The 57,671-nt window shown below is 69.8% G+C and carries 31 protein-coding genes (1 of these 31 running past the window's edge); 16 read left to right on the forward strand and 15 right to left on the reverse strand.

The window, feature by feature from the left end; all coding sequences use genetic code 11:
- The coding region (locus AC3A57_RS04085) for an amino acid adenylation domain-containing protein (RefSeq protein ID WP_487577721.1) at positions 1-4,004 on the reverse strand (4,004 nt) is incomplete at its 3' end.
- 1,088 nt (positions 4,005-5,092) lie between these two features.
- Between AC3A57_RS04085 and AC3A57_RS04090 the strand changes: the two genes are divergently transcribed.
- Together AC3A57_RS04090 and AC3A57_RS04095 are read left to right on the forward strand one after the other, a co-directional pair.
- Positions 5,093-5,257, forward strand: a complete 165-nt coding sequence (locus AC3A57_RS04090) for a hypothetical protein (RefSeq protein WP_487577722.1) — start codon at positions 5,093-5,095, stop codon at positions 5,255-5,257.
- 501 nt (positions 5,258-5,758) lie between these two features.
- Positions 5,759-6,595, forward strand: coding sequence for a class I SAM-dependent methyltransferase (locus AC3A57_RS04095; protein ID WP_487577723.1), 837 nt, complete (start codon positions 5,759-5,761; stop codon positions 6,593-6,595).
- A gap of 390 nt (positions 6,596-6,985) precedes the next feature.
- On the opposite strand, the gene AC3A57_RS04100 is transcribed toward AC3A57_RS04095, so the two are convergent.
- Positions 6,986-19,846 (reverse strand): FimV/HubP family polar landmark protein, encoded by a 12,861-nt coding sequence (locus AC3A57_RS04100; RefSeq protein ID WP_487577724.1) that lies wholly within the window; start codon positions 19,844-19,846, stop codon positions 6,986-6,988.
- 374 nt (positions 19,847-20,220) lie between these two features.
- On the opposite strand from AC3A57_RS04100, the gene AC3A57_RS04105 reads away from it, so the two are divergent.
- Positions 20,221-20,586 carry a helix-turn-helix transcriptional regulator gene (locus AC3A57_RS04105; protein WP_487577725.1) on the forward strand — a complete coding sequence of 122 codons (366 nt, stop codon included), beginning with the start codon at positions 20,221-20,223 and terminating at the stop codon, positions 20,584-20,586.
- Positions 20,587-20,839: 253 nt separating this feature from the next.
- Here the strand turns inward: AC3A57_RS04105 and AC3A57_RS04110 are convergent, their stop codons facing one another.
- The gene (locus tag AC3A57_RS04110) at positions 20,840-21,871 is read right to left on the reverse strand and encodes a hypothetical protein (protein WP_487577726.1); all 1,032 of its coding nucleotides are present in this window, start codon (positions 21,869-21,871) and stop codon (positions 20,840-20,842) included.
- Positions 21,872-22,160: 289 nt separating this feature from the next.
- On the opposite strand from AC3A57_RS04110, the gene AC3A57_RS04115 reads away from it, so the two are divergent.
- Positions 22,161-23,090, forward strand: a complete 930-nt coding sequence (locus tag AC3A57_RS04115; RefSeq protein WP_487577727.1) for an alpha/beta fold hydrolase — start codon at positions 22,161-22,163, stop codon at positions 23,088-23,090.
- A 90-nt stretch (positions 23,091-23,180) separates the two neighbouring features.
- Here AC3A57_RS04115 and AC3A57_RS04120 read toward each other — a convergent pair whose 3' ends face one another.
- The gene (locus tag AC3A57_RS04120; protein ID WP_487577728.1) at positions 23,181-23,567 is read right to left on the reverse strand and encodes a RidA family protein; all 387 of its coding nucleotides are present in this window, start codon (positions 23,565-23,567) and stop codon (positions 23,181-23,183) included.
- A gap of 503 nt (positions 23,568-24,070) precedes the next feature.
- Here AC3A57_RS04120 and AC3A57_RS04125 point away from each other — a divergent pair.
- The 3 genes from AC3A57_RS04125 to AC3A57_RS04135 all read left to right on the forward strand — a co-directional run bounded on the left by AC3A57_RS04125 (position 24,071) and on the right by AC3A57_RS04135 (position 28,733).
- On the forward strand, positions 24,071-25,177 hold the full coding sequence (locus AC3A57_RS04125) for an efflux RND transporter periplasmic adaptor subunit (RefSeq protein WP_487577729.1): 1,107 nt from the start codon (positions 24,071-24,073) through the stop codon (positions 25,175-25,177).
- Complete coding sequence (locus AC3A57_RS04130; protein WP_487577730.1) at positions 25,174-28,257, forward strand: efflux RND transporter permease subunit; 3,084 nt, start codon at positions 25,174-25,176, stop codon at positions 28,255-28,257. The genes AC3A57_RS04125 and AC3A57_RS04130 overlap by 4 nt, the downstream gene beginning before the upstream one ends.
- Positions 28,258-28,415: 158 nt before the next feature.
- On the forward strand, positions 28,416-28,733 hold the full coding sequence (locus tag AC3A57_RS04135; protein WP_487577731.1) for a DUF5676 family membrane protein: 318 nt from the start codon (positions 28,416-28,418) through the stop codon (positions 28,731-28,733).
- Here AC3A57_RS04135 and AC3A57_RS04140 read toward each other — a convergent pair.
- On the reverse strand, positions 28,730-28,978 hold the full coding sequence (locus AC3A57_RS04140; protein WP_487577732.1) for a hypothetical protein: 249 nt from the start codon (positions 28,976-28,978) through the stop codon (positions 28,730-28,732). The genes AC3A57_RS04135 and AC3A57_RS04140 overlap by 4 nt on opposite strands.
- Positions 28,975-30,132, reverse strand: a complete 1,158-nt coding sequence (locus AC3A57_RS04145; RefSeq protein WP_487577733.1) for an MBL fold metallo-hydrolase — start codon at positions 30,130-30,132, stop codon at positions 28,975-28,977. Before AC3A57_RS04145 ends, AC3A57_RS04140 begins: the two co-directional genes overlap by 4 nt.
- 86 nt (positions 30,133-30,218) lie before the next feature.
- Between AC3A57_RS04145 and AC3A57_RS04150 the strand changes: the two genes are divergently transcribed.
- The 3 genes from AC3A57_RS04150 (at position 30,219) to AC3A57_RS04160 (ending at position 36,025) form a co-directional block, all read left to right on the forward strand.
- Positions 30,219-30,842: a TetR/AcrR family transcriptional regulator gene (locus AC3A57_RS04150; protein ID WP_487577734.1), complete on the forward strand. Its 624-nt coding sequence runs from the start codon at positions 30,219-30,221 to the stop codon at positions 30,840-30,842.
- Positions 30,843-31,031: 189 nt separating this feature from the next.
- The gene (locus AC3A57_RS04155) at positions 31,032-32,486 is read left to right on the forward strand and encodes a hypothetical protein (RefSeq protein WP_487577735.1); all 1,455 of its coding nucleotides are present in this window, start codon (positions 31,032-31,034) and stop codon (positions 32,484-32,486) included.
- Between the two features lie 536 nt (positions 32,487-33,022).
- Complete coding sequence (locus AC3A57_RS04160; protein WP_487577736.1) at positions 33,023-36,025, forward strand: amino acid adenylation domain-containing protein; 3,003 nt, start codon at positions 33,023-33,025, stop codon at positions 36,023-36,025.
- Positions 36,026-36,145: 120 nt separating this feature from the next.
- Here the strand turns inward: AC3A57_RS04160 and AC3A57_RS04165 are convergent, their stop codons facing one another.
- Both AC3A57_RS04165 and AC3A57_RS04170 read right to left on the reverse strand, forming a co-directional pair.
- On the reverse strand, positions 36,146-37,102 hold the full coding sequence (locus AC3A57_RS04165) for an MBL fold metallo-hydrolase (RefSeq protein ID WP_487577737.1): 957 nt from the start codon (positions 37,100-37,102) through the stop codon (positions 36,146-36,148).
- Positions 37,103-37,262: 160 nt separating this feature from the next.
- On the reverse strand, positions 37,263-38,135 hold the full coding sequence (locus AC3A57_RS04170; RefSeq protein WP_487577738.1) for an alpha/beta hydrolase: 873 nt from the start codon (positions 38,133-38,135) through the stop codon (positions 37,263-37,265).
- Here AC3A57_RS04170 and AC3A57_RS04175 point away from each other — a divergent pair.
- Positions 38,134-40,479, forward strand: a complete 2,346-nt coding sequence (locus AC3A57_RS04175) for a PatA/PatG family cyanobactin maturation protease (RefSeq protein WP_487577739.1) — start codon at positions 38,134-38,136, stop codon at positions 40,477-40,479. The genes AC3A57_RS04170 and AC3A57_RS04175 overlap by 2 nt on opposite strands.
- A 788-nt stretch (positions 40,480-41,267) precedes the next feature.
- Here the strand turns inward: AC3A57_RS04175 and AC3A57_RS04180 are convergent.
- Complete coding sequence (locus AC3A57_RS04180; protein ID WP_487577740.1) at positions 41,268-43,916, reverse strand: ligand-binding sensor domain-containing protein; 2,649 nt, start codon at positions 43,914-43,916, stop codon at positions 41,268-41,270.
- Between the two features lie 8 nt (positions 43,917-43,924).
- On the opposite strand from AC3A57_RS04180, the gene AC3A57_RS04185 reads away from it, so the two are divergent.
- Positions 43,925-45,301, forward strand: a complete 1,377-nt coding sequence (locus AC3A57_RS04185) for a sensor histidine kinase (RefSeq protein ID WP_487577741.1) — start codon at positions 43,925-43,927, stop codon at positions 45,299-45,301.
- A 41-nt stretch (positions 45,302-45,342) separates the two neighbouring features.
- Here the strand turns inward: AC3A57_RS04185 and AC3A57_RS04190 are convergent, their stop codons facing one another.
- A complete protein-coding gene (locus AC3A57_RS04190) occupies positions 45,343-46,068 on the reverse strand; it encodes a response regulator transcription factor (RefSeq protein WP_487577742.1) in 726 nt (241 codons plus the stop codon).
- Between the two features lie 1,038 nt (positions 46,069-47,106).
- On the opposite strand from AC3A57_RS04190, the gene AC3A57_RS04195 reads away from it, so the two are divergent.
- The 3 genes from AC3A57_RS04195 (at position 47,107) to AC3A57_RS04205 (ending at position 49,912) form a co-directional block, all read left to right on the forward strand.
- Positions 47,107-48,105: a trypsin-like serine peptidase gene (locus AC3A57_RS04195; RefSeq protein WP_487577743.1), complete on the forward strand. Its 999-nt coding sequence runs from the start codon at positions 47,107-47,109 to the stop codon at positions 48,103-48,105.
- 94 nt (positions 48,106-48,199) lie between these two features.
- A complete protein-coding gene (locus AC3A57_RS04200) occupies positions 48,200-48,499 on the forward strand; it encodes a hypothetical protein (RefSeq protein ID WP_487577744.1) in 300 nt (99 codons plus the stop codon).
- A 171-nt stretch (positions 48,500-48,670) separates the two neighbouring features.
- The gene (locus AC3A57_RS04205; protein WP_487577745.1) at positions 48,671-49,912 is read left to right on the forward strand and encodes a hypothetical protein; all 1,242 of its coding nucleotides are present in this window, start codon (positions 48,671-48,673) and stop codon (positions 49,910-49,912) included.
- On the opposite strand, the gene AC3A57_RS04210 is transcribed toward AC3A57_RS04205, so the two are convergent.
- Positions 49,909-50,700, reverse strand: a complete 792-nt coding sequence (locus AC3A57_RS04210; protein ID WP_487577746.1) for an aminotransferase class IV — start codon at positions 50,698-50,700, stop codon at positions 49,909-49,911. The genes AC3A57_RS04205 and AC3A57_RS04210 overlap by 4 nt on opposite strands.
- Positions 50,701-50,916: 216 nt before the next feature.
- Here AC3A57_RS04210 and AC3A57_RS04215 point away from each other — a divergent pair, with 216 nt between their 5' ends.
- Positions 50,917-51,978 carry an AI-2E family transporter gene (locus AC3A57_RS04215; RefSeq protein ID WP_487577747.1) on the forward strand — a complete coding sequence of 354 codons (1,062 nt, stop codon included), beginning with the start codon at positions 50,917-50,919 and terminating at the stop codon, positions 51,976-51,978.
- Positions 51,979-52,025: 47 nt separating this feature from the next.
- Here the strand turns inward: AC3A57_RS04215 and AC3A57_RS04220 are convergent, their stop codons facing one another.
- The 4 genes from AC3A57_RS04220 to bglX form a co-directional block, all read right to left on the reverse strand.
- Positions 52,026-53,333 (reverse strand): di-heme oxidoredictase family protein, encoded by a 1,308-nt coding sequence (locus AC3A57_RS04220; RefSeq protein WP_487577748.1) that lies wholly within the window; start codon positions 53,331-53,333, stop codon positions 52,026-52,028.
- A gap of 77 nt (positions 53,334-53,410) precedes the next feature.
- Positions 53,411-54,985, reverse strand: a complete 1,575-nt coding sequence (locus tag AC3A57_RS04225; protein ID WP_487577749.1) for a hypothetical protein — start codon at positions 54,983-54,985, stop codon at positions 53,411-53,413.
- A gap of 433 nt (positions 54,986-55,418) precedes the next feature.
- Positions 55,419-56,048: an NAD-dependent epimerase/dehydratase family protein gene (locus AC3A57_RS04230; RefSeq protein ID WP_487577750.1), complete on the reverse strand. Its 630-nt coding sequence runs from the start codon at positions 56,046-56,048 to the stop codon at positions 55,419-55,421.
- Positions 56,049-56,074: 26 nt separating this feature from the next.
- Positions 56,075-57,671: the 3' portion of a beta-glucosidase BglX gene (gene bglX, locus AC3A57_RS04235; protein WP_487577751.1), read on the reverse strand. The gene runs 584 nt beyond the window's last position; the window shows 1,597 of its 2,181 coding nt (coding positions 585-2,181); its start codon lies off the right edge, out of view — the gene reads right to left on this strand; it ends in the stop codon at positions 56,075-56,077.

The raw sequence follows: 57,671 nt of genomic DNA on the forward strand, positions 1-57,671 counted from the left end.
GTCGCCGCCGGCGGCAGGGCCAGGGTCGCGCCCTGGCACAGCGTCGGCCACACCTCCCAGGTGCAGGCGTCGAAGGCCACGCCCGCGGTGCTGGAGCTGCGCTCGCCCGGCGCCAGCGGGAAGCGTTCGCTGTGCCAGCCGATCAGATTGAGCAGCTGGCGGTGCTCGACCATCACCCCGTTCGGGCGGCCGGTCGAACCGGAGGTGTAGATCACGTAGGCCAAACGGCTGGGATCGTGGCCCGCTGGAGCGAGCGGCGCCGTATCGACGGGCTGCGCGTTCGGCGAGGGCTGCGGCGCATCCAACTCGATCAGATCCCAATCGCCGGACAGATCCTGGCTCGCGGTCAGCTCGGTGTGGGTCAGCAGCACGCGCGGCGCGCAGTCGTCGAGCAGATCGCGCAACCGGTCCGCCGGCGAAGCCGGGTCCAGCGGCACGTATGCGCCGCCGGCTTTGAGCACGGCCAGCATCGCCGCGACCAAGTCGGGGCTGCGGCGCAGGCACAGGGCCACGCGTTGCTCGGCCTGGACGCCCGAGGCGCGCAGCCGCTGCGCCAGGCATTCGGCGGCCTCATCGAGCGCCCGGTAGGTCAGCGCCTGGCCTTCGTACTCGATCGCGATCGCGTGCGGCGTCAGCGCCGCCTGCCGTTCGAACAACTGATGGACGTACCCGTCCTGAGGATAGGCGCGGTCGGTGTGGTTCCACTCGGTCAGCACCTGCAGGCGCTCTTCTTCGCCGACGACGGAGATCGCATCCACCGCCTGCGTCTCGTCCCGCACCATGCCGCGCAGCATCGCTTCGAGGTAGCCCAGATGGCGCCGCATCGTCGCCGGCTCGAACAGGGCGCTGGCGAAGTTGAGCGTGCCGACGATGCGGTCCTGCGCCTCCTCCAGCTCCAGGGTCAGGTCGAACTTCGCATCCGCGGCCTGCGGCGCCAGCGTGGTCAATGCCAGGCCGTCGAGCTCGAATGCGGCCTGCGGCGCGTTCTGCCAGGCGAACATCAACTGGAAGATCGGACTGTAGGCCAGGCTGCGGCCCGGCCGGAGCGCCTCGACCACCTGCTCGAACGGCACGTCCTGGTGGCTTTGCGCGAGCAACGCGCGCTCGCGCACCTGGGCCAACAGCTGCGCCACGCTCGGGCGATCGCCGAAGTCGAGGCGCAGGGCCAGGGTGTTGACGAAGAAACCGATCAGCGGCTCCACCTCGACGCAGGTGCGATTGGCCACCGGCGTGCCGATCACCACCTCGTCCTGCCCGGCCAGTCGCGCGACCACCGCGCCCCAGGCCGCAAGCAAGGTCATGTACAAGGTCGTGCCGTGGCGTCGCGAGAGCGACTTGAGCGACGCGGTAAGGTCGCGATCGAACGCGATCGCCAGGCTTTGGCCGCTGAAATCCCGCACCGCCGGCCGCGGCTTGTCGGTCGGCAAGGCGACCAACGCCGGCGCATCGGCCAACTGCTCGCGCCAGAACGCCAGTTGCCGGTCCTGGATCTCGCCGCTGAGCCAATCGCGCTGCCAAAGCGCGTAGTCCGCGTACTGCACCGGCAGGGCCGGCAGCGGATCGGCACCGGGGGCGGTCGCCGGCGACGAGTAGGCCCGATACAGGTCCGCGAGTTCGCGCGCCAGCACCTCCAGCGACCAGCCGTCGGATACGATGTGATGCATCGTCAGCAGCAACACGTGCTCCTGCGCAGCCAAGCGCAGCAGGCGGCCGCGGATCAGCGGCCCGCGTTCGAGATCGAACGGAGTCCGGCTCTCGATGCGGCGCCAATCGTCGACCGCCTCCATGCCGGGCCGGCGATCGGCCGTCAGATCGTGCCGCGCCAGGGCGAAGCCGGCGACGGCGTCGATGCGCTGCACCGCTTGATCGCCGACCAGCTCGAAGCACGTACGCAGCGCTTCATGGCGCTGCACGATCCGATCCAGCGCCGCCTGCAGCGCGGCTTCATTCAGTGCGCCGCGCAGGTTCAGCGCATAGCAGAGGTTGTAGGCGGTGCTGGCCTGAGTTCCCATGCGCGCGATGAACCACAGCCGCTGCTGGGCGAAGGAAAGCGGCAGCGCCGACGGGCGCGGCGCCGCGACCAGCGCGGGCAGAGGCGCCGGCTGCGCCTGGCCGGCCACGGCCGCGGCGAAGTCGCGCAGCACCGGATGGGCGAACAGGCTCGACATCCCGGCTTCCACGCCCAGACGCTGGCGCATCCGCGAGCTCAGTTGCACGGCCAGCAGGGAGTGACCGCCCAGCTCGAGGAAGTGATCGTCGCGGCCGACTCGCTCCACGCGCAGCAGCTCGCTCCAGATCTGCGCGATCGCGGTTTCGGTCTTGCCCTGCGGCGGGATGTAAGCGCGCTGCCCGAGCCCCGCGCCGTCCGGCGGCGGCAAGGCATTGCGATCGATCTTGCCGTTGGGCGTCAGCGGAAATTCCGCCAGCCGCACCCATGCGCTGGGCACCATGTAGGCCGGCAGGGCCTCGGCGAGCGCCGCACGCAGCGCCTGCGGGTCGAGATCCACACCGGCGGCGCCGACGACATAGGCCACCAGGTACTTCTCGCCCGGCACGTCCTCGCGCGCCATCACCAGGGCTTCGCGCACGTTCGGCTGGGCCGACAGCTTGAACTCGATCTCGCCCAGCTCGATGCGGAAACCACGGATCTTGACCTGGTGATCGTTGCGGCCGAGGTACTCCAAAGTCCCGGCGGCGCTCCAACGTCCCAGGTCGCCGGTCTTGTACATGCGCGCACCGGGCTGCGCCGCGAACGGATCGGCCAGGAAGCGCTCACGGGTCAGATCCGGCTGATTGAGGTAGCCGCGCGCCACGCCGGCACCGCCGATGAAGATCTCGCCGATCTCGCCGGGCGCCACCCGGCGGCCTTGCTCGTCGAGCAGGTGGATCGCGGTGTTCGCCACCGGGCGTCCGACCGTAGGGTCGAACCCGTCCTCGCGCGTCATCCGGATCCAGGTCGAATAGGTGGTGGTCTCCGAAGGGCCGTACAGATTGCAGACGCTGGCGACGTCGGTGGTCGCGAACACCGCCTCGACCAACTGACGTTGCAACGGTTCGCCCGCGACGTTGACCACGCGTACGCCATCGGGTATCGCGCCCTGGCTGACGATCGCTCGCAACGCCGACGGCACGGTGTTGATCAGGGTGACGGGCGAGCCCGCGTCGAGCGCAAGAATGTTGTCGACGATATGCACGCAACCGCCGCAGCTAAGCGGCGCGAAGCATTCGAACACCGCCAGGTCGAAGTTCAGCGAGGTCGAGAACAACGTGTGCCGCAACTCTTCGCTTGAGAACGACAGCAACGCCCAGCGGATGAAGTTCACGGCGTTGCCGTGTTCGATCATCACCCCCTTGGGTCGGCCGGTCGAACCGGATGTGTAGATCACGTAGGCCAGGTTGCCCCGGGCCGGGCCGATATCGCCAGCCTCCAGGTTGTCGGCGGGCAAGACATCCCACGGACGCTGCGCGGCGTCCAGCTCGACCACCTCGGCTTCGCCGTCGAGGCCGCTCGCCAGCTCGAGGCCCCGTTCGGTCAGAACCACCCGCGGGCGGCTGTCGTGGAGCATGTAATCCAGGCGTTCGCGTGGATACGAGGGGTCCAGCGGCACATAGGCCCCGCCAGCCTTCAACGTCGCGAGCATCGCCGCCAGCATGTCCGTCCCGCGTCGCAGGCACAGGCCTACGCGTTCGCCGGGTCCGACGCCGAGTTGGCGCAGATGGCGTGCGAGTCGGTTCGCCTGTTCGTTCAGCGCCTGGTAGCTGAGCTGCTGCCCCGCGCACTGCAGCGCGATCGCATGCGGCGTAGCGGCGGCTTGGCCCTCGAAGAGCTGGTGCAGGCAACCTTCGGCGTCGCCCCAGTCTTGGCGCGTGTCGTTCCACGCCGCCAGCTGGCGATGGAACTGCTGCTCGTCCGTGGAGGGAGCGGCGAGGGAAAAGTCGCGCAACGCCCTCGGATCGGACTTCTTCGACAACGCTTCTTCGGCACCGGCATCGTACTTGTTCATCTACCTGGATCCCTTGTTGTCAGCGCAGTCGCCGAGAGGTCGCGGATCGTCGCAGAACGCCTGCGCCGTATGGCTTGGCAGTAGCGTTGTCGACTGGTCGCGCTTGCGCCCGGGACCTCATGGCATCTGGATGGGTCGAACCCGCGCCGGCTCAGCAGCGCGAGCGGTATTGATCCTTGCTTTCGACCCGCGCGCATACGAGCAGACGGGCCGTGCTTTTGCTTTCCGCTCCGCGCGCGCACTGCGTCGCCGGCGCACCTCGCAACCACCAGCCGATCCGCCCTGAAAAGACCTCGCGCGCAGTCCTGCCGCGCTCTGAGCGCCGTCATTCGCGGATCGTTTTATTGCCTTGCACATGCTCGCAACGTCGACGACGGGCGAAGACAAGCAGCCGAGTCGACGGCGTGACCACAGAAAGCTTTGCGCACGGGTTCGGGCGACATGCAACGCCCAATCCCACGACGCGGGATTCAATCGGCGGACGTGCGGCGGCGGCCGCAGCGGGCCGTTCGCCTCACGCTCGCCATGGTTCGTTCTGGCGAGCCTCTTTCACCTCATAGGGCGCATGGCCCGGGACTTGCTGCATACCGCTTCACTCAGATCAGCTCATCCATCCTTTGGCGATGGCGAAAGGTCGACCGTCTCGCCGTCATGCGGGCCGCGAAAGCGCGCTCCGCACAGGGCGAGCCGCAGCCCGCCCGGGCGTTCGCGCTGTCGATGATCGAAGACGCTCTTGGCATCGAGAACGATCGCGCTGGGCTCTCGGAGCGCCCCACTGTTCTTAGGCCGGTCCGCCGGAGCCCTGCGCACAGGCGCGACTGCGCGCTTGCGTTGGCCCGGCCACTGCGGCGCTTACCGCTTTGCGCGACGTGGCGTGTCGCTTCTGATCTTGCGCTTGTCGATCTTTCGCATCTCCAATCGAGCCGGTGCCATGACTGCGAAACCTGTACGAAACGCGACTGCCATAAGCGACTGCAAAGAGATGAGCGCCTATGACGAAAGCCGCTGCTCGTGAAATTTAATATTAGTGGTGCGGCGCGGCTCGTTGTGTGATGCCTCTCAGGCTTGCCATTTCTCTCGCAATTCTCATGCGTGACTCCTATCAAGGAACGATTGAATTCGCCATCGGAGAACAGTTCAACGAAGTGCATTTAATAGTGCGCAACGTGACAAGCAATGCTGCGCCGACGAATTTCCTGCGCGCAGAGGGAATTCTTTGTAGTCGTTCGACGGCCCTCACTCGCGGACCGTGACCGCATCCAGCAGGCGATGTGCGTGCGGACCCGCCACTCGGATTGCGCAGCGGTTCTCCACTGACTTCGCGATAGCGGCGTGCGGCGATCACGGAACTCATGTCCGACGAACGAGGCTTGCGGAGAATACGATCTCAATCGCGGGGAAGATTCGCCGATTTGTTCGTGCATCGGGATTCGATTCGAACAGCGGACTGAGTCGACGACGAACGCGGCGACGAACGCGGCGACGAAGCCCGATCGTGGACGACGCGTGGCGCGCTGCCGGGAGACTTTTCGTTTCTTCCATTCGCGCCGCCACGGTTGCGACGTCGACGTCCATGCCGCCTGAGCTGCCGCGCACGCGCGCGCCCGCGACCGGTGCTTCCCGGCCGGGCGACACGCAGCCGCGGCGGTGCGCCGCGCGCGGGTCGCGACCTGAACGCGCCGGGTCGGCGAAGCGGCGGCGCCGGCCGTGGTCTACGATGACGTGGAATCGGCCCGACCGAGCGAGATCGAACCGTGCACGACACTCATCAGCAACGCCGCCAATGGGATAGCGTCGCCGCCGGTTGGTCGAAGTGGTGGCCGACCATCGAAAGCGGCGCACAAGGCGTGAGCCGGCGCATGCTGGAGCTGGCCAGGATCGAGCCCGGACAACGGGTCTTGGACATCGGCACCGGCATCGGCGAGCCGGCGCTGACGGCAGCGCGCCGGGTCGGGCCTTCGGGGCGGGTCGTGGCGACGGACCTGTCGCCGGCGATGCTCGATATCGCTCGCGACCGGGCCAGGGCCTCGGGGCTGGCGAACGTGGAGTTCGTCCAGGCCGATGCGGTCGGGCCTGGGTTCGCCGACGCCCGCTTCGACGCGGCGCTGTGCCGTTGGGGCCTCACTTCCCTGCCCGATCCGTTCGCTGCCCTGGTCGCGGTGCGGCGCTTGCTGGTTCCCGGCGGCAGCTTCGTCACCGCGATCTGGCAATCCGGGCCCAAGGGGCGGCCCATGGCCGACCTGGCGGCGACGGTGGCGCGGGAACTGTTCGGTGCGTCCTGGCCTGCGCCGCAGCCTGTCGCCTCGGATCGCTCCACGGACGAGTCGTTGCAGGACTTGTTCGCGCGCGCCGGTTTCAGCGAGGTGCGCAGCGAACCAATGGCCATGGCGCTGGAGTTCGCGTCGGCCGAGGACTGCGGTCGCTATCTGATGGAGGTGTCGCCTGAATTCTCGGCCTTGTTGAGCGGCAAGCCGCTGGCGCTGCGGATGGAATTCGGCCGTCGGCTGGGCGAGCGCGTACGGCCGTATAGGACCGCAGATGGCGGCGTGCGGATTGCGAATCTGACGGTGTGCGCGGTCGGCCGCAGATGAGGTCCGGCCGAGGCCTCCCCCCTGCCCCGCGGCTTCCCGCGCGATCGCGACGAAATGCCGCGCTCGGTGGATATCCGGCGGGCGCAATACGCCGACCGCCAGTAGTCCTCTGCAGCGATATCCGGGCGCAGGGGAGTTCATCGGGCATCGCCGGCTGATGAACCTACCGCAGGCGCGAGGCCGATCTCGATTCACCGCGCTCGCGGCTTCGCCTGCGCCCCCCGGCCTTGCTTCCGGGCGGCATCGCCAACACGACCATGCGCTGCGAGTGAGCTCGCCGCGTGCCGGGCGCGTCCGCGCCTCGCGCTCGGCAAGCCGGGCCGCCCTCCACTCAGCGTGGTCGCGGCTCCGGCTCCTGCGTGGCCGGCCGATGGTTCCGGCCTCGGCCGCTCATTCCCCGCACTGCGCCGGCCCGTCCGAGGCCGCGGCAGCCGCGGCGGGCTTGAACGGACCGTACCGGCCGACATGGCTCCTGGCGTGCTGGCCCACGACCTGCCGGGCCTCGGACAAGGGGATGCCCTGCACCGCATCCGCGCAGGGAATGCCGAGTTCGGCATGCGCCTTCAACCGGTTCATGTTTTGTCCGTTGAAGGCCGGCGCGTTGCCGCGGTACAGGGCGACCATGCGTTGCTCCACGGCGCCGGAGGTCATGCGCTTGGCGATGCCGGTCACCGAATCCCCGGGAACCGTGGAATAGCGCGAGCAGCCTTCGAGCGCGGTCTGCGCGGGCGCAGGCGCCTTGCACATTCCACCGCCGCTCGACGCCGCGCTGCGCGGTTCGGCGGCGGTCGCCGCGGCGGCCGGCGCCGCAACCGCCGCGGCGGCCAGCGGCAGGCCGGCCGAGGAGCCGGTGCCGGACGCGTCCGCTGCCGAGGAAGTGGCCGGCGCTGCGGCCGCCGTTTCGGCTTGAGCCGGCGCCCACGGTGCGGCGGCGGCCGCCGCCATCTGCGTGGTCGCGCCGAAGCTGACCCGCAAGCCGGCCTGGACCGAATGGGCCTGGTCGTCGCTGCTCAGATCGGCGCGGTACTCCACGAAACCGGTCGCGCTGGGCGTGAAGGCATAGGTCAGGCCGGCACCGGCGTTGATCCGGTTGCGGTCCGGCGAGAAGCCGGTGATCGCGAACCCGGGCACCTGCGCCGCGGCGAAATGGTTCTGCGTGCGCGGGGCGTCGTCGCTCAGGTCGTGCAGGTAGCGGATGTCCAAGGTGGGACGCAGGCGCCCGGCCTTGCCGGCGAAACGCACGCCCGCGCCCACCGTGGTGGTGTCGTAGTCCTCGCCTTCCACGCGCAGGTTCGCCTCGCCGGCGCCGGTCTCGATCACGTCGTCCAGGCTCAACCGGCTGTGGTAGACGCCGACCAGCGGCTCGATGCTCGCGCTCGCGGTTTCGAAGCGCCAACCCGCTTCGGCCATCGCGTACCAACCGTCGGCATCGGCATCGGCCCGGGCCGTGCGGCCGAACACGCCCACGTGCACCGGGCGAGTGACGTCGTAGTTGGTTTTCGCGTAGCCGGCCGCGCCTTGCGCCCACGGGCCGCCTTCGGCGCGCGGGGCATAGCTGAAGTGCAGGCCGAGGTACCACTGGTCGCCGTCGACGCGGTCGCCGCGGCGCGGCACATCGAAGTCGGACTTGGCCATGCCCAAGTGCCCGCCGGCGCGGAAGCCCTCGCCGAAGGGAGCATCCGCGCCCAGGGTCAGGCCCCACAGATCGTTGTCGATATCGGCCAGGGTACCGTTGCCCTCGAACGCGGCATCGCCGCCGTAGGTCGTGGCCCAGGCGGTGAAGCCGGCATCGGCGCGCTCGATGCGGCCCACGTCGAGTTGCTGGCCGACGCTGCGCTGCAGGCGTTCGGCGCCATAACGCGAGGCGCTGAGCAGGGAGCCGTAGGTTTCGCCGGTCAGGGTGTCGAACATCGGCACCGCCTGCGCCGCGGTGACGCCACGCGCGGCCGCCACCAATTGTTCGACTGCGGGATTGCCGCTGTCGGCCAGGGCCTGCAGCGCGTCGGCGACCGACTGCTGGTTGCCCGGCAGTCCGGGGAACTCATTGAAGCGGTTGGCTTCCTCCAGGCGCAGGTACAAATCGTTGCCCTGGGCGAACAGGCTGGCGGCCAGGAACGGCAGCGCGGTCTGGCTGACCGAGGCGAAGCCGGGGCCGCTCAGGCTTTGCGCGTCGACGATGCGGTAGTCGGTGATGTCGGCGTAGGCTCCGGGCCGCGGCAGCGCCACTACGGTGCCGCCGTTGAGCGCGGCATTGCCGGCGACGATCACGCTGTCGCTGAGGCCGGCGCCGGTCTGGCGCAGGATCAGGCTCGCGCCCGGCGCGGTGCTCAGGCTGGCGACGTTGAGGCTCGCCCCGGCAACGCCGCTGCCGCCGGCGGCACCGGTCGCGGGCAGACCGCTGGGCGCCAGTCTTCCGGCCAGCGCCAGAGCACCACCGATCGTGCCATCGCCAACCAGGCTGCCGCCTGCCGCGATCGTGGTATCGCCCGCGAACGTGCCGTCGACCACGAACGTGCCGCTGCCGGCGGTGGCGTCGCCGATGCTCGCGGCGAGGAAGTTGGTGGTGGTGCCGACCGGTACGACCAGGGTGCCCGGACCGACCAGGCTCAGGTTCTCGAAGCCAGCGAACGCGGTGCCGCTCAAGCTGCCCTGCCCGCTTCCGCTCAGCGACAGCCGATCCACGCCGCCCTGCCCGTCGACCAGGCCGGTCACGCTGCCCAGCCCGGCCAGGGAGCTGTTGAACACGTCGTTGCCGGCGCCGAGATTGACCGTACCGGCCAGCGCGCCCGGCGTGGACAAGCTCAGCACGTCGTCGAAGGCGCCGAAGTTGGCGGTGGTCCCGGCCGCGCTGCTGATGCCCGCGCTCACCCCGTCCGTCACGTTCAAGCTGCCGCCGCGGACGTCGAAAGCGCCGTTGAAGCCGGACATTTCGCCGGTCAGGGCGACCGCGGACGCGCCGTCCTTGACCAGTTGGCCGGCGCCGCTCACCGCGCCGCTCAGCGCGAACGGGTTGGCGCCGCCGAGCGTCAACGCGGCCGCGGCATCCACATCGACCGCATTGGCCAGGTTCAAGTTCGCGACGCCGGCCTGCAGCGCCGCGGCGCCGCCGACCTGCAGCGCGCCGGTGCCCAGCGCGGTGTTGCTGCCGACGTTCAAGGTGCCGCCGAGCAGATCGAATCCACCGGTGAAGCTGTTGTTGCCGCTCAGCGTGACCGCCGCCGGGCCGTCCAGGCTCAGCCCGCCGCTGCCGCCGATATCGCCGGTCAGCGACAACGGCGCGGCGCTGGCGACCGAGAGGTCGCCGTTCAACACGAACGCGTTGCCGAGCGTGGCGCCGCTCAGCGAGCCGAGGTTGGCGTCGCCGGATACCGTGACCAGCCCGGTGCCCAACGCGGCATCGTGGTTGGCGACCAGGCTGGAGCCGGCGAGCAATTGGACGCCGCCGCTGTAGCCGCTGTTGTCGCCGCCCAGGCTCAATGCGCCGGTGCCGCCGACGATTAAGCCGCCGCTGCCGCTGAGCTGGCCGTTGAGACCGAGGTCGTTGCTGCCGCCGAAGCTGAGATCGGCGTTGACCGCGACGTTATTGGCCAGCGCGACGTCGGCGGACGACGCCAGGCTGGCCGCGCCGTCGACGGTCAGGGCGCCGGTGCCCAGCGCGGTATTGCTGCCCAGGGTCAGGGTGCCGCCGAGCAGCTCGACGCCGCCGGCGAAGCTGTTGTCGCCGCCGAGGCTCAGCCCGGCCGGGCCGGCGAAGCTCAAGCCGCCGGCGCCGGCGATGGCGCCGGCCAGGGTCAGGTCGGTGCTGCCGCCGAAGCCGAGTTGCGCGCCCGCGGCCAGGTTGACCGCGTTGGCGAGGCTGAAGGGGACGGTGGCCTGCAAGGTCGCGTTGCCGCCGACATCCAGCGAACCGGTGCCCAGCGCCGCGGCGTTGCCGAGGCTCAAGGTGCCGGCGCCGAGATCGACGCCACCGGTGAAGGTGTTGGCGCCGTTGAGGCTCAGCGTGCCGGTGCCGGCGAAGTCCAGGCCGCCCGCGCCGCCGATCGTGCCCGACAGCGACAGGTCGTTGCCGCCGCCGATGCCCAGCGTCGTACCGGCGCCGAGGTTGATCGCGTTGCCGAGGTTCAGGCCGGCAACGGTGGTGGACAGATCGCCGCCGAGGCCCGACACGTTCAAGGCACCCGTGCCCAGCGCCGCGGCGTTGCTCACGCTCAAATTGCCGCCGCCGCTCAGGCCGACGCCGCCGCCGAAGGTGTTGGTGCCGCTGAGGCCCAGCGTGCCGCTGCCGTCGAAGTTCAGGCCGCCCGCGCCGCCGATCGCGCCGGACAGCGACAGGTCGTTGGCGCCGCCGATGCCCAAGGTCGCGCCTGCGCCGAGGTCGATCGCATTGCCGAGGTTCAGGCCCGCAACGGTGGTGGACAGATCGCCACCGAGGCCCGAAACATTCAACGCGCCGGTGCCCAAGGCGCCGGCGTTGCCGACACTCAGGTTGCCGCCGCCGCTCAGGCCGACGCCGCCACCGAAGCTGTTGGCGCCGGTCAGGCTCAGCGTGCCGGTGCCGCCGAAGTTCAAGCCGCCCGCGCCGCCGATGACGCCGGACAGCGACAGGTCGTTGGCGCCGCCGAGGCCCAGGGTCGCCCCGGCGCCGAGATCGATCGCATTGCCGAGGTTCAAGCCGGCGATGCCGGCCGACAAGTTGCCGCCCAGGCCCGACACGTTCAACACGCCGGTGCCCAAGGCGCCGGCATTGCCCACGCTCAAATTGCCGCCGCCGCTCAAGCCGAGGCCGCCTGCGAAGGTGTTGGCGCCGGTCAGGCTCAGGCTGCCGGTGCCGCCGAAGTTCAAGCCGCCCGCGCCGCCGATGACGCCCGCCAGCGACAGGTCGTTGGCGCCGCCGATGCCCAAGGTCGCACCGGCGCCGAGGTCGATCGCGTTGCCCAGGTTCAGGCCGGCGACGCTGGTCGACAAGTTGCCGCCCAGGCCCGAGACGTTCAACGCGCCGGTGCCCAAGGCGCCGGCATTGCCGAGATTCAAGCCGCCACCGCCGCTCAGGCCGAGGCCGCCGCCGAAGGTGTTGGCGCCGTTGAGGCTCAACGTGCCGGTGCCGGCGAAGTTCAAACCGCCCGCGCCGCCGATGACGCCCGCCAGCGACAGGTCGTTGGCGCCGCCGATGCCCAGGGTCGCACCGGCGCCGAGATCGATCGCATTGCCGAGGTTCAAGCCGGCGATGCTGGCCGACAAATTGCCGCCCAGGCCCGAGACGTTCAACGCGCCCGTGCCCAAGGCGCCGGCGTTGCCCACACTCAGGTTGCCGCCGCCGCTCAAGCCGAGGCCGCCGCCGAAGGTGTTGGCGCCGTTGAGGCTCAACGTGCCGCTACCGCCGAAGTTCAAGCCGCCCGCGCCGCCGATGACGCCCGACAACGACAGATCGCTCGCGCCGCCGATGCCCAGCGATGCGCCGGCGCCGAGGTCGATCGCGTTGCCGAGGTTCAAGCCGGCGATGCTGGTCGACAAGCTGCCGCCCAGCCCCGACACGTTCAACGCGCCGGTGCCCAAGGCGCCGGCGTTGCCCACACTCAGGTTGCCGCCGCCGCTCAGGCCGAAGCCGCCGCCGAAGGTGTTGGCGCCGGTCAGGCTCAGCGTGCCGGTGCCGCCGAAGTTCAGCCCGCCCGCGCCGCCGATGACGCCGGACAGCGACAGATCGTTCGCACCGCCGATGCCCAAGCTCGCGCCCGCGCCGAGGTTGATCGCATTGCCGAGGTTCAAGCCCGCGACGCTGGTCGACAAGTTGCCGCCCAGGCCCGAGACGTTCAACACGCCCGTGCCCAGCGCGCCGGCGTTGCCCAGGCTCAGGTTGCCGCCGCCGCTCAAGCCGAAACCGCCGCCGAAGCTGTTGGCGCCGGTCAGGCTCAGCGTGCCGGTGCCGCTGAAGCCCAGGCTACCCGCGCCGCCGACCGCGCCCGACAGCGACAGATCGTTGGCGCCACCGATGTTCAGCCCCACGCCGGCGCCGAGGTTGATCGCATTGCCGAGGTTCAGGCCGGGGACGCCGGCGCTCAGTCCGGCGTTGCCGAGCACGTCCAGCGAGCCGGTTCCCAGCGCCGTCGCATTGCCCAGCACCAGGTTGCCGGCATTGAGATCGACGCCGCCGGTGAAGCTGTTGGCGCCGTTGAGCACCAGCGTGCCGGTATCGTTCTTGACCAGTCCGCCGGTGCCGGCGATCTGCGCCGAAATCGTTCCGGTCAGTCCCGCATCCACGCGGATGATCGTGCTGGCGCTGTCGGTGGTCAGGACGCCGCCGATGCCGCCGGCGATTTCGTAGCCGTTGGCGGCGAACTGCAGGCCGCCGAAGCCTACCGGGCCGACCACCGTCACCAGGCCCGGCGTGCCCTGGAAGACGGCGAACGCGCCGTTCACCCATCCGCTGTTGGCGGTGCCGTTGACGTTGGTCCAGTTGGTCGTGGGCGCCGCGGTCCAGACACCGGCGCCGCCGTCGACGCTGCCGTTGGGCAGCAGGTTGGCGCCGTCCCAGAACTGCACCACGGCGCCGGCGTTGACGGCCAGGTTGATCTGGTTCGCCACGCCGGTCTGCACCTGGACGCTGTCCGGCGAGAACGGGCCCGGCAGGCTGCCAATCAGCAGGCCGCGGTCGTCCAGGAGGCCGCTGTAGCCGATCAACTGATACACGCCCGGGCCGAAGCCGCCGATGTCGTTGACGTTGAGGGTGCCGTCCAGGGTCAGGTTGCCGTTGACGATCAGCCGGTCGTTGAGGCCGCCGGCCGTGCCGAGGTCGTAGTTGAGCGTCGCGCCGCTGCCCATGAACAACGAACCCAACGTCAGCGTGCCTGCGCTGCCGATGCCGCCGGCATTGAGCGCGCCGTCGAGGGTCACCGCCCCCAGGCTGCCGGTACCGGTCAGCGTGGCGCCGGCGTTGATGGCGGTCGGCGAAAGCAGCGAACCGTTCACCGCCAGGGTGCCGGACTGGATCGTCGCGCCGCCGCCGAAGGTGTTGGCGCCGTTGAGACTGAGCGTGCCGGTGCCGTTGAAGTTCAGCCCGCCGGCGCCGCCGATCGTGCCCGACAGCGACAGGTCGTTGCCGCCGCCGATGCCCAAGGTCGCGCCCGCGCCGAGGTCGATCGCATTGGCGAAGTTCAGGCCCGAGACGCTGGCCGACAGGTTGCCGCCCAGGCCCGAGACGTTCAGCGCGCCGGTGCCCAGGGCGCTGGCGTTGCCCAGGCTCAGGCTGCCACCGCCGTTCAGGCCGAAGCCGCCGCCGAAGGTGTTGGCGCCGTTGAGGCTCAAGGTACCGGTGCCGCCGAAGTTCAGGCCGCCGGCGCCGTCGATCACGCCGGACAGCGATAGATCGTTGGCGCCGCCGATGCCCAAGGTCGCGCCGGCGCCGAGGTTGATCGCGTTGCCGAGGTTCAGGCCGGCAATGCCGGCCGACAGGTCGCCGCCGAGGCCCGTGACGTTAAGCGCGCCGGTGCCGAGCGCGCTGGCGTTGCCCAGGCTCAGAGTGCCGCCACCGCTGAGGCCGAAGCCGCCGCCGAAGGTGTTGGCGCCGTTGAGGCTCAGGGTGCCGGTGCCGTTGAAGTTCAAGCCGCCCGCGCCGCCGATGACGCCCGAGAGCGACAGGTCGTTCGCGCCGCCGATGCCGAGCGTGGCGCCCGCGCCGAGGTCGATCGCGTTGCCGAGATCCAGGCCGGCGATGCCGGCGCTGAGGTTGCCGCCGAGGCCCGATACGTTCAACGCGCCGGTGCCGAGCGCGCTGGCGTTGCCCAGGCTCAGAGTGCCGCCACCGCTGAGGCCGAAGCCGCCGCCGAAGGTGTTGGCGCCGGCGAGGCTCAAGGTGCCGGTGCCGTTGAAGTTCAGCCCGCCGGTGCCGCCGATGACGCCAGACAGCGACAGGTCGTTGGCGCCGCCGATGCTCAGGGTCGCGCCGGCGCCGAGGTCGATCGCGTTGGTCAGGTTCAAGCCGGAGATGCCGGCCGACAAATTGCCGCCCAACCCGGACACGTTCAACGCGCCGGTGCCGAGCGCGCCGGCGCTGCCGAGGCTCAGCGTGCCGCCGCCGTTCAAGCCGAAGCCGCCGCTGAAGGTATTGGCGCCGCTGAGGCTCAGCGTGCCGGTGCCGCCGAAGTTCAGCCCGCCGGTGCCGCCGATGACGCCCGACAGCGACAGGTCGTTGGCGCCGCCGATGCCCAGGGTCGCGCCGGCGCCGAGGTCGATCGCGTTGCCGAGATCCAGCCCGGCGATACCGGCGCTCAAATTGCCGCCCAACCCGGACACGTTCAACGCGCCGGTGCCGAGCGCGCCGGCGTTGCCCAAGCTCAACATGCCGCCGCCGTTCAAGCCGAAGCCGCCGCCGAAGGTGTTGGCGCCGTTGAGGCTCAAGGTGCCGGTGCCGCCGAAGTTCAGCCCGCCGGTGCCGCCGATGACGCCCGACAACGACAGATCGTTCGCGCCGCCGATGCCGAGCGTCGCGCCGGCGCCGAGGTCGATCGCATTGCCCAGATCCAGGCCGGAGAGGCTGGCCGACAGGTTGCCGCCGAGGCCCGACACGCTCAGCGCGCCCGTGCCGAGGGCGGTGGCGCTGCCGAAGCTCAGGCTACCGCCGCCGTTCAAGCCGAAGCCGCCGCTGAAGGTGTTGGCGCCGCTAAGGCTCAGCGTGCCGGTGCCGCCGAAGTTCAGCCCGCCGGTGCCGCCGATGACGCCGGACAGCGACAGGTCGTTCGCGCCGCCGATGCCGAGCGTGGCGCCCGCGCCGAGGTCGATCGCGTTGCCGAGGTTCAAGCCGGAAAGGCTGGCGCTGAGGTTGCCGCCGAGCCCCGAGACGTTCAACGCGCCGGTGCCCAGGGCGCCGGCGTTGCCCAGGCTCAGGCTGCCGCCGCCGTTGAGGCCGAAGCCGCCGCCGAAGGTATTCGCGCCGCTGAGGCTCAGCGTGCCGGTGCCGCCGAAGTTCAAACCGCCCGCGCCGCCGATCGTGCCCGCCAACGACAGGTCGTTGGCGCCGCCGATGCCCAAGGTCGCGCCGGCGCCGAGATCGATCGCATTGGCGAGGTTCAAGCCAGAGATGCCGGCCGACAAATTGCCGCCCAGCCCCGAGACATTCAGCGCGCCGGTGCCCAGGGCGCCGGCGTTGCCCAGGCTCAGGCTGCCGCCGCCGTTCAGGCCGAAGCCGCCGCCGAAGGTATTGGCGCCAGTCAGGCTCAGCGTGCCGCTGCCGCCGAAGTCCAGGCCGCCCACCCCACCGATCACGCCCGACAGCGACAGATCGTTGGCGCCGCCGATGCCCAAGGTCGCGCCCGCGCCGAGGTCGATCGCGTTGGCCAGGTTCAAGCCCGAGACGCTGGCCGACAGGTCGCCGCCCAGGCCGGATACGCTCAATGCGCCGGTGCCCAAGGCTCCGGCGTTGCCCAGGTTCAGGCTGCCGCCGCCGTTCAAACCGAAGCCGCCGCCGAAGGTGTTGGCGCCGCTGAGGCTCAGCGTACCGGTGCCGCCGAAGTTCAAACCGCCCGCGCCGCCGATCGTGCCCGACAGCGACAGGTCGTTGGCGCCGCCGATGCCCAGGGTCGCGCCCGCGCCGAGGTCGATCGCGTTGGTCAGGTTCAAGCCGGAGATGCCGGCCGACAAATCGCCGCCCAGGCCCGAGACGCTCAGCGCGCCGGTGCCTAAGGCGCCGGCGTCGCCCAGGCTCAGGCTGCCGCCGCCGTTGAGGCCGAAGCCGCCGCTGAAGGTGTTCGCGCCGTTGAGGCTCAGCGTACCGGTGCCAGCGAAATTCAAGCCGCCCGCACCGTCGATGACGCCGGACAGGGCCAGGCCGTTGGTCCCGCCGATGTTCAGGAGCGTGCCGGCATTGAGATCGATCGCGTTGGTGAGATCGAGCCCGCCGACGTTCGCACCGAACGTGGCGTTGCCGGTCACGTTGAGCGTGCCCGTGCCGAGCGCGCCCGCGGCGCCGACGAACAGGCCGCCGCCGGACAGATCCACTCCGCCGCTGAACGTGTTGGTCCCGTTGAGGCTCAGCGTGCCGGCGCCGAGCTTGAGCAGCGAGCCGGTGCCGCCGATGCTGCCGTCGAAGCTGCCGTCCAGTCCCAGGCCGCCCACCGACAGTCGATTGCCGCCCAGGCCGATGCTGCCGCTGCCGCTCAGATTGCCGAGCGCGGCGTCGAAGCCGTTGAGGTTCAACGCGCCGCCCGCGCCGAGATTGAAGGCGCTGCCGCCGAACAGGCCGGCGCTGAGCGCATCGCCGAACTGCAGCGTGCCGAAGTCGAGCGAAACGCCCGTGCCGCTGCCGACCAGGCCGCCGCCGGACACGGTCAGCAAACCGTTGTTGCCGGCGGTGCCGAGGTTGAGCGTCGCGCCCGCCCCCAGGTTGAGGCCGCCGCTCCAGCCTGCGCTGAGCCCGCCGCCGACCGACAGAGTGGCGCCCGCCCCGGCCCCGAGGTTGAGCGCATTGGCGAAGGTGCCGTTGAGTCCGAGGATCAATTCGCCGCCGCCCAGATCCACCGCGCCGGAGCCGAACGCGGACAGGTGGTTGGCGCGCACCCGGCCGCCGCCCAGGGCGAAGCCGCCGGTGTAGGTGTTGGCGCCGCTCAAGCTCAGCAGGCTGGGGCCGGCATAGCTGAGACGGCCGTCGCCGGAGACCACGCCGCTCAAGGTCCAATCGAAATCGCCGCCCAGGGCCAGATTGGCGCCGGGGGACAGGCTGACGGCATTGGCCAGATCGAATCCGGCGAAGCCCGGGCTCAGCGTCGCATTACCGGAAACGTTGAACAGCCCGGTGCCGAGCGCGTTCGCATTGCCCAATTGCAGGGTGCCGCTGAGCAGGTTGAAGCCGCCGCTCCACGAGGCGTTGTTCCCGCTCAGCCCGAACACGCCCGTGCCGTTCAAGGTCAGGCCGCCGGTACCGCTGAGGTTGCCGGCCAGGCTCAGATTATTGGCCCCGCCCAAGGTCAGGCCGGCGTTGAGCGCGATGGCGTTGGCCAGGGTCACCGCCGCGCTCGATTCCAGCGTGGCCGCGCCGTTGATCGCCAAGGCGCCGGTGCCGAGCGCGAGGTTGTTGCCGACCCGCAGCGTGCCGCCGCCGAGATTGAGCCCGCCGCCGAAGCTGCTCGCGCCCGACAGCGCCAGCACGCCGCTGCCGTTCCAGTTCAAGCCGCCTGTGCCGCCGATCGCGCCGCTGAAATCCGAATCCAGTCCGCCGGCGCCCAGCGAGAGGAATCCGCTGCCGAGCGAAAGCGCGCCCGAGCCGGTCAGGCGCCCCAAGGTCGTGTTGATGCCGTTGAGATTGAACGCGCCCGCGCCGCCGACATTGAGCGCGGCGTTGGCGAGCAAACCGCCGTTGAAGCCCGCGCCCAGGCCCAACGTGCCGAAGTCGGCCGACAGCGCGGCGCCGGAGCCGATCGACGAACCCGCGCCCCAGTTGAGCAGCAAGCCGCCGGTCGCGCCGCTCTCGCCGAAGCCGAGGTTGGCGCCCGCACCCAAGTTGACGTTGCCGCCGAGGGTGGCGTTGAAGCCGGTGCCGGCGGAGATCCTCGCGCCCAGTCCGGCGCCGAGATTGATCGGGTTGGCGAACACACCGTTGGCGCCCAAGCGCAGCGCGCTGCCGCCGCCCAGGCCGATCGCGCCGGTGCCGAAGGCCGAGGTGTTGCCGGCGAACACGGTGCCGCTGTTGACCGTCAGCCCGCCGCCGAAGGTGTTGAGGCCCGACAGCGACAACAGGCCGGCGCCGTTCCAGTTCAAGCCGCCGCTGCCGCCGATCGCGCCGCTGAAGGTCGAGTCCAGGCCGGTGCCGCCGAGCGAGAGCGAGCCGCTGCCGAGCGAAAGCGCGCCCGAGCCGGTCAGGCGCCCCAAGGTCGTGTTGATGCCGTTGAGGTTGAACGCACCCGTGCCGCCGACGTTGAGTTCGGCGCCGCTGAGCAGGCCGCCGTTGAAGCCGGCGCCCAGTGCCAGCGTGCCGAAATCCGCCGACAGCCTGGCCCCCGAAGCGATGGTCGAGCCGGCGCCCCAGTTGAGCTGCAGGCCGCCGGTCGCGCCCGCGCGTCCGAACGCGAGCGTCGATCCCGCGCCGAGGTTGACGTTGCCGCCGAGCGTGGCGTTGAATCCGGTTCCGGCCGACACCGTCGCGCCGAGCCCACCGCCGAGATTGATCGCGTTGGCGAAGGTGCCGTTGGCGCCTAGGGTCAACGAAGTGCCGCCGCCCAGGCCGATCGCGCCGGTGCCGAACGCGGCGGTGTTGCCGCCGAACGCGCTGCCCGCATTGAGCGTCAAACCGCCGCCGAACGTATTGGCGCCCGACAGCGACAACAGGCCGGTGCCGTTCCAGTCGAGTCCGCCGGTGCCGCCGATGACGCCGCCGAAGGTCGAGTTCAATCCGGTGGCCCCCAGCGACAGGCGACCGGCGCCGAGATTGACCGAGCCCGCGCCCGAGAGCGACCCGGCCGTGATCGAGCCGGCGGTCAGGCCGCTCATGTCGAGACTGCCGCCGGCGTTGATCGTCAGGCGCGCGGTGCCGCCGCTGCCGGTGCCGAGGAAGCGTAGCGTACCGCCGGTATTCACCCCGATCGTCGCATCGCCCGCGCTGCTGGCGCCGCCGAAGTCGAGATTCCCGCCGACCGTGAGGTTGGCGCTGCCCGCCGTGCTGGAACCTGCGAACACCGCGCTGCCGCCGGTCGCGACCGCGATCGTCGCCGTGCCGGCGGTGGCGGTGCCGTCGAAGCCCAGGTCGCCGTTGGCGCCGACATTGATCTGCGCGTTGCCGGCGGTGGTGCCGGCGCCGTTGAAATCGAGCGCGCCGGTTCCGGCGACGCCGACGTTGAACACCGGTTGGAACACCGAGTTGTTCTCGATGCCGGTGCCGGTCACGTTCAACCTCGCCCCGGACGCGGTGCCGAGGTTGAAGGTGTATTGCGGCGCCAGGGCGCCGAAGCGGATCGTGCCGATCGAACTGTCGGTGCCGTCGCCGAACGACACTGCCGGAACGAGCGAGGTGTTGAAGGTCGCCGTGCCGGTGGGCACCGAGCCCGAACTCCAGCTTCCGCCGTTGGTCCAGGAGCCGCCGCCGACGCCGGTCCAGGTCGCATCCTGGGCAGCCGCGACGGCCGGCTGGATCAGTTGCAGCAGGACCAGGAACTGCAGGCCGATCCGTATGTTGCGGCTGAGCGGGTGCAGACACGTCGACCGTCGTTGCCCTCCGTCCCACTTCTTGCTGAACCGACGGACCCAGAAACGACTCGTGGCGTTCTTGCGCATGACCGCTCTCCCTGCATCGACGTATGGGGGTTACGACGGCGTGAAGCCCTTGCCGCTACCGATCCGTGGAGGGCGTGCAAAGGTGATATGCGACTCACGTCCTGGAAGTAGATCGACCATCGTTCTACTTCTGCGCGTTCATCTGTCTAAACAACAGTTGACGCACTAATTACGCGACACTTTTTACACCTGTTTGCGAAACTTTCAGCCCTGCAGCAATAGGTGAAAGTCCCTATGCAGAACTAGATGAACGCGGAAAATCCTGTAATTTCAGCACGTTCACGAAAAGCCCGAACGGCGTTGTTCAGCCTTCGGTGCGTCTTCGGTGCCCAGTAACGGAAACCGGACCCCAGACCTCCTAAGGAGCCATCCGGATGCATCTTGAAGACCGCATACGGCGCGCCAGGCTATGGGCCAAGCTGTCGCAGCAAGAGTTGGCGAACAAGATCGGCGTGCGGCGCAGCGCCGTGGCCCAATGGGAAAAGCAGGGCGGCAACCTGCCCTCGATGAGCCACTTGATCGAGATCGCGCTGGCGACCGCGGTGACCCTGGAATGGTTGGGCACCGGCCGCGGGCCGATCCGGGCCGATGAAGAAACCTGGACCCCCGCGGTGCAAAGCCTCGACTTCGCCCAGGACGAAACCGAGTACCAGTGCCTGCAGGATTTGAGGCGGCTTCCGCATCAGCTGCGCGAGAACCTGGCCGGCATCATCGCCGTCCTCGCGAAGAGCTATGCCTGAGCGCCGCGACGGCCGGCTAGGGGCGCTGGCGGCGGACGACGGGCCATTCGCCCGGCTCGACGATTTCCATGGCGAGCCGGTCGCAGCGCGCCGCGCTCAGCGAACCTGGCGCAGGCGCGCTCGGCGGGCGAACGCCGCTGTGTAACAGACTTGCCGCAGGGCCGGATCCAAGCCGGTCCACGCCGAGCCGGGCCTGCGCCGGCGAACACAGCCGCAACCCGCTACCCGCGCTGGGGCCGCTCGCAACCAGCGCTCAATCGCCCTTGACCTGATCCAGGTCGTAGCGGCGGATCTCGTTCAGCCCGCCGTCTCCGTCGTACTTGTCGGAGCCCTCTTCCGTGGCGACGAACACATCGCCGTCGACGATCTGGATGCCTTCGTTGTAGTCGGGCACGTCGTACTCGTGCCGCTGGTCGCTCAACTCGTAGCGGGACCGGTCGGACCAGTCGGCCCAGATCAGATCGCTGGGCGCGGGACCGCAGTCGCCGAAGCTGGCGCTGAATACGATGCCGTCGTCGTTGACGGCGATTCCCTGGACGTTGTACGGCGTCTCGATGGTGGCCACCGGGTCGGCGGAGGTTTCGCGCGGATCGCTGTCGTACCGGTAGCCGCCGCTGTCGTCGACGAAACGGCCGGTTTGCGGGTCGATCCGGTAGACGTGGACCTCGGGATCGCCGTCGCCGGCGCTTTGCCAGGGGTGGTTCTCGACCCAGCGGCCGACGTAGGCCTTGCCGTCGTGGATGTTGATGTAGCTGGCCGAACCGTCCTCGACCTGGTTCACCTGCACGGCCTCGACGATCTCGCCCGGAGTGGCGTTGTAGATGTCGCTGCGGCGATAGACATACACCTGGCTGGTGTCGGCCACGTAGACGAAGTCGCCGGCGACAGCGACGCCGCCGCCCTTGCTCAGCTCGGCCCGGCCATCCAGACCGGCCAGATAGACGTCGCGCAATTCGCCGCCGGTGGTCCGGTCCTGAACCGATAGCCGTACGTTCGGCAGCGCGTCCTGAGGGTTGGCGATCTCGACCTGGCTGCCGTTGTTGCCCGGATCGATGGTGATCGTGTCGGACGGGTCGGCCCGGTAGTAAGTGGTGAAGAAGGTGCCTTCGGCCTGGTCGTAACCCAGCCCTTGCGCAGTCCAGGGCGATCCCTCCCCCTGATGGAGATGCTCGATCGTCTCCGCGGTCGGCGCCGAACCGCTCGCGGATGCGTCGTCGGCCCGCGCGACCGGGGCGTTCGCGCTGGATTGAGGCAGGTAACCGCCGGCTCCGGAAATGGTGCTCATGTCGACCCCGCAGTTCGGACTTTCGTCGCAACGCTATCAGCGCAATGGAGTGGATGGCACCTGGGGTATTCCCCAGGGCCGGATTTGCGCCGCCGTCGTCGCGCGCGGCATGGCGGTCCTGCGCCGCGCGGCAACGGCGCCGGTCAGCGGCCGTCCCGGTCCGCGCGCGCGTGCGGGCCCCGCGCGCACAAGGTTAAGCGCAGCTCGCGTCGAACCGGCGCGGCGCTCACGCATGCGCAACACGCCCATCGGGTAAATGGCGTCCTGGCCACCCTGCTGGGACGAAAGCATGACCGTCTCGAACGCATCCTCATTGCAGCGCCACGCCGCCGTGCGCCATTGCCGCACCCGGGTCGAAGGTTGCGAAATCTTCTACCGCGAGGCCGGCCCGGCCGATGCGCCGGTAGTGTTGTTGCCGCACGGCTATCCCTGTTCATCGTATGAGTTCCGCGACCTCATGCCGGCGCTGGCCGATCGCTGGCGGTTGCTCGCGCCGGATTTCCCGGGTTTCGGCTACAGCGACACGCCGGACGATTTCGATTACGGCTTCGCCGGCTACGCCCGCTTCCTGGCCGCATTCGCCGATAAGCTCGGCTTGCAGCGCTACGTGCTCTATCTGCACGACTACGGCTCGCAGATCGGCTTGCGCCTGGCGATCCAAGCGCCGGACAAGATCGCTGGCCTGATCGTGCAGAACGGCGACATCTACGCCGATACGCTCGGTCCCCAATACCACGGCTTGCTGCGTCATTTCGCGCATCCGACCGACGCGACCCGCAAGGCGCTGGCCGATGCGGTTAGCGAGCAAGGCTATCGCGACGAATTCCTCAACGGGGTCGTCGCCGATCTCGAGCCGCGGATGAGCCCCGATCTATGGACCCTGCATTGGGCGCTGACCACGCCCGCACGTGCCGATATCGCGGTGGCACTGATGGAAGGCTTGAAGGAGAACCTGGAATGGTTCCCGCGCTACCAGGCGTATCTGCGCCAGCACGCGCCGCCGACCCTGATCCTGTGGGGGCCGCGCGACGGCTATATGCCGGAGGCCGCGGCGCGGGCCTACCTGCGCGACCTGCCGCAGGCACAGTTGCATCTGTTCGACGACGGCGGGCACTGGCTGCTGGAAACCCACCTGGATCGCGTGGCGGCGTTGACGCGCGGGTTCCTGGGCTCGTTGCCGCGACATAAGGACGCAGGGCCGGTGCGGCAGCGCTCATAACTCTGCGCTGTGCCGCAACATACGCGGCGAACGATCGTGGGCCGTCTCGCCCGCCGGCCAGAGGACCGGCGGCGATGCGCGGTGGCCGCCTCAACCCGCCGCCACCGCCTCCACTTCCAGCTTCCAGCTCGGTTCCAGCAGCGTGCAGCAGACCACCGTCGAGGAGACCCGATGCGATCCCAGTTGTTCGGCGCGAATGCGGGCGTTGGCCTGGTCGAACTTGGGGTCGGCCAGATAGGTGCGCAGCGAGACCAGGTTGTCGATGCCCAGCCCGGCGGCGGCGAGGATGGTCTTGATGTGTTTCCAGATCAGTTCGGCCTGGTCTTCGAACGACTCGGGCATGGTGCTGCCATCGGCCTCGAACGCGTTGAGGCCGCTGATGAACAGCAGCCGCGTGCCGCCCGACACTTCCATGGCGTGGACATAACCGCGGTAGGGCGGAAACAGCTCCGGAGGATCGTGGGCGATCAGTGGCATCGCAGGTTCCTGGACAAGAGGGTGGGGACGCGGCCGCGCCGCGACGGCGGGCTCGAGAGCAACTGGCGCCTCGCCGGATTTCGCCTATCATTACCGAGATCGAGCAACGAAAGTGGCGCAATGGCGCATCCAGGGAGAGGGCTCCCTGCCGTGGAACGGCGGCAAGCCGAAGCAAGGCGCCCCGAGGCGAGGCGCATCCGGCTCGTTGATTCGGGAGCCCGCGCCGTTGCGGCCACGCCGCCGTCCTGTCGCCGCTGCGCTGCCGCGCCGCTAATGGGACTGCCTGCAGACGCCCCCGCTCCGCGTCCCGCCGCCTTCCCCGCCGACTCGCCGCAGCCGCATCGTTCGCGCCGCGGGCCGGCCGGGCGCCTGGTTAATCCCTTCTTAAACTCGTCTGCCTACGTTGGTCGCGATGCGCGCAGAGATCGCAGCCGCCGACCGGTCCGCACGACGAAGGCTGCGCTGCCGCGCGCCCCTGTTTCCCCTGCCCTTACGGAATTCCCATGCGTGCACGCCCCCGGCGTTGGCTAGTCCCTGTTCTGCTCGGTTTGTCCTTGGCGGCGTGCGGAGGCGCCAAGGAAGAGGAAGCCGCGGCTAAACCTTCCGCCGGCCTGCCGGTGTCGCTGGCGCCGGCGCAGCTGCGGCCGCTGGCGCGCAGCGTGCTGGTGTCCGGGCCGGTGTCGGCGTTCGAGGAAATGCAACTGGGCGTGGAGCTCAGCGGCCAGCGGGTGACCGCGCTCAATGTCGACGTCGGCCAGAGCGTGCGCAAGGGCCAGGTGCTGCTGACTCTGGACCATCGCACCCTGGACAGCGAACTGGCCCAGGCCGAGGCCTCGCTGCGCCAGGCGCAGGCCTCGCTGTCGCTGGCCCAAGTCAGCTACGAGCGCGGCGCCAAGCTGGCCGCGCAGCAGTTGATCAGCGCCGGCAATCTGGACGAACTGCGCGCCACCCGGGTACAGGCCGAGGCGCAGGCCGCGACCGCGCGGGCCGGACGCGACGCGGCCCGGTTGCGGCGCGACTTCGCCGAGCTGCGCGCGCCGGCCGACGGGGTGATCTCCAAGCGCCTGGTCCAACCGGGCCAGGTGGTGGCGGCCGGCAACGAATTGTTGCGCCTGATCCGCGACGGCCGCCTGGAGTGGCGCGCCGAACTGCCCGAGGATCAGCTGTCGCTGGTCGCGGTCGGCAACACGGTCGAGCTGACGCACGGCGGCCAGGTCATCGCCGGGCGGATCCGCGCGGTCAGCCCGGGCGTCGACGGCCAGACCCGCACCGGCACCGTCTACGCCGACCTGCCCGAGCCCGGGCCGCTCAAGCAAGGCGTATACCGGGAAGGCCGGATCGTCACCGGCAGCGGCCGCGCCCTGATGGTGCCCAGCGCCGCGGTAGTGCAGCGCGACGGGCACAGCTACGTGTTCACCCTCAAGGACGCGCAATCGGTGCAGCGCCGGCGGGTGCGCACCGGCCAGACCGCGCAGGGCATGGTCGAGATCGTCCAGGGATTGAAGGACGGCGAACGCGTGGTCGCGCAGGGCGCCGGCTTCCTCGGCGACGGCGATCGGGTGCGCGTGGTCGCGGCGTCGGCCACGACCAAGGAGAGCGCGACGCCATGAATTTCTCCGCATGGGCGATCCGCCGGCCGTTGCCGGCGGTGATGGTGTTCTTCGTGCTGTGCGTGGCCGGGCTGTGGGGCTTTTACCAACTGCCGGTAGCGCGCTTTCCGGACATCGCCTTTCCGATGACCACGGTGACGGTGACCCAGCCGGGCGCGTCGCCGAGCCAGTTGGAAGCCGAGGTCACGCGCAAGATCGAGGATTCGGTCGCCACGGTGACCAACGTCAAGCGGGTGATGTCGACCGTCAGCGAGGGCGTCAGCACGACCCAGATCGAGTTCTTCCTGGAGGCCGACCTGGCGACCGCGCTGGACGATACCCGCGACGCGGTCACCCGGATCCGCACCGACCTGCCGCAGGACATCCAGGAGCCGGTGATTTCCAAGGTCGACATCGGCGGCTCGTTGATGACCTATGCCCTGGTCGCGCCGCAGATGAGCGCCGACGAGGCCAGCTGGTTCGTCGACCGCGAGGTCACCCGGGCGGTGTACGGCGTCCCCGGCGTGGCCCGGGTCACCCGGGTCGGCGGCGTGCAGCGCCAGGTGCGGGTCGACCTGGACCCGAACGCCCTGCTCGCCTATGGCGTCACCGCCGGCGCGGTGTCGCATCAGCTGGCGGCGATCCAGGTCGAGCGCGCCGGCGGCAAGGCCGAACTGGACGGCGCCCAGCAGACCATCCGCACCCTCGGCACGGTGGGCAACGCCCAGGCGCTGCGCGACTATTCGATCAGCCTGCCCGACGGGCGTTCGGTGCGGTTGTCGGCGCTGGCCAAGGTCAGCGATGCCGCGGCCGACCCCAATGAGGCGGCCTTGCTGGACGGCCGCGACGTGGTCGCGTTCTCGATGTCGCGCACTCGCGGCTCCAGCGAGGTCGAGGTCGAGGCCGGCGTGCACAAGGCGCTGGACCAGCTGAAGGCCCAGCATCCGGGCATCGATTTCCGCCTGGTCACCACCGCCATCGACGAGACCCACCGCTCCTACGACTCGTCGATGACGATGCTGTGGGAAGGCGCGCTGCTGGCCCTGCTGGTGGTGTTCGCGTTCCTGCGCAACTGGCGCGCGACCTGGGTCTCGGCGCTGGCCTTGCCGCTGTCGATCATCCCGACCTTCGCGGTGATGTATTGGTTCGGCTTCACTCTCAACCTGATCACCCTGCTGGCGCTGTCGGTGGTGGTCGGCATCCTGGTCGACGACGCGATCGTCGAGATCGAGAACATCGTCCGCCACCTGCGCATGGGCAAGCCGCCGATCGAGGCCGCGCGCGAGGCGGCCGGCGAAATCGGCAACGCGGTGATCGCGACCTCGCTGACCCTGGCGGCGGTGTTCGTGCCGGTGGCGTTCATGCCCGGCATCGCCGGCAAGTTCTTCCGCGAGTTCGGCTGGACCGCGGCCACCGCGGTGCTGTTTTCGTTGCTGGTGGCGCGCCTGCTGACCCCGATGATGGCCGCCTACCTGCTCAAGCCGCATGGCGAGGAGCCCGCCGATTCGCGGCTGATGCGCTGGTACCTGGGCTGGGTCGACGCGGCGCTGCGCCATCGCGCGCGCACGCTGTGGATCGCCACCGGCCTGTTCGTCGCCTCGCTGGCGCTGGTGCCGCTGATCCCGGCCACCTTCATCCCGCAGTCCGACCTGGGCCGCAGCAACCTCAGCCTGGAACTGCCGCCGGGCACTCGGCTGCAAGAGACCCAGGCGGTGGCCGAGCGTGCGCGCCTGCTGCTCAAGGACATTCCCGAGCTCAAGCAGGTCTACACCGCGATCGGCAGCGTGCTCGACCTGGGCGACCCGTCGACCACCGGCGTGGCCGACGTGCGCAAGGCCACCCTGGTGCTGGACTGGGGCGTAGCCGACGATCGCCAGCGCGACCAGCGCGCGCTCGAGCGCGACGCGCGCGCGCGCCTGGCCGACCTGCCCGGGGTACGGGTGAGCTATGTCAGCTCCGAGCCGGGCAACCTGCTGCAACTGGTACTGTCGGGCGACGACCCGCAGCACCTGCAGGAGGCCTCGATCGCGCTGGAACGCGACCTGCGCGGCATCCCCGGCCTGGGCAGCATCACCTCCTCGGCCTCGCTGCTGCGCCCGGAAATCCAGATCGTGCCCAACCCGGCCCGCGCCGCCGACCTGGGCGTCGCCACCGCCGACATCGCCGAGGCCGCGCGCATCGCCACCGCCGGCGACTACGAGCAGCGCCTGGCCAAGCTCAACCTGCCCGACCGGCAGATTCCGATCCGGGTCGGCTTCGCCGAGAGCACCCTGGCCAATCCGGCGCTGATCGGCCAGTTGCGCGTGCCCGGCCGCTACGGCCCGGTGCCGCTGGCGGCGGTGGCCGAGGTGCGCCTGGGCAGCGGCCCGTCGCAGATCTCGCGCTACCAGCGCCAGCGCAACGTCACCCTGACCGCCGAACTCAACGGCCGCCCGCTGGGCGAGGTCATGGAGACGGTGCAGCAGCTGCCCAGCGTCCAGCAGCTGCCGCCGGGGGTGAGTTTCCTCAACACCGGCGACGCCGAGGTCTTCGTCGAGCTGTTCGTCGGTTTCCTGCTGGCGATGGCGGCGGGCCTGATCTGCATCTACATGGTGCTGTTGCTGCTGTTCAACCATGCGCTGATGCCGCTGACCATCCTGACCGCGGTGCCGCTGTGCGCCGGCGGCGCGTTCGGCGCGCTGCTGCTGACCCAGAACATGCTGTCGCTGCCGGCGCTGATCGGCTTGCTGATGCTGATCGGCATCGCCACCAAGAACTCGATCCTGCTGGTCGACTATGCGGTGATCGCCGAGGACGAGCACGGCCTGAGCCAGCACGACGCGCTGGTCGACGCCTGCCGCAAGCGCGCCCAGCCGATCGTCATGACCACCCTGGCGATGGGCGCGGGCATGCTGCCGATCGCGCTGGGCTTCTCCGGCGATTCGAGTTTCCGCGCGCCGATGGCGATCGCGGTGATCGGCGGCCTGATCACCTCGACCCTGCTCAGCCTGATCGTGATCCCGGCGGCGTTCACCGTGATCGACGACCTCGGCGAGTGGCTGACCAAGCGTTTCCGCCATCGTTCCTCGCACCCGGCCCGGCAGCAGCCGCCGTCGGCCTGAGCGCGGATTCGCCGAGCGGCGCGCAGCAGCGTGCCGCTCGGCCGGTTTCCGCCCGGCGTCTGCCTTGATCCAGGTCAACGCCGGCCGGCCCGGCCGGTGGTGTAGTAAGCGCGGCCGCAAGGCGCCTATCCGCGCCACCCCCGCGAAGGAGCACGCCGATGAACGCCACTTCCGCTTCCAGGCCCGACGACGCCGGGTCTACGGCGCGCCTGCCGGTCGGCGCCCTGGGCATGGCGCTGAGCCTGTTTCTGTCGCTCTCGTTCGGGCTGTGCGTAATCGTCCACCTGTTCGTTCCGGCCTGGCCGGCCGAGCGTTCGGTGCTGGCCGCGGTGATGCCCGGCTTCGACGTGCTGACCTGGTCCGCGGTCCTGCTCGGCCTGGTCAAGACCTACGCCGCCGGCTGGTACATCGCCCTGGTATTCGGCCCGATCTACAACTTCTTCTTCGACCGCCAAGCAGGCCGGGCCCAGCCCTAGCCCGCGCGGGCCGAACGCGGAACGTCGTTGCTGGCGTCGATCACCGCCGCCACCGGATAGCCGCTGCGGACGATGGCGTCGACCGTTTCGGCCACGCTCAGCCAGTTTTCGATCCGCACGATCTGCGCGTCGTGCTCCGGGTCGGGTTCGAAGTTGACCCGGCTGCCGAGATCGGCGCGCAGCAACGCGGCGACGACCCCGCGCCGGGCCTGCGCGTCCAGCCGCGCGTGCAGGCGCAGCCTCACAGGGCGACTCCGTGCGCGGCCGCGGATACGGCAGGCTTCGCTTCGCCGGCTTCGCGCCACCACGGCGTCATCGCCTGCGGGGCGCGCAGGTCGAGGCGTTCGCCCATGCGCGGCGTGGTCAAGGCGACGGCCCGCTCGGCGGCGAGCGCGGCCACCCGCTCGAAGGGCTCGGTCCACGGATGCATCGCCAAGTCGAAAGTGCCGTTATGGATCGGCAGCAGCCAGCGCCCGCGCAGGTCGAGGTGGGCCTGTACGGTCTGCTCCGGCTGCATGTGCACGAACGGCCAGTTGGCGTCGTAGGCGCCGGTTTCCAGCATCGTCACGTCGAACGGCCCGTAACGGCGGCCGATGTCCTTGAAGCCGTCGAAGTAGCCGCTGTCGCCGCTGAAGAACAGCCGCAGCGACGGGCCGCCGTCGCCGGCGTCGTCGAGGATGGTCCACGACGCCCACAGGGTCTTGTCGCCGTCGAACAGGCCGCGGCCGGAGAAGTGCTGCGCGGGCGTGGCGACGAACCGCACCCCGTCGATGGTCGCGCCCTGCCACCAGTCGAACTGGCGCACCTTGGCCGGGTCGACGCCCCAGGCGATCAGGCGGTCGCCCACGCCGAGCGGGGCGAGAAACACCCCGGCAGTGTCGGCGAGCCGGCGCACGGTGGCGGCGTCGAGATGGTCGAAGTGATCGTGCGACAGCAGCACGCCGCGCAGCGGCGGCAGTTCGTCCAGCGCGATCGGCGGCGCGTGGAAGCGCTTGGGCCCGGCCCATTGCACCGGCGAAGCGCGTTCGGCGAACACCGGATCGGTGATCCACCAGCCGCCGCGCAGCTTGATCAGCAGGGTCGAGTGGCCGAGCCGGAACAGGCTGTGGTCCGGGGCCTGGGCCAGTTGCCGCGCGCTCAGCGCCAGCACCGGCGGGGCGACCGCCGGGACTGCGTCGGTGGGCTTGTTCCACAGCGAGTCGCAAATCAGGCGCAGGGTCTTCCAGAAGCCCAGCGCCGGGCGCGGCAAAGGGTTGTGGAAACGCCCGTCGGCGAACTGCGGCGAGTCGGCGTAGTGCCCCAAGGGCGTGTGGGTGCGGACGGCGGAGAATAGGCAGGCGCTCACGATCAAGGCTCCGGTGATCAGGCTGAAGCGGCGAAGACGGATGGCTCGGGGCATGGGGCGAACGGGGCATCCAGAAAACTACACTGCCCAGTGTAGTGTAGTTTTTGAGAAAGTAAACCCACCGGTGTAATCTTTTGTCCATGGCCACTCCCCCACCCGCCCCCGCCCGCCTGACCGACCGCAAGCGCGCCGCCATCCTGGAAGCGGCCATGGCCGAGTTCCGTCAGGCCGGCTACGACGCCACCAGCATGGACCGGGTCGCGGCCAGCGCCGGAGTGTCCAAGCGCACGGTCTACAACCACTTCCCGAGCAAGGAAGTGCTGTTCGCGCAGATCCTGCAGCAACTGTGGGAGCGCAGCCTGGCTTCGCCGGACCTGGTCTACCGGGCCGACCGGCCGTTGCGCCCGCAGTTGCTCGAACTGGTCCAGCAGAAACTGCAGTTGCTGCACGACGAAGCCTTCATCGACCTGGCCCGGGTCGCGATCGTCGCGATCATTCCCGCGCCCGAACGCGCCCAGCAGTTGTTCGCGCGCATGGGCGACAAGGAAGAGGCCCTGACCGCGTGGATCCGCGCCGCCGCGGCCGACGGCCGCCTGCAGGCGCAGGATCCGTTGTTTGCTTCGATGCTGCTGCAGGGCATGGTCAAGGGCTTCGCGTTCTGGCCGCAGATCACCCTGGGCCAGCCGATGCTGACGCCGGCCCAGCGCGACCAGGTGGCGCAGACCGCCACCGACATGTTCCTGGCGCACTTCGCACCCGCCTGATCGGCGGCCGCCCGGATCGCGCTCGACGCAACACCCGCGGGCTCGCGCGGCGCGACGACCGGCCGGCGTGCGCGCCCGGACCGTCCCCGCTTGCGCCGGCCGTAGCGCGTCGCTGCGGCACGCCAGGCCGCGCCCGCTGCAGGAACAGCATCGACCGCAGTTCCACGCCATCCAACCCAGGACGCAGCCATGAACGTCTCTCGGATCGACCGGACCGGCAGCAAGGCGGCGCAACCGGGCCTACCGCCCGACGTGGCCGCCTACTTGGCCGAAGCCAAAGTCCTGTTCGACCGGATCCACCCGCTGTGGCGCACCGCCGGCAACGTCTGGCGCACCGCCTGCGCCTTCGACAGCCTGCTCGACTACTTCGTCGTCAGCGGCGCCGACAGCGCGCCCTACGGCCAGGACGCCTTGGCCGCGCTGGACCCGACTCAGAAAGGCAATTGGTGGGACGATTTCGGCTGGATCGGCATCGCCGCCTTGCGCGCCGCGGAACTGGGGTTCGCGGCCCAGCACCGCATCGACTTCCTCAAGATCGCGATCAACGCCTGGTGCTACATGGTCGGGCCGCGCTGGTCGACCCGGCCGGACCAGACCGCGATCTACCCCTACACCGATCCGCCGGGCTGGGCGCAATTCGCCGGCACCCACCCGGTCAACCGCGGCGCGCCCAATTGCTGGGTCGACATCGGCCAGACCTGGCCCGGCGCGCCGCCGCTGATCCAGGCCCAACTGCGGCCGCGCTACTCGCCCGGCGGAATCTGGAACTCGCCGATCACCTTCGATGCGCATCCCACCCCGGTGCCCGAATACGACGGCAGCGGCGGCGTGCTCAACCCGATCCAGAACACGGTCACCAACGGCGTGTTCGCCCTGCTCAGCCTGCGCCTGTGCCTGGCCGCGCAGAACCCGGCCTTCACTGCGTATTTCACCGACGCCGGCGTCGACGTCCAGGCCTGCAACCAGGCCTGGCAGGACCAGATCGCCTGGTGGCAGCTATGGATGCTGAAGACCCCGGACCCGTGGCAGTCGCTGCTGCTGACCAGCCAATCGGGCTCGCGCGCCGGCGCGCTGGTGCGCGAACGCGTGTCCAGCTTCCACGCCTTGGACAACGTGGTGTACTGGGATTCCTCCTACGACCGTTCGATGACCTGGAGCGGCGACCAGGGCCTGCTGATCGGCGCCCTGCGCGAGGCGCAGTCGATGTACCGGGCCTCGCCGCCGCCGGTGACCGGCGTCTACCCGCAGCTGATCCAGGGCATGTTCGCCAACGCCTTCCTGCCGCGCACGTACGGCTCGGTAGCCGGCGAGTTCCCCCTGCCCTGGCTGCAAGTCGGCGCCTCGGATCCGTACTCATCGGTGCCGCCGGGTTACGACTACGGCGATTACCAGACCGGCGTGGCGGTGTTCATGCGCTATCTGCTGCAGGCCCACCAGGCCGACCCGGCGCTGTTGGCGCCGTACACGCCGACGATCCTCGCCAACGCCACCGCGTTGGTAAGCCCCGGCTTCGGCCGGCCGCTGCAGCCCGGCCAATGCGACGCGTTCACGCCCTACGGCAGCGACAACGCCGACCTGATGTCGGCCTACGTCAATCGCCTGTCGGTGCTGACGCTGGCGATCGCGCTCAGTCCGGGCGAGTGAGGATCGTCCGAACACGGCCTCACGGGCGGCGGGTCGGCCGATGGCCCGCCGCGGTTTTCGCGGCGACGCCACGACCCGCCTCTCCGCACAGGCGGGCGCCCACAGGCTTCGCAGTCTTGTCTCGGCGAAGCTCTGGATCCCCGCTTTCGCGGGGATGGCGTTCATCGGCGATGACGATGGCTCGGCTTCGCCACGAATCTTCCAGCCGTCGTGCCCGCGCAGGCGGGCATCCAGAGCCTTTGGCGTCGTATCGGATTGATCTGGATCAATGGTCCGAACGCTAGCGTCGCTGAGCAGAGCGAAACTGCGATCCGATCACAGACCAACGCGCCGTCGATCGGTACTCAGTACGTCGAGCGAGACGATGCGCGCGTCGCTGCGAAATCCAGCAGCGGTTTCCTCTTCGCGCACGCCTCGCGGCCATCGTCTTTTCATCCGCAAACGCCGGCGCAATCGCCAAGGCGCGAGGGCGCGACCGCGCCCCCGTCGTGCGCGCGGTGGGCGCAGCGGCGACTTCGACCATCGGAGACACAGGCATGCCGACCATACCCAGCGTAATCGATCGATTTCGGAATCGCGCCGTCGAACAGCCCGACTCGACCGCCGTGGTCGACCGCGGCCGCACGATCAGCTACCGGCAGCTCGATCGCGACAGCGACCTCGTCGCGGCGCGCCTCGCCCGACGCGGCATCGGGCCCGGATCGCTGGTACCGTTGATCTGCGACCGCTCGGCGAGCCTGGTCGTCGGCCTGCTCGGCATTGCCAAGTCAGGCGCGGCCTATGTGCCGATCGACGACGGCTATCCCGACGCGAGAAAACGCTACATCGTCGTTCAGACCCGTTCTTCGCTGGCGTTGTGCTCCCGCGGGGCCTGGGCCAGCGATACGCTCGAGGTGCTCGACGTCGACGAACTGGCCGCTCCGGCCGACCCGTCGACCCCGCCCGTTACGGCCGGAACGGGCGATATCGCGTACGTGATCTTCACCTCGGGCACCACCGGCCAGCCCAAGGGCGTCGTCATCGAGCATGCGGCGCTCGCCAACCTGATCGACTGGCACAACCGCGAGTTCGAGGTGAACGGCGACAGTCGCCTGACCTCGATGGCCAAGATCGGCTTCGACGTCGCCCAGTGGGAAGTGTGGTCGGCCCTGTGCGCCGGAGCGACGCTGCATCTGCTGGAGCCAGCCGTGCGCGTGGATCCCGCTGCGCTGGCGCGTTTCTACGCGAACCATGCGATCAGCCACGCCTTCGTGCCGACCGTGATGGTGCCGGAGGTCGTAGCGGCGACCCGCGGCGTGAGCACGCGCTTGCGCTATCTGTTCACTGCCGGCGAGAAATTGAACCCGATCGACCTGGACGCGGCCGACTACGCCCTGGTGGACTATTACGGGCCCACCGAAGCAACCATTTTCGCTACCTCCAGGCGAGTGCCCAGCGCCAGTGCGGGCGCCCCCTACTCGATCGGCAAGCCGGTCGCAGGCGCGACGGCGTACATCCTCGATCCGTCTCTCGGCCCGGTTCCTCCGGGCGAGGCAGGCGAGCTCTGCCTGGGCGGCCCGGGGCTGGCTCGCGGCTATCTCGACAACGACGCGCTCACTCGCGAGCGCTTCGTGAACGTCGGCGGCCAGCGCCTGTACCGTACCGGCGACCTGGCGCGACTGTTGCCGGACGGCCAGATCCAGTTCCTCGGCCGAGGCGACGAACAGATCAAGATCCGCGGCAATCGGGTCGAGCTGGGCGAAATCGAGGCGCAGTTGCAGCTGCTGCCCGGCGTGCGCAAAGCCGCGGTCGCGGTCGCCGCGCCGGACGACCCCGGTCGCAAGCAGATCGTCGCTTTCGTGGTGGCGCACGCGCCGGCCGAAGCGCGCCAGGATGGGTTTCGGGCCGAGTTGCGCCAGCGGCTCGGCGCGGTCCTGCCGGATTACATGATCCCCGCCGCTTTCGTCTCGGTCGACGAGTTTCCGCTCACTCCGAACGGCAAGATCGATAAGGCCGAACTGCTGCGCGGCTACGCGCACACCGCGCCGGCCGCCTCGGCGCCCGCGCCGGCCGCCGAGACCCGGGCGCAGGCGCTGGTGGCCGAGGTCTTCGCCCGCGTGCTCGAACATCGCGATTTCGGCCTGGACGACAGCTACTTCGCTCTCGGCGGCCAGTCGCTGCTGGCGGCGCAACTGACCCGCGAGGCCGGCCAGGCGCTGGGAACCAAGGCCTATGTGCGCGATATCTACGAGTTCCCCAGCGTCCGCGCGCTCGCCGCCGCCCTGGAGCGCCGCGCCGGCCGCGCCGCACCCACGATCGACGCCGAACCGATCCTGGCCCTGCAGTCGGACATACGCCTGCCCGAAGGCGCGGATTTCGGCGCCGGATACGAGCCGAGCCAGATCGTCGCGCCCAGGCACGTCCTGCTGACCGGCGCCACTGGATTCGTCGGCGCGCATCTACTGTGCGATCTGCTCTCCGCCACCCAGGCGACCATTCATTGCCCGATCCGGACCAGCGACCAGGCCAGCGCGGGCGAGCGCCTGCGATCGACCCTAGCAAAATACGCCCTGGCGCCGGACCCAAGTGCCTTGCTGCGGGTGCGCGCCTATGCCGCGGACCTGGCCGAACCGCGGCTGGGACTGGCCGAACTCGACCACGCCTACCTGGCCGAATCCGTCGACCTGGTCTACCACTGCGCCAGTGCGGTCAACTTCATCCAGCCTTACTCGCATCTACGCCGCGACAACGTGCAGGGGCTGGGCGAGGTGCTGGCCTTCTGCGCCGCCGGCCGGCTCAAGCCGCTGGCCTTGATGTCGACGATTTCGGTCTATAGCTGGGGGCACCGGTACACCGGCAAGCGGGTGATGCGCGAGGACGACGACATCGACCAGAACCTGACCGCGGTGAGCGCCGACATCGGCTACGTCCGCAGCAAATGGGTGATGGAAAAGATCGCCGATATGGCGGCGAGCCGCGGCCTGCCGCTGATGACCTTCCGCCTGGGTTACGCGACCTTCCATGGCCGCTCCGGCCGCTGCGCCGATTACCAATGGTGGTCCCGGCTGGTCCGCACCTGCATCGCGTACGGCGGCGTGCCGGATCTGCGCAATTTCCGCGAGGGGCTGACCAGCGTCGACTACATGACCCGGGCCATCGCGCATATCTCGCGCAATCCGGCCGCTATCGGCAAGAAGTTCAACCTGGTCAATCGCGATCGGAACAATCTCACCCTGCACGAATTCTTCGCCAAGCTGGAGGCGGCATCGGGACTGCGTCTGCCGCAGCTGCCCTACCGCGACTGGTGCGCGCTGTGGGAGAACGACCACACAGCGCCGTTGTACCCGCTGCTGAGCCTGTTCAAGGATGTCGTGCGCGACGGCCAGTCGACGGCCGAGTTGTACCAGGACGGCTATCGCTGGGACTGCGGCAACGTCGACGAATTCCTGTGCGGCAGCGGCATCGCCGAACCGGCGTTCGACGAACCGCAGTTGCGGCGCTATCTGCGGCGCTCGATCGGCCTGCGCCTGCCCGCCGGCACGACATCGAGCGCCCGCTGACCGCGACTGTCCGGTGTCGGCATGCGCTGCCGGGTCCGGCGCGCGGCATTGCGCCCGCAACGGGCCGAGCGCGCGATGCGGCGTGGGCGGGGACCCGCCCTCCCCGCTGGGACTTGCCCGTCAGCGATCGGCCGCCCAGGCGAAGCCGTCGCCTTCGCGCTTGATCCGCCCCAGGCCCGGGAACGGAAAGTGCACGGAGTACACATGCAGATCCTGCTCGGCGGCGCGCTGCAGCAGGGCGCGCCGGCTGGCTTCGGCCAAGGGCGCGTCGCGGTCGTAGTCCACCGTCCATTCCGGGCGCTGCACCGAGATCACATGATGGTGCGCAGTATCGCCCAGGTACAGCAGGCGGTCCTTGCCGGAGGCGATCTCGTACGCGCTGTGGCCCGGAGTATGGCCGTCGACGGCGACCGCGGCGACCACACCGGGAACGATCGCCGCATTGGGCTCGAAGGCCTGCACCTTGGGCGCGATCGCGGCCGCCAGGGCGGCGTTGTCCGGATCGCCCTGCAACGCCTCCCATTCGGGCCTGGACAGATGGATGGTGGCGTTGGCGAAGGCCAGGCCGCCCTCGCCCGTGCGCAGGCCGCCGACGTGATCCGGATGCGCGTGCGAAATGAAGATGTCGGTGACCTGCGCCGGCTCGACGCCGGCGGCGCGCAGCGAGGCCGGCAAACGACCGGCCTGGGCGAAGGAAACGCCGGCGGCGCCGGTGTCGAACAGCAGGAGCCGGGCGCCGCTGCGCACCAGCAAGGGCTGGATGCTCAGGCGCAGCGCGTCGGTCGGCTGGCCGGCCGCGCTCAGCAAGGCGGCGACCTGTTCGGCCGGCTCGCCGATGGCGAAGGTCTTGCCGTCGTTGGCGACGTCGATGTCGCCGTCCTTCAACGCGTAAGCCTCGAGCGCACCGATCCGGAACGCGAATGCGCCGGTGTCGGCAACTGCCGGCGCGGGCGCCGCGGCGGGCGCTGCCGTCGGCGCGGGTTCGGCGGTGGCGGCGGGCGGCGGACGCGCGCAGGCCGCCAGCAGCGCGCCGCTCAACGCGGCGGCGATCGGTAGGGAAACGCGATTGCGGGGCATGGCGGGCTCCGTCCGAAGGCGATGGATGAGGCGATTGGAACGAGTCGACGGCGCGTACCGCGCGCCGCGACCGACCGGCTGGGCCGATATCGCGATCCAGGGCGATGCTACAGCCGGCAACGACTCCGGTCGACCATGCCGGGGCGACCGGCGGTCCCGATCAATCGCGGCGCGCAGGCGCCCATAGCGAGGCCAGGAACGCATCCACCCGGGCGGTGTAGTCGCCTTCGGCGCCGAGCTCGGCGTTGATGGCCGCATGGTCCAACCCCACCGCCAGCACCTGCGCGCGCCCGCCCAGATCGCCGGCGCGGCGGGCGTAGTCGCGCGCCTGCGGGCAGGACTGCCGGCGTCGGCTGGAACAGACCAACAGCATCGGCGCCGGCGCGCTGCGCAGGCGCCGTATCGGCGAAGCTTCGCGCCAGTAATGCGGATCTTCGCCGAACGCCTGGTCGTACAGGCGCAGATGCGGCCGGCGCATCAATGCCTCGACGTCGTAGGCGGCGCTGTCCAGCGCGACCGTGCCGCTCCAAGGCCGCGCCCCCTGCGTCCGCGCCAGCTCCGGTGCGGCCGCCAACAGCGCCACCATGTGCGCACCGGCAGAATGCCCCATCAAGACCAAGCGTGTCGCGTCGCCGCCCCAGCGCGGCGCCTCGCGCTGCACGTAGGCCAAGGCGCGAGCCACGTCGGCGGCCTGCTGCAGCGGATCGGCCTGCGGCAGTAGCCGGTAGTTGATCGAGACCACGATCCGGCCCTGCGCGTTCCAGTGCGCGGCCTTGGCCTGGACCACACCGCGCGCCGCCTTGTCGCCGATGCGCCAGCCGCCGCCATGGACCATCAGCACGACCGGCGCGCCGCGCGCCCGACGCGGGCCGTACACGTCCAGCCGCTGCGCCGGGTCGGGGCCATAGGCCAGGTCGCGTCGCACGAACGAGGCCTCGGCCGCCGGGGCGAGTCCGGGAGCGGCGAGTGCCGCAAGCAGGCACAGCCGGCCCGCCAAGGCGGCGAGCAAGCGAGGGGCGGACAGGTGGCGCATGGCGGTTCCTTGCGGCGTCGGCTGCGACTGGCAACGCACGCCGGGCGGCGGCGATGACAGCGGCGGCCCCGCCGCCAGCGAAACCGCATGCAGGTTGCAGCGGCGCAACAACGAACGCCGCTACCGATACGGCGATCCAGACCGGTTCGCCGCGGTCCGAAATCGAACGGCATCGCAATTCGACAACCTGGCCGCGCCTTTGTCCGCTGCGACGCTCGGCCGGTCAGGACTGGATCACGCCCGGTTCAGAACAACGTCGCATATCCGCGTGCGCGCCGACATTCGCGGTGAAAAACCGAAACTTCCGGTGCGTGCATCGCCCTCGCGCCTGGCCCATCGTTGCGCCTGCCGCAGCCGGCGCCGCGATCCGATCGCCGGGCCGGGAAGAGCGCGATACCGCGCTGTCGCGGCAAAGCCCGGCATGCCTACGGCCGGGCCGGACGCAGCTCGAACGATGGACGATCGAATGAATATCGCGCGGCACGAGGATCTCGGCGAAAAGACCTGGAAGGACATCGCCGCGCTGCAGCGGGAAACGCTAGGCAGCCGCGAAATCCGCATCGCCGTCCTGGACGGGGCCGTAGATGTCCTGCACCCCTGCTTCCGCGGAGCGGCGCTGACGACGCTGAGCGACAACAAGACGCCGTCGGATTCGCCGGCGCGATCGCACGGGACCCATATCGCCAGTGTGATCTTCGGCCGAGGTCCGGTGCCGGGCGTGGCGCCGGGTTGCACCGGCCTGCTGATCAAGATCTTCGACGACCGGCCGCGCGCAGGCGCAGGGTTCTGTACCCAATCCTACCTCGCCCATGCGATCGACCTGGCGCTCGGCAACGGCGCCGACATCGTCACGATCAGCGCAGGCCAGTTGATGAAGTCGGCGGGACAGCCGGCCGACGGACTGCTGAAACGCGCCCTGGAACGCTGCGCCAGAAACAACGTGCTTGTGATAGCCGCCGCCGGCAACGACGGATGCGACTGCGCGCATCTTCCGGCGGCCATGCCCGAGGTCCTGGCGGTGGGCGCATTGGGCGCGTCCGGAGCGCCGATGCGGAACAGCAACTGGAGTGACGCGTACCGCGGCCGCGGGATTCTGGCGCCCGGCGAACACATCCTGGGGGCCCGGCCCGGGGGAGGCGTTTGCCGCAGAAGCGGCACCAGTTTCGCCACGCCCATCGTCGCCGGCGTCGCCGCGCTGCTGATGAGCGTGCAGATTGCGCGCTACGGCCGCATCGACCCGCGCCGCGTGCGCCATGCGTTGCTCGATTCCGCCCGAGGCTGCGAACGAGATCCGGACAGCAAACACTGCCGCCAGTTGCTATCGGGAATCATGGATGTGGCGGCCGCTCACGCTTTCCTAGTCAACTCAGAAAACCAGAAGGAGTACGGCATGTCGGACCCTACCTCGACCCACGCGTCCCCGCAGAAAGAACAAGAAGAGCCCATGCCGGAAGCGAGTCCGCACGCTCTCTCCGCCGCCAACTCGTACGATCCGGTGCGCGATTCAGGGCACGATGGCGTTGCTGCGGACGCCGCCGACCGCGCTTACGGCCAGGAGGAACTGGTGAGGCCTTCATCGGGATGCACCAGCTGCAAGCAACCTCAGCTGGTCTACGCCCTGGGCGAGCTGGCGATCGAGTACTACAGCGAATCGTCGCGAAACAGCTTCAACCAATCGACCGCCGGCCGGGATATCGGCACGTACCTGAAGGCGAACCTGCACGAGGCGCAGTCACTGGCCTGGCTGTTGAAGCTCGACGGAACCGTACTGTACGCCATCACGCCGGTCGGCCCGTTCGCCCATGTGACCTACCAGAAGCTGCTCGAGTTCCTCGGCGATCCAGACGTCGAACGCATATCGGTCTGCGGCTACTCGTCCGGACGGACGATCGCGCTGCAGTCCGGGGAGACGGTTCCGGTCTTGGCGCCCGACATGCGCGGCATGTACAGCTGGTCGACCAAAGCGTTGCTCGAGGCGCTTGCCGACGCAGACGAGGACCGGGCGCTCAAAGACAGCGTCGAAGACTTCTTGAGCCGGATCTACTTCGATTTCCGCAACAACGGCATGAGCCCGGAGGATCGGGCCTTGAACTACTCCGCGACCAATGTCTTCCAGGCCGCAAGCGTGTTCAAGCAATCGCTGCGGGAAGGACGCGTGCTGGAAACCATTTCGGTCGAGAAGAGCCCGCTCGCCAAGCCCGACGACGAGCTGTACGACGTCAAGATGCGCTTCTTCGATCCGGAGAACCTGATGCGCGCCAGACGGGCGTGCCGTTTCACCGTCGATGTCAGCGATGTACTGCCGATCGGCGTTGGCCAGCCTCGGTTCTGGAACGAGGTCTAGCCCATGCACCTGCCTAAGCGACTTCCTCCTGCGGCGGATGCGGACAGATCGGGCCCGGGTCTGGGCACCCTGCTTCGTCGTGCATTCAACAAGGCCGGCGTGCCCGCATGCGCCGGCTGCAAGGCCCGGGAACGGATCTTGAACGACTGGGTTCCGATCCCTTTGCTCACCAGGAAATCCAACCCCGACCAATGAGGACAACCATGAATCGCCCACCTCTGATCGCCCCGGTTCCAAGGCCGGCCCCATCCTTCGTCCTCGATGCGATTTTGCCCAGCAGCTGCGATCAAGCTTGCATCGCACAGTGCTTGACCGATCTGAGATCGTGCATGGGCGGGTGCGACGACGACGACGACAACTGCGACAACCGATGCATGAGCACCTACGACAGCTGCGTCCAGAAGTGCGAAGGCGGCAGTTTCAGGACGAGCAAGCACGTAGCCGGAAGGAGCGGTCCCGTCGACAAGTACCTCTTGTCCGGACTCTACGCTCAGCCTCAGTCCAAGCAGAACTCGAAACTCATCTGATCGCGCACAGGAGAAATCGACATGCACATGCCTCTACAAACCCCTCCGGTCCATCCCGATCCCGCCAACAGGGGCTTTCTCGTCGGTGGAGTCGGAATGTCGGGCGATGGCTGTGAGAACGGCCATTGGTGCTGTGAGGACAGTTGCGGCAATCTGAGCTGCGTCGACTGCGGGACCATCGTTTGCGTGCTTCCCCACAGCACGTTCTGCGGGATGAACGGCATGTCGGCCAGCAACAACTGCTGAGCCGGTCCGGACGGCTCACCGGCTGCGCCCGGTCGGCCGGTTTGTTCGGGAGCGATTCTCGCCTTTCCGTGGCGACGATGCCTGGGATTCGCCCAAGCGCGATGCCTGGGCGTCGTCCGCCGCCGCTTGCGCCGCCGCGACCGCGCGGGAACGCGATGCGCCTGCCCGGTCCGAGGCATCAGGCGTTTCGTCGCCGCGTCCGGCGATGGTCAGCGCCGACAGCCCCAGCAGCGCGATCAGCCCCCAAACCCAGGGGTGCTGATGCCAGGGGCGCGGATGAACGATACTCAATGCCGCGTCGGGTACGTTCGACCACGCCCCCCCGCCGGTGCGCGCCTGCACTTGGAAGTCGAACCTCCCCCAGGGGATGCGCGGGTACAGGACGCTACGGTTCGACCCCGCCTCCACCCATCCCCGATCCACGCCGGTCAGGCGGAACCGGAACGCGGTATCGCGCGGCTTGCCCAGGTTGACCGCGGTGTAGCGGATTTCCAGATTGCTCGAGTACGAGGGCAGCAGCAGCGTTCCGCCGCTCGGGCGCAGCGGTTTTCCGTCGATCGCGACGTGCTCGATATGCGATTTCAGACGCGCGGACTCGCCCCCCGGCACCCTCGCCGGGTCGACCGTAGCGAATCCGGACACCAGGGCGAACCACAAGGCGCCGCGGCTGTCGCGAAGGCAGGGGACGGAGTCGCCGCCGTTGATCTCGCTCGGGATCAATCCGTCGCTCGCCGAAAACCGGATCGACTCGATGCGGTGCGCGCTTTTGCGCGGCGCGGGAACCAGGGCCACGCCCGCGTTTCCGCCCAGCCACAACCGCCCGCGCGCGTCTTCCAGGATGCAGGAGACGGTCTCGTCCGAAAGGCCGTTGCCGGCGCCGTAGCGGAACACCCTGCCCCGTTCGATCCGATACAGGCCGTCGCCGTACGTGCCGACCCACAGCGCGCCTGCCGCGTCCTCGTGCAAGGCACGGGCGGATCGCGACGAAAATCCCTGGGGCCGCGTCCATCGCTCCAGGATCCGGTCGCCGCTCAAGCGCACGACGCCCTGGCTGCCGGCGAGCCAGATCCCGCCCTTCGCCGCTGGCGCCACGCCGGCGATGCGCATTCCCTGCAAGGCGGCGATGCGTCGAAAGCGTTCGGCCTGCGGCGCGGAAAGGTCCGGAAAGGGAAAAGTAAACCCGTATGTGGTCCTGCCAACGGCCAGGATGAAGTCCTGCGGGCCTCGTTCCCAGATCGACACCGACTCGTTGCTGGGCCAGAGCCCGGCCAACTCCAGGCGGCCGTTCTCGAGCCGGCCCAGCGCGCCGCCGGCGTTACCGACCCAAAGCGCGCCGCGGCTATCGAGCAGCAGGCTGGAGATGCATGCGCTGCCCAAGGCCGGCTCGACCGGAATCGGGCGGGCACCGTGGCGGCGGCTCCAATGGAACAGACCGCCGCAAGCCGAACCCAGCCACAGGCCGTCGCCGCCGTCGGCGACGACGGCGCGTCCCGCCATGTCCGTGCCCAGCGCCGATTCTGCGAGCAGCCCGAACAGCGGCGGGCGCATGCGCAACAGTCCGTTGCTGCGGCTGCCCGCCCACAGGTTGCCTTCGGCGTCGCGAAACAGGTGGGCGATGCCCAGTCCGCTGAGTTCGGGCACGATCCGCCATGCGCCGTCCTCGGTTTCGCGCACCACCTGCCTGGACGCAAGCGACAACCACCAGCGGCCGCCGGCGTCGCGGGCGGCGTACATCGCAGCCTCAGGCGTCAATGCGCGCCAGGCGCGGCGGACCGGATCGAATCGATACAGCCGTCGCTCGCTTCCGACCAACAGGCCGCCGCCATCGCGCTCGAGCAGTTGCACGCCGGTCTCGCGCCCGGGCAGCGCGATCGGCACCAGCGCGTCGGCGCGTACCAGGTGAAGTCCGTTCGTTCCACCGACATGAATCCGGCCGGCGCCGTCGATGGTCAGGCGCATGAACTCGCCGATGCTGCGCGACCTGGCGATCCATCTGGGCCGGCCTGCGGCCCGATCGAACACGGCGATGCCGTCGCTGCTGGCGACCCAGACCCGGCCGTCCGGCCCCTGCGCGATCGCGTTGATCCCGCAGCCGCCGCCGCACAGGGGCAGGTGGCGGAAGCGTTCGCGCTCGCGAACGCTGAGCCCGGCGTCCGCTGTGCCGACCCAGAGCCGTCCGCGGTCGTCTTCGAGCAAGGACAGTATCCGGTCGCTGGCGGGCGCCGCGTCCTTGCGCCCATCGGCCCGCGCGCGGGTGTAGAGCTCGAACGCCGTTCCGTCGAAACGAGCCAGGCCGCCGAAGGTGCCGACCCACAGATAGCCGTCCCTCGCCTGGATGATCGCGTTGATCCCGGCCTGGGGCAGCCCGTCCTCGGTGGTGAACTTCGCCACGCCGAGCCGGTACTCCAGTCCGGAACGGGCGCCCGCCGCCGCCGCGAAGAACCACAGCAAGCAGCCCAGCAGCGCGGCGACCCGATGCCTGCGCGACACGCCTCGGCCACGACCTGGATCGATCGACGGCCGAAGCGTCGCGGACCCACAGCCTGCGTCCCAGAACACCGATGCGGCCGATGCTAGGCTGGATCGTGCTTGCCGCCGCGCGGGTTTCCGGCCGCCGCGGCCGGCCGATGCCTCCCCGATTGCGATTCCATCAGCGGCGTTCATCGCGACCCATGACTCCCGCATCCCTCCTCACCGCGTGGGTCGTCCAGCGCGCCCGGATCGGCCAGTGGCTGGCGCGCCACTCGCCCGAAAACAGCAACGTCTTGATGCTGAGGGCGATCCTGGCGGCGACCTTGGCGGCCGCGGCGGCGATGGCTGTCGCGTCGTGGCTCCGAGCACCGGCTGGGCCGTGGGCGTCCGACGAATTCCTCGGCGCATCGGCCGTGGCCGTGTACGCATCGGCGTGCCTGTATCTCTCGACCCAGGGCCGCTACCGACTGTCTTCCGCCCTGGCCGTGGCGGGAGGGCTGCTCCTGGTCGGCTTGAGCTATCGGACTTATGGATTGCGCGCGCAATCGGAACTGCAGATGCATCATCTGTTTCCGATGCTGCTGGCCTGCCTGCTGTTGGGCCGGCAAGGGGTCTGGTGGGCCCTGGCCGGAAACATCCTCGCCCTGGCGCTGGGGGCTTGGGTCGATATCGGCCGCGACGAAAGCCCATTGAGCCGGTCCGCGACCGTGTCCGGCCTCGCCCTGCCGGCGATGCACCTGCTGGTTCTGGCCGCGATCCTGGACCGGCTGATCGCTTCCTCCCAGCGTGCGATCCGTCGCGGCGAGGAACTGCGCGCCCTGTGCCGGGAACTGGAACAACTGGTCGAGCAAAAGGAGCGCGCCTACGCCCGGCTGACGCACATCCAGCGCATGGAAGCGATGGGGCGGCTTTCCGCCGGCGTCGCCCACGATTTCAATCACGTGCTGAGCGTGATCATCGGCCTGTCCACTTCGCGATCGCGACGCAGCGATGCGATCGAGGCCATATTGCCCGACATCCGGCGCGCGGCGCAGCACGGCGCCGCGCTGACGCGCCGCCTGTTGAACTTCAGCCGGGCCGGCGAGCGGCAGGCAGCCGCATTCGACCTTTGCGGAGCGATCGAACAAGCGCGCCCCTTGCTGCTGTCCATGCTGCAGGGCGAGGTAAGCGCGAACATCGCCATCCCCGAATCCGAAGCGCTGGTGCTGGCGGACCGGGACGAGTTCGTGCTCGCCCTGCTCAATCTGGCCGGCAACGCCAGCGACGCCCTGCAGGGAAAAGGCGAATTCCTCTTGTCCGTTGAGATCGAACAGGAGCATGCCGTTCTGCGGATGGAGGACTCCGGCATCGGCATGACGCCGGAAGTGATGGAGCGCGTTTTCGAGCCGTTCTTCACCACCAAGCCGCGGGAGCGAGGCACCGGCATGGGCATGGCGATGGTGCATCGATTCGTGACCGACTGCGCCGGCGCGATCGCGATCGACAGCGGCCCCGGCGCCGGAACGCGCATCCGGATATCGCTGCCGCTGGCCGGATCGCAGCGGTCGTCGAACGACAGCGCAAGCGGAACCGGGTGACGCAAGCGCGCGCCGATTCCCGGCGTGCGGCGGGCGCGCGCCTACCACGCCAGGACGTAACCGACATTGCGCACCGACAACAGCGGAAACTCCTGGCCGCTGCGTTGCAGGCACTTCCTGCGCAGCCGATGCACGATCATGTCCAGCCGATGCGGATCGAAGTCGTATACGTTCTCGGCCAGGCGCGCGATCAGGTCCTCCCGCGAAACGGCCTTGCCGGCGGCCGCGGACAAGGCCTCGATCAGCTGCCGCTCGAATTTGGTCATGCGGATTTCTGCGCCGGTCGGCGACAGGATCCGCCAGCCCGCCTCGTCGACCCGCCATCCGCCGCTTCTGCCCGCGCTTTGCGCGCCGGCCGCCGCCGCAGGCACCGCCCAGCGCGCCAGATTCTTCAGGGTCGCCACGATCAGATCCATGTCCGCGGGTTTGGCGATATAGGCGTCGGCGCCTGCGTTCAGCCCCCTGATCCGGTCGTGCTCGCTGTCGTAGCCGGTCAGCATGACGATGCCCACTGGCGCGGGCAAGCTGCGCAGATGCTGAGCGACGCGCAAGCCGTCTTCATCCGGCAACCCCAGATCGAGCAGGACGAGATCGAAGGACTGCGCGGTCAACACCCGGTAAAGCTCCAGCGCGCTGGCCACGCCGATCGCGGCGAATCCGGCGTGGAGCAACTCCGGCACCAGCAACTCTTCGCGCAGATAGCGGTCGTCCTCCACGACCACGACGGCAGGCGGCTTGCTGGCGATGGTCCGAACGTCGAGATTCATGTGATGGCCGCCTCGAACGAATGAGGCCTGCACGTTCCGTGCGTTGGGCATTCAGCCTGCTTGAACGACGTTCGAGCGGCGATCCGGCCAATACGGGTCGGGCGATCCGTGAGTCGAGCTATCGCTGCGGCGATTGGCGAGGCCATCGAACGGCCTCGACGATAGGGCATTGCATGCGGTCGTGGCCGCGCATCGCATGCGCAGGCCCGACGAATGGACCCGCCAGCGCTTGCGCCGCAGCCGCGGCGGACGATGCGCGATCGAACCATGCGCGATCGAGCATCGAGCATGCGCCAGTTCCCGCTGAGACGATCCGACGACGCGGTCACGCATTCGATTCGTGGCCGATGTTCTGTCCGCTTCCGATGCGATGCCGCGTATTCCTACGAGGCTGCTAGGGAATGGAGCCGCGCCGCGCAGCAAGGCAACAAAGTTGTTTGTCCCACCGAAAACGCAAACGACGTTGGAGAACAGCGGGCCATGCCGGCATGAGGACGTGTCGCAACCCGCGCGACACGCTCAGATAGCGTGAAGCGGCGCACGAACGGCAGCCCGCATCGCGGCGCGACGCGCGACCGATGATCGAACACAGCGGCTGGCCGCCGCCGAAAGTTTTTCCGATTCGCGAACATGGAGGTCGCAATGCGCATCGATACCAGCGCCCACTCGAGCCGGGGACGGGCGAACGCCAACCCGCGCAGTCCCCGTTTTCGGGGGGAGCCGGACGCGCCCTGCGCCGCCGCGCCGACTAGCGGCCGGGCACCGCGCCGCGGAATTCGCGGCGCTCGGATAGGAGCATGCAGGCTCGGCATCCGCCGCGCCGCGAACGCGCTCGCCCTTGCGATGGCGAGGCGAACAACCCGAGATGACGGGCGCCGCAGGCGCTCGCTCAGCGCGGCCCGGGACGGCCGCGTCGCGAACCGGTGCGTCCGTGCCGTTCGCATATCGACCGGGCATCCTGCCCGCTCGGTCGGCCGGGAAGCGCAGGACGCGCTTGCCCGGCGGTAGTCAGGACTTTCAACCAACAAGGAGCTAGTTATGAAGAGTCTAGTCGCACTGAGCCTGGCGTTGCTGGTTTCGGCCCCGCTGGCCAACACCGCCGAGGCCAAGGAGCGTCCGTTCCAGAAGATGGGCGCCAAGGCCAAGTTCATCCACGGCGACAACCTGGTGCGCGACGTGCTGCCCGAACGCGGCGGCTCGATCGACGCCCGTTTGCAGAGCCCGCGCCAGAAGGCCGCCGGTTTGAGCGCGGTCATGGTCACTCCCAACGGCGACCAGTACGCCGCCAGCATGAACCCGGAAGACGTCGCCGTGTTCGAGAAGGCGCTGCGCGACCTGGAACTGCTCGGCCGCAACGCGTCGACCCCCGGCAACGCGCCGATGCTGCCGGCCCTCGGCGGCGGCGACGTGCGTTTCGCGCCGAAGGTGGTGATCGGCACGGACGATCGCGTCCAGATCACCAACACCGTCGCTTCGCCGTACTGGCACATCGGCCGCATCGGCATCGGTTGCACCGGCACCCTGATCACGCCCAAGCACGTGCTGACCGCGGGCCACTGCGTCTCCAACGGCGCCGGCACCTGGTACTCCAGCCTGAACTTCACCGTCGCCCAGAACGGCAGCTACCAGCCCTGGGGCACGACCACTTGGGCCCGCGCCGTCACCACCAGCGCCTGGCACAACAGCGCCGACACCAACTACGACTATGCCTTGATCGTGCTGAGTTCGGCGCCGCACGGCGGCAACTCGGGCTGGGGCGTGTACTCCGGCGGTACCCACACCATCACCGGCTATCCGGGCGAGAAGCCGTTCGGCACGATGTGGACCCACTCCGGAACGCCGTGGACCAGCGGTTCCTACCGCCTGTGCTATACCATCGACACCAGCGGCGGCAACAGCGGCAGCGGCATCTCCAGCGACGGCGGCGTCTATGTGCGCGGCATCCACACCACCGGTTCGTCGAGCCAGAACTGCGGTACCCGTCTGACCAGCACCGTCTACAACACGCTGCAGAGCTGGATCTCGACCTACCCGTAAGCGCCGGCCGTTGATCCGCAGTCCCATCCGTGGCGCACCGGTCCGCCGGTGCGCCACGTTCACGACGGATGATCCCATGCCCAAGGCGACAACCATGAGCCCGCTATTGACCGCGCTGATGCTGCTGGCCGCTTGCGGCGGCGAGCACAAACAGCCGCCCGCCGATCGCGCACCGCCGGCGTCGAGCCGGGCGGAACCTCTGCTCGGCGCCACCATCGTCGGCAGCGCGGAATCGCCGGACCCGGTGCTGCAGCGGGTCATGGAGCTGGAAAAACAGGGCGTGGTCGAGGACGTGACGGTGATGGAGTCGTTCCCGGTGCAGATCCGCCTGCGCGCGCCGCAACGGGTGATCGACGAGCTGCAACGCATGCCGCGCAAGGGAGCGCTGCGCTGATCCGGACGTCCGTTCGCGCGGTCCGGCACGCCCCCGCCTCGCGATCGAGGCGTTGATGCGCGCTTAACGCCGGGCGCTTAGGCTGCCGGCATGTTTGCGTGGATGCGAATCCAGCCGCGCGGAAGGCGTCGCTGCGCCGCCGCTGCGTCGTTCCTGCTGGCGGCGTTGGCGATGGCGGAGGCCTTCGCCGCGGATCCCGCGCCGGCGACCTGCAAGCGCGCCCTGCTGCAAGACCTGGGCTGGCGCTTCGAGCCTACCGCCGACGCCGAAACCGCGGTGCGGGCGGGCACGCCCTGCGATCGGGCCGATCTGGCCCAGGCGCAGGCGCAGGGCGACCTGCTGGTGCGATGGCCGAACCGGATCGGCCCGGCCGAACGCGAGCGGCAGTTGGATGCGCTGCTGCGCCACCCCGCCACGGTCTGCGCCTACGGCTACCGATTGGGCGTCGCCACCCGCCGCGCCGTCGACCGTTTGACGGCCAATCGCGGCTTCCGCTTCACCGCCGTGCAACTGGGCTGGGTGGGCTTCGGCCCGACCGGTTCGCGACACGACGGATGGCGCCCGATCGCCTGGTTCGGCCGCGGGTATCGCCCCAGCGGCGCGAATTCGCGCGCCATCGACGCGTTCTATCGCGGCCAGGTGCGCGGCGAATGCGGCCTGGGCCGGCAGATCGCCCAGTACGCGACCCAGGCCGAGCTTTACGGGCGCGAGGGATTCGACCGCGAATTCGCCGCCGACGAAATCGTCATCGGCAGCTTCAACCGCATCCGGCGCAGCCGCAGCATCCTGCTCGGCAGTTCGGCGGGCGAGTTCAGCCGCGACGGCGACGCCGCCCTCGCCTCGCGCAGCGGACGCCAGGCGTTCATGGGCCTGCCCGGCTTCATCTACCACGTATTCGAACGCAGCGCGCTGGACGACCTCAACAACCAGGCCGAGAACTTCGTGGTCTACGACGTCAGCGAAGCCGCGGCGAACGCGGTGCGCCGCCAGCGCGGGTTCGAGCACTACAACCGCCGCAATCGCCAGATCTGGTCGCTGGCGCGCAGCCTGCATCCGCGTCCGCTGCATCGCTACTACGAACGCCTGCTGTATCGGCGCGACCCGGTCTTGCGCGCGCGATTGCCCGCAGATGCGCGAGCGGTGCTGGCGCAACTCGATGCCGAACTCGACGACCCGTTCTACCGCGGCTTCCAGATCTACGTGCACAGGCAGGGAGTCAAGCCGGTCGGCTACCACATCGCCCGCCTGCTCGACCGCAACCCGCGCACGCCGTTCCGGATCGAACTGGGTTTGCACAATCTGCACACGACGCTTTACCAACGCTACCTCGCCCACCGGCTGGCGGCCTGCGCAGGCGCCGGATCGTCCGAATCGGTCGTCGCCGGCCCAGGCGGCGCCGACCAGGCTCGCTAGTGTTCGATCTGGATCGCGAGCGCGCCCAATCGCTGTGCATCGACGCTCATCGTCCGCTCGTCGACCCGGGTCAGGCCGCGCAGGCCGAGGCTGTTGCTGAGGAATGCCGACTCGGCCGACAGCAGGGTCTCGACCTCGATCGGGCGTTCGACCGCGCCGCAACGTTCGATCAGCAACTGGCGCGCGATCCCCGGCAGGGCGCCGTCGGCGATCGGCGGCGTGATCAGCTCGCCGGCGCGGACCAGGAACAGGTTGGCGACCGCCGCTTCGGCCAGGCGGCCGGCGGTGTTGAGCAGCAGCGCCTGGTCGGCGCCGCGTTGCGCGGCTTCGCGGGCGGCGAGCACGTTGTCGAGATAGCTGAGCGATTTGATCCGCGACAGGGGCGAATGCTCGTTGCGCCGGGTCGAGCGGGCGACGACCGCGGAAACGTCGCCGGCTGGCGGCAGCGGACCGGCGGAGACGATCGTCGTCGGTCGCGGATCGCCGGGCGGCAGCACGCCGCGCGACGAGGGGCCGCGGCTCAGGCTCAGTCGGATCGCGGCCTGGTCCAGCCCGGCTTCGTGCACCACCGCGGCCATCGCGGTACCGAGCTCGGCATCGCTCCACGGCAGCGGAATGTCGAGAAAGGCCGCGCCCGCGCGCAACCGGGCCAGATGCCTTGGCAGATGCCGGGCCTCGCCGCCGGACCAGCGCAGGGTCTCGAACAGGCCGTCGCCCAAGGTGAAGCCGCGGTCGCCGGGCTCGATCGCCGCGCCTTGCCGCATCGCTCCGTTGCACCACACCCGCATCGCACGCCTCCCGCCTGGATAAGGGACTGTACCGCAAGCCGCCGCGCGGCCGGATGTCGGCACGGCGGCCGCCGAACCGGCATGGCAGCGGCGCCGCAGCAGGCGTGAGCGCCGTCGACACCATTCCCAGCCGGAGCGATTGCGGGGAAACTGAGCGCCAGGCGCGACGCTCCGCCCGGCGCCGCTGCCCCTCCCCCGCCCTCCCCAGGTAGCCGCATGTCCGCCGACGCTCCGCCTGCCCCAGACGCAGCCCCTCTCATCGCTCCCAAGCCTTTGCTGGCCGCGCCGCCGGCGCGCATCGCTTCCTGGCTGCTGACCCTGCTGGCGATGGTCCTGGTGCTGAAGCTCGGCTTGGTCGGCGCCTTGCTGGCCGGCCTGCTGGTGTTCCAGCTGATCCACGCCACCGCGCCGCTGGTCGAGCGGATGGTCCGCGGCCATCGCGCCCGGGTGCTCGCGGTGGCCCTGCTGGCGGCGGTGGTGGTCGGCGCGCTGATCCTGGCCGTGCTCGGCCTGGCGGCGTTCTTCCGCGCCGACACCGGCGGCGAGCAGGCTCTGCTGGCGCGGATGATGGAGATCATCGACGCCTCGCGCGGGCAGATCCCGCCTTGGGCCCAACCCTATCTGCCCTCCGATCTGTCCGAGCTGCGCACCGCGGTCAAGGACTGGCTGGAGGCGCATCGCGGCGAGCTGAGCCTGGCCGGCGCCGAGGCGGCGCAGGTCGCGGCGCGGCTGCTGGTCGGCATGGTGCTGGGCGCGATGATCGCGCTGTACGACGAACTGCAGCTGCCGCGGCTGGGGCCGCTGGGACGCGAACTGCTCGGCCGCAGCTCGCGCTTCTCGGCCGCGTTCAAGCGGGTGGTGTTCGCCCAGTTCAAGATTTCCCTGCTCAACACCGCCTTCACCGGCGCCTTCCTGCTGGTGGTGCTGCCGCTGTTCGGGGTGCACCTGCCGCTGGCCAAGACGCTGGTCGCGATCACCTTCGTCCTGGGCCTGCTGCCGGTGCTCGGCAACCTGGTCTCCAACACACTGATCACCGTCGCCGCGCTGTCGATTTCGCTGTATGCCGCGATCGCCGCGCTGGCCTACCTGGTGCTGATCCACAAGCTCGAGTACTTCCTCAACGCGCGCATCGTCGGCGGCGAGATCCAGGCCCGCGCCTGGGAACTGCTGCTGGCGATGCTGGTGATGGAAGCGGCCTTCCACATTCCGGGGGTGATCGTGGCGCCGATCTACTACGCCTACATCAAGCGCGAATTGGCCGACCAGGGCTGGATCTAACCTGACCTGACCTGATCTGGCCGACCTGATCCGAGCCGACCGCGCGTTCACAGCGAGCGCAGGAACGCCAGCAGATCGCGCCGCCCGTCCGGGTCCAGGCGCAGATAGGCGTCGCGGCTGATCCGGGCTTCGCCGCCATGCCACAGGATCGCTTCTTCGATCGACCCGGCGCGGCCGTCGTGCAGGTAGTCCTCGCGCCCGCTGACGTCGCGGTTGAGGCCCAGCCCCCATAACGGCGCGGTGCGCCACTCGCGCGCCCCGGCGGCGCCGGCCGGGTGCGGCGCGGCCAGATCCGGCCCCATGTCGTGCAGCAGCAGGTCGGTGAACGGGTAGATGGTCTGGTTGCGCAGCGCCGCCACCGGGTGCTCGGAACCGGTGGTCCATTGCGGCCGGTGGCAGGCGTCGCAATGACTGGCGCGGAACACGCTCGCCCCGCGCCGAGCCGCGCTGCCGGGCCGTCGCGCCGGCACGCCGAGGGTCTGCAGATAGAACACCAGCCGATCGAGCTCGGCCTGGGTTATCTCGCTGTCGGCGCGACCGGGCGGCTCGATTCCCAGGTCGCGTTGCAAGGCCTCGGTGCTGACCGCGGCGATCGTGGCATGGCTGCCCTTCCAGCCGAAACGGCCTACCGTCGCCTTGCCGCTGGCGGGATCCCGCGCCAGCGCGATGCGGCCGCGGATGCCCAACCGACAATCGCGGCAAGCCCGTGCGCCATCGACGATGTCGGCGTCCGCGATCGCTTCGAGCAGGCCCAGGCCGAACGTCGCCGGCGCGGCGCGCAACGAAGGCGTCGCTACCGGCGCGCCTGCCGAAGTCGGTAGCCGGGCCAGTCGCACCACCGGACGGCGCAAGGTCGCTCCGGCCGCACCGGCGGCCCGCGATGCCACCGTCCGCCAAAGCAGCCCGACCGCCGGATCGGGCGCGACCCCGGGCGCCGCGAACGGGCGCACGCGGTCGAAGCCGACATCGCCGGCCAGGAACACTATCGCTCCGCCCAGGCCGCCGGCCGCACCGGCTTCGCGCGGCGCCGCGCCCTTGCCGTCGCGGCGATGACAGGCCTCGCAGCCCTCGGCGACGAATCGCGGCCCGAGAACGGCCGGCGCGCCTTCGCTCCAACGGCGCGAGAACAAGGCGCTGCCCTGCCCGGCGCGTTCCCGCTGTTCGCCCGACAAGCCGGACAAGGTGGTGGAGAAGGCCGCACCGGCGAAGCTCAGCACCGTCGCCTCGCCGCCTAGGGCTTCGACCGCCGCCCAAGCCGGAACCGGATCTTCCGTCGCCGCGATCGGCAGCGTCGCCGCGGCGACCGACAGCAAGACGGTCGCCGCCGCGGCCATTGCATTGCGCTGCTTCGCCATGCGCCGCCTCCGCGGTTCCGGGCCGGCCGCGGGCGGCGACGTCCGAACCGGACATCGCCGCCTCGGAACGGCGTCGATCAACGCGGCGCGGCGGCCGCGGTCGCCGCGGCGGCCAGAGCGCGCTGCTCCCTGGCGCGCAGCGGCTGCGCATTCACGCCCAACGGCAGCTTGAGATAGCGGATGTCGTTGCTGCGTCCGACGTCGTGAACCAGCACGTCGACATAGACCTGGCCGTCGCGGTCTTCGAACAGGCACTGGCTGACGTCGATCCGGACCTCGTCGCCGAGGTCGGGCAAACCCAGGCTGCGCAGCGCCGGCTCGTCGAACTTGACGAAATGGTCGAACGATTTGCCGGTATCGACGGAAGACACCACCACGATCGAGATATCGCCGGCCGGATCGTCCGAACCGCGTTCGACATAGGTCGTGGCGCGGATCGGCGTGTCGACCAGGGCGCTGTACTGGTGCTGGCCGCCGCGGCCGCCGGCGTCGGCCAGGCGGATTCCGAACGGACTCAGGCGACGGTCGAGCTTGTTGCGGCCTTCCGGCGAACTGAACAGATCCAGATTGGCCGGCACATGCGTCCACTCCGAACCGGGCTTCATCTTGCGGAAGCTGACCACGCCGATCAGGTTCTGCGGGTCTTCGATCGAGGCCGACTCGAGCGCCTCCGTGGCCGCCACCGGCGACATCGAGTTCATCGAGAAAATGATCTCCTCGCCGCCGGTGGTGGTCATCCACACCAGATTCTGGGTCAGCCATCCGCCGCTGCCGCCGGCCGCATAGACCGCCCCCTTGACGGTCAAGCCGTCGGCGCGGGCCTGCGCCGCGCTTAGCTTGGGAAAGTCCTTCACCGAGCGGCCGAACATCGGCACCGGCTTGGACCAACTGCGGCCCCGATCGCGCGATTCGATCCAGGCCGGATACAGCTTGCCTTTGACGCTGCCGTTGAGATCGCTGGGCGACAGCGCGGGGTCGTCGGTCAGGAAGGTCAGGAACACGTAGTCGCCGTGCACGGTCACCGCCGGCGCGCTTTTCACGTGCGGACTGGAGTACGCCACCGCGGCCTTGGGGAAACTCAGGCCGTCCGGCGAAACGCCCACGTAGAGATCGCCCTTGGCCCGATCGGACCAGCCGTAGGCCACCGTATTCGGCACCCGGTTGGGCTTGTTGCCCCAGCCGGTGCGCGAGGCGGCGATGAAGCTGCCTTCGATTCCGGCCAGCGCGGGAGTCAGCGCCTCGGAGGCGACGAATTGCTTGTCCTTGGCCAGCGGATTGGGCGAATACAGCACGCGCCCGGTGCGGCGGCCGTCGCTCTCGTCCACATAGCCCAGATAGGCGCCGACGAAGTTGGAGTCGATCGAGGGATACAGCACGTCGCTGGAGCGGCCGACATCGATCGGCTTGACCGTGTACCAGGTCTTGCCGCCGTCGTTCGAGCTGGAGAAATACAACTGGGTCTTTCCTTGCGACGAGCCGGTGAATGAGCTGACCAAGGCGCCCTCGGCGGTACGCATGATGTTGCGCCCGCCGCCGCCGATGCTGTCCGGGTCCGCGACGTTGCCGATGCTGCGCGCCGGTTCTGCGGCCGATGCGGCACAGGAAGCCAGCGCGATCGTCGCGCAGGTCAGGTATTGCGCTGCGGTCTTCATCTTCCACCTCGTCGGTTGCCGTGAGTCGCGAAACCGAAGCGGGCCAAGCCGCCCGGCGCCAAACGTCGGCGGGCCCGTGCCGGCGTGAGTTCGGTTGCGGGCAGGCGCGCCGATACGGCCGGCCAGCCGTGGCTGCCCGCACGATGCCCTTCCCTTCCCGGATCGCCCGATCGGACCGGCCCGTCCGTCGGGCGATAGCTTCCATCGCGCCGTATCGGCTTCAATCCCGCAACATCGCCCGCGAGGGTTCGCGGCGCTGACGGGCGCGGGAATTCCACCCGATTCGTGCGGATCGCGCACGCGGCGTCAGCGCGGCTGTACGACCTGGCGTCAGCGATGCTGACCCGTGGGATCTACATCCGCGGTCACGAAAACTATGACGAAGCCATTGCGCTTGTCCGATCGCGGCCGAACGAGGCGCATCCGACCGCGATCACGCCAGGCGATCGGACTCGATGATGCGCATGCCCGGTTCGGCGCGCAGCGCGGCGTCGAGCAAGGCGCGGGCGATGTTGCGCGCCGGGTTGATCCGCCAGCGCCGAGGCAACAGCGGGCCGGCCAGGCGCAACGCCCAGGTCGCGGCGCGTTCGCCGGCGCGGAATTGCTCGCGTTGCCCGCCGATCAGGCCCGGCCGGACCAGGGTCAGCGACGCGTATCCCTGCGCCTGCAGCGCCTGTTCCAGTTCCCCCTTGACCCGGTTGTAGAAGATCCGCGATTGCGGATCGGCGCCGAGCGCGGAATTGAGCGCGTAGGCGCGGGCGCCGTGGCGGCGGGCCAGGCGCGCGGCGGCCAAGGGATAGTCGAGGTCGACGCGGCGGAACGCGGCCTGCGAACCGGCCGCGCGCATGGTCGTGCCCAGGGCGCAGATCACCGCGTCGACGCGCCACCAATCGGCCTGCTCGGGCAAGGCGTCCCAGTCGATCAGCGGCGCCTGCAGCTTGGGATGCGGCGCCGGCGCACGGCGGCCCGGCGCGACGACCGTGCTCACCGCCGGCTCGGCCAGGGCGAGTTGCAGGACTTCGCGCCCGACCAGCCCGGTGGCGCCCAGCAGCAACAGTTTCATGCGCCCTCCCGCCGCGGCGACGCGACTCAGGCCGGATGGAGCTGGAAAGACACGGCCACGCCGGCGGTCGCCGACGGCGCCACCCACAGGTCGAACGTGCCCGGCTCGGCGATCGGGCGGTTGTCGACGCCGCGGAATTCCAGATCGCGGCGCTCGAGGATGAACTCGACCGTGCGCGCCTCGCCCGGGGCCAGGGCGATCTTATGGAAGCGCTTGAGCTCGCGGATCGGCCGCACCCGGCTGGCGACGCGGTCGCGGACGTACAACTGCACCACTTCCTCGCCGCTGCGGGTGCCGGCATTGGCGATCCGCGCCCGCACCGTCAATCGCCCATCCCAGGCCAGGCCGGCCGGGTCGAGCTCGACCGGCCCGTATTCGAAACGGGTATAGGTCAGGCCGTGGCCGAACGGATACAGCGCGGAGTGATCGACTTCGCGCCAGCGGGTGCGGAACGCCTGCAGACCGTCGGGCGTGTACGGCCGGCCGGTCGAGGGATGGTTGTAGTAGTACGGCTGCTGGCCGGCGTCGCGCGGAAAGCTCACCGGCAGGCGCGCCGACGGGCTGTGGTCGCCGAACACCAGGTCGGCGATGGCGTGACCGGTCTGGGTGCCGAGGAACCAGGTCGCGAGGATCGCATCGGCCGATTGCAGCGCCGGGCTCAGCGCCAGCGCGCGGCCGCTGCGCAGCAGCACCGCCACCGGCGTGCCGGTCGCGATCACCGCCTCGGCCAGCGCCTGCTGGGCCGGCGGCAGCACGATCTGAGTGCGCGACTGCGCCTCGCCGGAGTAGACCGCGGGTTCGCCGAGCGCGAGCAGCACCGCCTCGGCCTGACGCGCGGCCGCCACGGCCGCCTCGATGCCGCCATCGATCGAGGCTTCGATGGCGCAGCCTTCGACCACTTGCAGCGATTGCGGATCGGCCAGCGCGGCGCGCAGGCCGGTTTCCAGGTCGATCTCGCGGCTGGCGTCGCCGAAGATGTTCCAGCAGCCGGCGAGGTTTTCGCGGTCGCGGGCGAAGGGGCCGATCAGGGCGATGCGCTGGCCGGACTTGCGCAGCGGCAGCAGGTCGCCCCGGTTCTTCAGCATCACCACCGAACGCCGCGCGGCTTCGCGGGCCAAGGCGTCGTGCGCGGCCAGGTACGGCGCCGGGCCCGGCGCCGGTTCGTTCAAGGACCGGTAGGGATTATCGAACAGCCCCATCCGCGCCTTGACCGTGAGGATCCGCCGGGCGGCGGTGTCGATCGCGGCCGCGCTGACCCGGCCCTGCTCGACCAGCTCGCGCAGGTGATCCATGTACACGCCGCTCTGCATGCTCATGTCCAGGCCGGCGTTGAGGCTCAGCTCGGCGGCCTGACGCTCGTCGGCGGCATAGCCGTGCGCGATCAGTTCGAAGTCGGAGGTGTAATCGGAGACCACGAAGCCTTCGAAGCCCCATTGCTCGCGCAACACCCCGGACAGCAGCTCGCGGTTGGCGGTCGCGGGCACGCCGTTGATGTCGTTGAACGAGCTCATGACCGTCAGCGCGCCGGCCTCGATCGCGGCCTTGAACGGCGGCAGATGCACCTCGAACAGCGTCTGCGGCGACAGGTCGACGGCGTTGTAGTCCAGGCCCGCGCTCACCGCG

The sequence above is a fragment of the Lysobacter sp. Soil_C_15 genome (assembly GCF_057657315.1).

What these genes read in the sequence shown, in the direction of transcription:
- AC3A57_RS04215 (WP_487577747.1), top strand. Translation starts at nt 50,917, where the DNA reads ATGTCCGCCGACGCTCCGCCTGCCCCAGACGCAGCCCCTCTCATCGCT.
- AC3A57_RS04150 (WP_487577734.1), top strand. Translation starts at nt 30,219, where the DNA reads ATGGCCACTCCCCCACCCGCCCCCGCCCGCCTGACCGACCGCAAGCGC.
- AC3A57_RS04195 (WP_487577743.1), top strand. Translation starts at nt 47,107, where the DNA reads ATGAAGAGTCTAGTCGCACTGAGCCTGGCGTTGCTGGTTTCGGCCCCG.
- AC3A57_RS04200 (WP_487577744.1), top strand. Translation starts at nt 48,200, where the DNA reads ATGAGCCCGCTATTGACCGCGCTGATGCTGCTGGCCGCTTGCGGCGGC.
- AC3A57_RS04115 (WP_487577727.1), top strand. Translation starts at nt 22,161, where the DNA reads ATGACCGTCTCGAACGCATCCTCATTGCAGCGCCACGCCGCCGTGCGC.
- AC3A57_RS04175 (WP_487577739.1), top strand. Translation starts at nt 38,134, where the DNA reads ATGGCGGTTCCTTGCGGCGTCGGCTGCGACTGGCAACGCACGCCGGGC.
- AC3A57_RS04135 (WP_487577731.1), top strand. Translation starts at nt 28,416, where the DNA reads ATGAACGCCACTTCCGCTTCCAGGCCCGACGACGCCGGGTCTACGGCG.
- AC3A57_RS04180 (WP_487577740.1), bottom strand. Translation starts at nt 43,916, where the DNA reads ATGAACGCCGCTGATGGAATCGCAATCGGGGAGGCATCGGCCGGCCGC.
- AC3A57_RS04220 (WP_487577748.1), bottom strand. Translation starts at nt 53,333, where the DNA reads ATGGCGAAGCAGCGCAATGCAATGGCCGCGGCGGCGACCGTCTTGCTG.
- AC3A57_RS04170 (WP_487577738.1), bottom strand. Translation starts at nt 38,135, where the DNA reads ATGCGCCACCTGTCCGCCCCTCGCTTGCTCGCCGCCTTGGCGGGCCGG.
- AC3A57_RS04110 (WP_487577726.1), bottom strand. Translation starts at nt 21,871, where the DNA reads ATGAGCACCATTTCCGGAGCCGGCGGTTACCTGCCTCAATCCAGCGCG.
- AC3A57_RS04120 (WP_487577728.1), bottom strand. Translation starts at nt 23,567, where the DNA reads ATGCCACTGATCGCCCACGATCCTCCGGAGCTGTTTCCGCCCTACCGC.
- AC3A57_RS04185 (WP_487577741.1), top strand. Translation starts at nt 43,925, where the DNA reads ATGACTCCCGCATCCCTCCTCACCGCGTGGGTCGTCCAGCGCGCCCGG.
- AC3A57_RS04090 (WP_487577722.1), top strand. Translation starts at nt 5,093, where the DNA reads ATGCGTGACTCCTATCAAGGAACGATTGAATTCGCCATCGGAGAACAG.
- AC3A57_RS04230 (WP_487577750.1), bottom strand. Translation starts at nt 56,048, where the DNA reads ATGAAACTGTTGCTGCTGGGCGCCACCGGGCTGGTCGGGCGCGAAGTC.
- AC3A57_RS04210 (WP_487577746.1), bottom strand. Translation starts at nt 50,700, where the DNA reads ATGCGGGTGTGGTGCAACGGAGCGATGCGGCAAGGCGCGGCGATCGAG.
- AC3A57_RS04105 (WP_487577725.1), top strand. Translation starts at nt 20,221, where the DNA reads ATGCATCTTGAAGACCGCATACGGCGCGCCAGGCTATGGGCCAAGCTG.
- AC3A57_RS04125 (WP_487577729.1), top strand. Translation starts at nt 24,071, where the DNA reads ATGCGTGCACGCCCCCGGCGTTGGCTAGTCCCTGTTCTGCTCGGTTTG.
- AC3A57_RS04155 (WP_487577735.1), top strand. Translation starts at nt 31,032, where the DNA reads ATGAACGTCTCTCGGATCGACCGGACCGGCAGCAAGGCGGCGCAACCG.
- AC3A57_RS04160 (WP_487577736.1), top strand. Translation starts at nt 33,023, where the DNA reads ATGCCGACCATACCCAGCGTAATCGATCGATTTCGGAATCGCGCCGTC.
- AC3A57_RS04225 (WP_487577749.1), bottom strand. Translation starts at nt 54,985, where the DNA reads ATGAAGACCGCAGCGCAATACCTGACCTGCGCGACGATCGCGCTGGCT.
- AC3A57_RS04190 (WP_487577742.1), bottom strand. Translation starts at nt 46,068, where the DNA reads ATGAATCTCGACGTTCGGACCATCGCCAGCAAGCCGCCTGCCGTCGTG.
- AC3A57_RS04145 (WP_487577733.1), bottom strand. Translation starts at nt 30,132, where the DNA reads ATGCCCCGAGCCATCCGTCTTCGCCGCTTCAGCCTGATCACCGGAGCC.
- AC3A57_RS04205 (WP_487577745.1), top strand. Translation starts at nt 48,671, where the DNA reads ATGGCGGAGGCCTTCGCCGCGGATCCCGCGCCGGCGACCTGCAAGCGC.
- AC3A57_RS04130 (WP_487577730.1), top strand. Translation starts at nt 25,174, where the DNA reads ATGAATTTCTCCGCATGGGCGATCCGCCGGCCGTTGCCGGCGGTGATG.
- AC3A57_RS04100 (WP_487577724.1), bottom strand. Translation starts at nt 19,846, where the DNA reads ATGCGCAAGAACGCCACGAGTCGTTTCTGGGTCCGTCGGTTCAGCAAG.
- AC3A57_RS04165 (WP_487577737.1), bottom strand. Translation starts at nt 37,102, where the DNA reads ATGCCCCGCAATCGCGTTTCCCTACCGATCGCCGCCGCGTTGAGCGGC.